Source organism: uncultured Zhongshania sp., from assembly GCF_963975605.1.
Classification (GTDB): Bacteria; Pseudomonadota; Gammaproteobacteria; order Pseudomonadales; family Spongiibacteraceae; genus Spongiibacter; species Spongiibacter aquimaris.
Genome location: NZ_CAXBHN010000001.1, coordinates 461,371 through 519,041 on the forward strand (window position 1 = coordinate 461,371; position 57,671 = coordinate 519,041).

General features: G+C 49.8%; 54 protein-coding genes (2 of these 54 only partly in view). 45 read left to right on the forward strand and 9 right to left on the reverse strand.

The genetic code is table 11. From position 1 onward, the window contains the following. The 3 genes in view from dapC to map are tightly spaced (each overlapping or abutting the next) and all read right to left on the reverse strand, a layout consistent with a single transcriptional unit that may run on beyond the window. Positions 1-1,143, reverse strand: the 5' portion of a protein-coding gene (dapC, locus tag AAC007_RS01955) for a succinyldiaminopimelate transaminase (RefSeq protein ID WP_339674409.1). Its footprint begins 75 nt before the window's first position; 1,143 of the gene's 1,218 nt are visible here — the first part of the coding sequence; its start codon is at positions 1,141-1,143; its stop codon lies beyond the left edge, outside the window. Beyond that, the gene (locus AAC007_RS01960) at positions 1,140-3,794 is read right to left on the reverse strand and encodes a [protein-PII] uridylyltransferase (protein WP_339674410.1); all 2,655 of its coding nucleotides are present in this window, start codon (positions 3,792-3,794) and stop codon (positions 1,140-1,142) included. The genes dapC and AAC007_RS01960 overlap by 4 nt, the downstream gene beginning before the upstream one ends. Beyond that, the gene (gene map / locus AAC007_RS01965) at positions 3,794-4,588 is read right to left on the reverse strand and encodes a type I methionyl aminopeptidase (RefSeq protein WP_219044865.1); all 795 of its coding nucleotides are present in this window, start codon (positions 4,586-4,588) and stop codon (positions 3,794-3,796) included. Before map ends, AAC007_RS01960 begins: the two co-directional genes overlap by 1 nt. Before the next feature lie 287 nt (positions 4,589-4,875). Here map and rpsB point away from each other — a divergent pair, with 287 nt between their 5' ends. From rpsB to AAC007_RS02160, 39 genes are all read left to right on the forward strand, one after another. After that, positions 4,876-5,619, forward strand: coding sequence for a 30S ribosomal protein S2 (gene rpsB / locus AAC007_RS01970; protein ID WP_219044864.1), 744 nt, complete (start codon positions 4,876-4,878; stop codon positions 5,617-5,619). Positions 5,620-5,750: 131 nt separating this feature from the next. Next, the gene (gene tsf / locus AAC007_RS01975; RefSeq protein ID WP_295877737.1) at positions 5,751-6,614 is read left to right on the forward strand and encodes a translation elongation factor Ts; all 864 of its coding nucleotides are present in this window, start codon (positions 5,751-5,753) and stop codon (positions 6,612-6,614) included. 91 nt (positions 6,615-6,705) lie between these two features. After that, positions 6,706-7,467: a UMP kinase gene (gene pyrH, locus AAC007_RS01980; RefSeq protein WP_219044862.1), complete on the forward strand. Its 762-nt coding sequence runs from the start codon at positions 6,706-6,708 to the stop codon at positions 7,465-7,467. Next, on the forward strand, positions 7,457-8,014 hold the full coding sequence (gene frr, locus AAC007_RS01985) for a ribosome recycling factor (RefSeq protein ID WP_295877736.1): 558 nt from the start codon (positions 7,457-7,459) through the stop codon (positions 8,012-8,014). The genes pyrH and frr overlap by 11 nt, the downstream gene beginning before the upstream one ends. 21 nt (positions 8,015-8,035) lie before the next feature. Next, positions 8,036-8,794 carry a polyprenyl diphosphate synthase gene (uppS, locus tag AAC007_RS01990; protein ID WP_339674412.1) on the forward strand — a complete coding sequence of 253 codons (759 nt, stop codon included), beginning with the start codon at positions 8,036-8,038 and terminating at the stop codon, positions 8,792-8,794. Between the two features lie 12 nt (positions 8,795-8,806). Next, positions 8,807-9,655, forward strand: a complete 849-nt coding sequence (locus tag AAC007_RS01995; RefSeq protein ID WP_339674414.1) for a phosphatidate cytidylyltransferase — start codon at positions 8,807-8,809, stop codon at positions 9,653-9,655. Next, the gene (gene ispC, locus AAC007_RS02000; protein WP_339674415.1) at positions 9,646-10,851 is read left to right on the forward strand and encodes a 1-deoxy-D-xylulose-5-phosphate reductoisomerase; all 1,206 of its coding nucleotides are present in this window, start codon (positions 9,646-9,648) and stop codon (positions 10,849-10,851) included. Before AAC007_RS01995 ends, ispC begins: the two co-directional genes overlap by 10 nt. 64 nt (positions 10,852-10,915) lie before the next feature. Beyond that, entirely contained in the window at positions 10,916-12,274 is a 1,359-nt protein-coding gene (gene rseP, locus AAC007_RS02005; RefSeq protein ID WP_339674416.1) for a sigma E protease regulator RseP, read from the forward strand. A gap of 89 nt (positions 12,275-12,363) precedes the next feature. Then, a complete protein-coding gene (gene bamA / locus AAC007_RS02010) occupies positions 12,364-14,952 on the forward strand; it encodes an outer membrane protein assembly factor BamA (protein WP_295877731.1) in 2,589 nt (862 codons plus the stop codon). A gap of 49 nt (positions 14,953-15,001) precedes the next feature. Continuing rightward, complete coding sequence (locus AAC007_RS02015) at positions 15,002-15,511, forward strand: OmpH family outer membrane protein (RefSeq protein ID WP_339674417.1); 510 nt, start codon at positions 15,002-15,004, stop codon at positions 15,509-15,511. A gap of 4 nt (positions 15,512-15,515) precedes the next feature. Further along, on the forward strand, positions 15,516-16,559 hold the full coding sequence (lpxD, locus tag AAC007_RS02020; RefSeq protein WP_339674418.1) for a UDP-3-O-(3-hydroxymyristoyl)glucosamine N-acyltransferase: 1,044 nt from the start codon (positions 15,516-15,518) through the stop codon (positions 16,557-16,559). Positions 16,560-16,565: 6 nt separating this feature from the next. Further along, positions 16,566-17,006 (forward strand): 3-hydroxyacyl-ACP dehydratase FabZ, encoded by a 441-nt coding sequence (gene fabZ, locus AAC007_RS02025; RefSeq protein WP_295877772.1) that lies wholly within the window; start codon positions 16,566-16,568, stop codon positions 17,004-17,006. 11 nt (positions 17,007-17,017) lie between these two features. Further along, a complete protein-coding gene (lpxA, locus tag AAC007_RS02030) occupies positions 17,018-17,803 on the forward strand; it encodes an acyl-ACP--UDP-N-acetylglucosamine O-acyltransferase (protein WP_339674452.1) in 786 nt (261 codons plus the stop codon). Between the two features lie 34 nt (positions 17,804-17,837). Next, a complete protein-coding gene (lpxB, locus tag AAC007_RS02035) occupies positions 17,838-18,989 on the forward strand; it encodes a lipid-A-disaccharide synthase (RefSeq protein ID WP_295877727.1) in 1,152 nt (383 codons plus the stop codon). Beyond that, entirely contained in the window at positions 18,982-19,593 is a 612-nt protein-coding gene (gene rnhB, locus AAC007_RS02040) for a ribonuclease HII (protein WP_339674419.1), read from the forward strand. Before lpxB ends, rnhB begins: the two co-directional genes overlap by 8 nt. Then, complete coding sequence (dnaE, locus tag AAC007_RS02045; protein ID WP_296436758.1) at positions 19,590-23,072, forward strand: DNA polymerase III subunit alpha; 3,483 nt, start codon at positions 19,590-19,592, stop codon at positions 23,070-23,072. The genes rnhB and dnaE overlap by 4 nt, the downstream gene beginning before the upstream one ends. An 85-nt stretch (positions 23,073-23,157) precedes the next feature. Beyond that, positions 23,158-24,108 carry an acetyl-CoA carboxylase carboxyltransferase subunit alpha gene (locus AAC007_RS02050; protein ID WP_296436757.1) on the forward strand — a complete coding sequence of 317 codons (951 nt, stop codon included), beginning with the start codon at positions 23,158-23,160 and terminating at the stop codon, positions 24,106-24,108. Between the two features lie 52 nt (positions 24,109-24,160). Beyond that, a complete protein-coding gene (gene tilS / locus AAC007_RS02055) occupies positions 24,161-25,489 on the forward strand; it encodes a tRNA lysidine(34) synthetase TilS (RefSeq protein WP_339674420.1) in 1,329 nt (442 codons plus the stop codon). A 52-nt stretch (positions 25,490-25,541) separates the two neighbouring features. Next, on the forward strand, positions 25,542-26,354 hold the full coding sequence (trmJ, locus tag AAC007_RS02060; RefSeq protein ID WP_296436755.1) for a tRNA (cytosine(32)/uridine(32)-2'-O)-methyltransferase TrmJ: 813 nt from the start codon (positions 25,542-25,544) through the stop codon (positions 26,352-26,354). A gap of 107 nt (positions 26,355-26,461) precedes the next feature. Next, the gene (gene iscR / locus AAC007_RS02065) at positions 26,462-26,938 is read left to right on the forward strand and encodes a Fe-S cluster assembly transcriptional regulator IscR (protein ID WP_219044847.1); all 477 of its coding nucleotides are present in this window, start codon (positions 26,462-26,464) and stop codon (positions 26,936-26,938) included. A gap of 40 nt (positions 26,939-26,978) precedes the next feature. Beyond that, complete coding sequence (locus AAC007_RS02070) at positions 26,979-28,193, forward strand: IscS subfamily cysteine desulfurase (RefSeq protein ID WP_219044846.1); 1,215 nt, start codon at positions 26,979-26,981, stop codon at positions 28,191-28,193. A gap of 24 nt (positions 28,194-28,217) precedes the next feature. Then, positions 28,218-28,604, forward strand: coding sequence for a Fe-S cluster assembly scaffold IscU (gene iscU / locus AAC007_RS02075; RefSeq protein WP_219044845.1), 387 nt, complete (start codon positions 28,218-28,220; stop codon positions 28,602-28,604). Positions 28,605-28,625: 21 nt separating this feature from the next. Then, on the forward strand, positions 28,626-28,949 hold the full coding sequence (gene iscA / locus AAC007_RS02080; protein ID WP_219044844.1) for an iron-sulfur cluster assembly protein IscA: 324 nt from the start codon (positions 28,626-28,628) through the stop codon (positions 28,947-28,949). 26 nt (positions 28,950-28,975) lie between these two features. Further along, complete coding sequence (gene hscB, locus AAC007_RS02085; protein ID WP_339674421.1) at positions 28,976-29,515, forward strand: Fe-S protein assembly co-chaperone HscB; 540 nt, start codon at positions 28,976-28,978, stop codon at positions 29,513-29,515. A gap of 45 nt (positions 29,516-29,560) precedes the next feature. Next, positions 29,561-31,411 carry a Fe-S protein assembly chaperone HscA gene (gene hscA / locus AAC007_RS02090; RefSeq protein ID WP_339674422.1) on the forward strand — a complete coding sequence of 617 codons (1,851 nt, stop codon included), beginning with the start codon at positions 29,561-29,563 and terminating at the stop codon, positions 31,409-31,411. 10 nt (positions 31,412-31,421) lie between these two features. Next, positions 31,422-31,760, forward strand: a complete 339-nt coding sequence (gene fdx, locus AAC007_RS02095) for an ISC system 2Fe-2S type ferredoxin (RefSeq protein ID WP_339674423.1) — start codon at positions 31,422-31,424, stop codon at positions 31,758-31,760. Positions 31,761-31,791: 31 nt separating this feature from the next. Next, positions 31,792-31,992 carry a Fe-S cluster assembly protein IscX gene (gene iscX / locus AAC007_RS02100; protein ID WP_219044840.1) on the forward strand — a complete coding sequence of 67 codons (201 nt, stop codon included), beginning with the start codon at positions 31,792-31,794 and terminating at the stop codon, positions 31,990-31,992. A 215-nt stretch (positions 31,993-32,207) separates the two neighbouring features. Continuing rightward, on the forward strand, positions 32,208-32,636 hold the full coding sequence (ndk, locus tag AAC007_RS02105) for a nucleoside-diphosphate kinase (RefSeq protein ID WP_219044839.1): 429 nt from the start codon (positions 32,208-32,210) through the stop codon (positions 32,634-32,636). Positions 32,637-32,666: 30 nt separating this feature from the next. Then, positions 32,667-33,812, forward strand: a complete 1,146-nt coding sequence (rlmN, locus tag AAC007_RS02110; RefSeq protein WP_339674424.1) for a 23S rRNA (adenine(2503)-C(2))-methyltransferase RlmN — start codon at positions 32,667-32,669, stop codon at positions 33,810-33,812. A 19-nt stretch (positions 33,813-33,831) separates the two neighbouring features. Beyond that, complete coding sequence (pilW, locus tag AAC007_RS02115; protein ID WP_219044837.1) at positions 33,832-34,644, forward strand: type IV pilus biogenesis/stability protein PilW; 813 nt, start codon at positions 33,832-33,834, stop codon at positions 34,642-34,644. A gap of 9 nt (positions 34,645-34,653) precedes the next feature. Next, a complete protein-coding gene (locus tag AAC007_RS02120; RefSeq protein WP_295877717.1) occupies positions 34,654-35,436 on the forward strand; it encodes a RodZ domain-containing protein in 783 nt (260 codons plus the stop codon). Further along, positions 35,433-36,545 (forward strand): flavodoxin-dependent (E)-4-hydroxy-3-methylbut-2-enyl-diphosphate synthase, encoded by a 1,113-nt coding sequence (gene ispG, locus AAC007_RS02125; RefSeq protein ID WP_295877716.1) that lies wholly within the window; start codon positions 35,433-35,435, stop codon positions 36,543-36,545. The genes AAC007_RS02120 and ispG overlap by 4 nt, the downstream gene beginning before the upstream one ends. Positions 36,546-36,594: 49 nt before the next feature. Then, a complete protein-coding gene (gene hisS, locus AAC007_RS02130; protein WP_339674426.1) occupies positions 36,595-37,872 on the forward strand; it encodes a histidine--tRNA ligase in 1,278 nt (425 codons plus the stop codon). A 31-nt stretch (positions 37,873-37,903) separates the two neighbouring features. Continuing rightward, positions 37,904-38,581, forward strand: a complete 678-nt coding sequence (locus tag AAC007_RS02135) for a tetratricopeptide repeat protein (protein WP_295877714.1) — start codon at positions 37,904-37,906, stop codon at positions 38,579-38,581. Beyond that, entirely contained in the window at positions 38,581-39,732 is a 1,152-nt protein-coding gene (gene bamB, locus AAC007_RS02140) for an outer membrane protein assembly factor BamB (RefSeq protein WP_339674427.1), read from the forward strand. Before AAC007_RS02135 ends, bamB begins: the two co-directional genes overlap by 1 nt. 49 nt (positions 39,733-39,781) lie before the next feature. Further along, the gene (gene der / locus AAC007_RS02145; RefSeq protein WP_295877712.1) at positions 39,782-41,191 is read left to right on the forward strand and encodes a ribosome biogenesis GTPase Der; all 1,410 of its coding nucleotides are present in this window, start codon (positions 39,782-39,784) and stop codon (positions 41,189-41,191) included. A 71-nt stretch (positions 41,192-41,262) separates the two neighbouring features. Beyond that, the gene (locus tag AAC007_RS02150; RefSeq protein ID WP_339674428.1) at positions 41,263-41,661 is read left to right on the forward strand and encodes a group III truncated hemoglobin; all 399 of its coding nucleotides are present in this window, start codon (positions 41,263-41,265) and stop codon (positions 41,659-41,661) included. 200 nt (positions 41,662-41,861) lie between these two features. Continuing rightward, positions 41,862-42,650 (forward strand): SDR family oxidoreductase, encoded by a 789-nt coding sequence (locus tag AAC007_RS02155; RefSeq protein ID WP_339674430.1) that lies wholly within the window; start codon positions 41,862-41,864, stop codon positions 42,648-42,650. Positions 42,651-42,768: 118 nt separating this feature from the next. Then, positions 42,769-43,902, forward strand: coding sequence for a helix-turn-helix transcriptional regulator (locus AAC007_RS02160; protein WP_295877710.1), 1,134 nt, complete (start codon positions 42,769-42,771; stop codon positions 43,900-43,902). A 56-nt stretch (positions 43,903-43,958) separates the two neighbouring features. Here AAC007_RS02160 and AAC007_RS02165 read toward each other — a convergent pair whose 3' ends face one another. After that, complete coding sequence (locus tag AAC007_RS02165; protein WP_339674431.1) at positions 43,959-44,549, reverse strand: hypothetical protein; 591 nt, start codon at positions 44,547-44,549, stop codon at positions 43,959-43,961. Between the two features lie 123 nt (positions 44,550-44,672). Here AAC007_RS02165 and AAC007_RS02170 point away from each other — a divergent pair, with 123 nt between their 5' ends. Beyond that, on the forward strand, positions 44,673-44,969 hold the full coding sequence (locus tag AAC007_RS02170) for a DUF1244 domain-containing protein (RefSeq protein WP_295877708.1): 297 nt from the start codon (positions 44,673-44,675) through the stop codon (positions 44,967-44,969). A gap of 21 nt (positions 44,970-44,990) precedes the next feature. Here the strand turns inward: AAC007_RS02170 and AAC007_RS02175 are convergent, their stop codons facing one another. Further along, complete coding sequence (locus AAC007_RS02175; protein WP_295877707.1) at positions 44,991-45,392, reverse strand: hypothetical protein; 402 nt, start codon at positions 45,390-45,392, stop codon at positions 44,991-44,993. Positions 45,393-45,521: 129 nt separating this feature from the next. Between AAC007_RS02175 and dinB the strand changes: the two genes are divergently transcribed. Continuing rightward, entirely contained in the window at positions 45,522-46,607 is a 1,086-nt protein-coding gene (gene dinB, locus AAC007_RS02180) for a DNA polymerase IV (RefSeq protein WP_296436748.1), read from the forward strand. Positions 46,608-46,693: 86 nt separating this feature from the next. Here the strand turns inward: dinB and AAC007_RS02185 are convergent, their stop codons facing one another. From AAC007_RS02185 to gcvP, 3 genes are all read right to left on the reverse strand, one after another. Next, positions 46,694-48,007 carry an OmpA family protein gene (locus AAC007_RS02185; protein WP_296436747.1) on the reverse strand — a complete coding sequence of 438 codons (1,314 nt, stop codon included), beginning with the start codon at positions 48,005-48,007 and terminating at the stop codon, positions 46,694-46,696. A gap of 69 nt (positions 48,008-48,076) precedes the next feature. Continuing rightward, entirely contained in the window at positions 48,077-50,773 is a 2,697-nt protein-coding gene (locus tag AAC007_RS02190) for a hypothetical protein (protein WP_339674432.1), read from the reverse strand. A 238-nt stretch (positions 50,774-51,011) separates the two neighbouring features. Beyond that, the gene (gcvP, locus tag AAC007_RS02195) at positions 51,012-53,888 is read right to left on the reverse strand and encodes an aminomethyl-transferring glycine dehydrogenase (protein ID WP_296436649.1); all 2,877 of its coding nucleotides are present in this window, start codon (positions 53,886-53,888) and stop codon (positions 51,012-51,014) included. Positions 53,889-54,273: 385 nt separating this feature from the next. Between gcvP and AAC007_RS02200 the strand changes: the two genes are divergently transcribed. The 4 genes from AAC007_RS02200 to AAC007_RS02215 all read left to right on the forward strand — a co-directional run bounded on the left by AAC007_RS02200 (position 54,274) and on the right by AAC007_RS02215 (position 57,253). Continuing rightward, positions 54,274-55,347 carry a peptidoglycan-binding domain-containing protein gene (locus AAC007_RS02200; RefSeq protein ID WP_339674454.1) on the forward strand — a complete coding sequence of 358 codons (1,074 nt, stop codon included), beginning with the start codon at positions 54,274-54,276 and terminating at the stop codon, positions 55,345-55,347. A gap of 72 nt (positions 55,348-55,419) precedes the next feature. Then, the gene (locus AAC007_RS02205; protein WP_339674433.1) at positions 55,420-56,001 is read left to right on the forward strand and encodes a uracil-DNA glycosylase family protein; all 582 of its coding nucleotides are present in this window, start codon (positions 55,420-55,422) and stop codon (positions 55,999-56,001) included. Beyond that, complete coding sequence (locus AAC007_RS02210; protein WP_339674434.1) at positions 55,998-56,600, forward strand: NUDIX hydrolase; 603 nt, start codon at positions 55,998-56,000, stop codon at positions 56,598-56,600. The genes AAC007_RS02205 and AAC007_RS02210 overlap by 4 nt, the downstream gene beginning before the upstream one ends. A gap of 56 nt (positions 56,601-56,656) precedes the next feature. After that, positions 56,657-57,253, forward strand: a complete 597-nt coding sequence (locus AAC007_RS02215) for a DUF1134 domain-containing protein (RefSeq protein ID WP_219044817.1) — start codon at positions 56,657-56,659, stop codon at positions 57,251-57,253. Positions 57,254-57,309: 56 nt separating this feature from the next. On the opposite strand, the gene AAC007_RS02220 is transcribed toward AAC007_RS02215, so the two are convergent. Next, positions 57,310-57,671, reverse strand: the 3' end of a protein-coding gene (locus AAC007_RS02220) for an alpha/beta hydrolase (protein ID WP_339674436.1). Its footprint extends 934 nt past the window's final position; the window shows 362 of its 1,296 coding nt (coding positions 935-1,296); its start codon lies off the right edge, out of view — the gene reads right to left on this strand; it ends in the stop codon at positions 57,310-57,312.

Consider the following 57,671-nt stretch of genomic DNA (forward strand, 5'->3'; position numbering starts at 1 on the left):
GCATTGTTCTGGTTCGGCAACTAAAGCCATTCGCACATAATTGGCGCCGGGATTAAAGCCATCAACTTCTCGAGATAAGTAGCTGCCAGGCAGTACTGTGACGTGTTGCTGGGTAAAGAGTCCGCGGGCGAATTCTGTGTCTGCAATTGGTGTTTTCGCCCAAAGATAAAACGACGCATCTGGCAAGCTGACGTCGAGGCAGCCGTCGAGAATGCCTAAGACCTCGTCGAATTTCTGCCGGTAAAGAACTCTGTTGGCAATGACGTGGGTTTCGTCATTCCAGGCCGCAACGCTTGCTAGCTGATGTTGTACCGGCATGGCGCAGCCGTGGTAAGTGCGATAAAGCAAAAAATCTTTGAGAATGGCGGCGTCGCCCGCAACAAAACCTGAGCGTAAGCCGGGCAGATTTGAGCGCTTTGATAGGCTGTGGAATACCACGCAGCGTCGAAAATCAGTGCGGTCCATTTCGGCGCAGGCTTGAAGCAGTCCAGTGGGTGGGCTGTCTTCGTCAAAATATAATTCTGAATAACATTCGTCGCTGGCAATAACGAAGTCATATTGGTCGGCTAGGGCGATGAGCTTCTGTAATTGCTGGCTGCTCATGACCGCGCCGCTGGGATTGCCGGGTGTGCATATAAATAATAATTGGCAGCGCTGCCAAATGTCGGCGCTAACTGCGTCAAAATCTGGAATGAAGCCGTTTTCTGGCCGGCAAGCTAAGAACTCGGGTTGGGCGCCGGCAAGTAACGCTGCGCCTTCGTATATTTGGTAAAACGGATTGGGGCTGCATACCAGTGCGTCTGCACTTGCGCTGACAACCGTTTGTGCAAAGGCAAATAAAGCTTCGCGTGTGCCATTCACCGGCAGTATTTGTGTCTCTGGATCTAGAGCGGGTAAATGAAAGCGCTGACAAGCCCAGCTTGAAATGGCTTGACGTAATTCGGGAATGCCTTTGGTCGTGGGGTAGTTGCTAAGCTTGTCCAAATTTTGGCTAATTACGGTGCTGACGAAGGCGGGTGATTGGTGTTTTGGTTCGCCAATTGACAGTGCGATTGGGCTAAGTGACGGCGCAGTTATGCTGTCAAATAAAACCCGCAATTTCTCGAAGGGGTAGGCTTGTAAGGCGTTTAAATGTGGATTCATAGGGTTTTGCTATTGGCCTTTTCATCGAGTTCACGGCAGATCGCCTGTTGTATTTCTTTACACAGTTTGGGGTCGTCGATCGGGCGTTGATTTTCGTCGGTAATAAAAAATACGTCTTCTACACGTTCGCCGAGGGTGGCGATTTTCGCGTTCTGAAGTTGTATATGGTACTGGTTAAAAATACGCCCGAGCCGCGCCAGCAGGCCTGGTCGGTCCGGCGTGATCACTTCGAGTATGGTCTGTGCCTTATTCAAATCCGTGGTCATGCTGGTGCGGGTTGGCGTTGAAAAAAGGCGCATTTGCCGCGGCGTGCGTCGATTCACCTCAGTAAATCGCTCAGGATGTTCTAAGTGTTCGCGCATAAATTCAATAATGTGGGAGATGCGGCTTGGGTTGTCGCCAATTGATTCGCCGTCTGCGCCCAAGACATAAAACGTATCCAGGGTGTAGCCAGTACCGCTATTGTAAATACGGGCATCTTGAATGCTTAAATCGAGTTGTTCCATTGCCTCGGCGAGCAAGGCAAATAAACCGACCCGGGCACGGGTATGGACGAATATTTGGCTGACGCCGGCGTGGTCCAGTAGGCCGCCTTCTTTAATTAGGACGACGGTGGCATTTGCTTTGACGCGATTGGCAATGGCGCGGGTGTGCCAAACGATGTCGTCAATTTGCTCACGAATAAAGTAGTCTTCTCCGGTATTGGCCCAGAGCGCACGAATTTCTGCCTCGGTAAAACCGTAGTCTTCCAGCTTTTCTATGGCGCCGAGTTGGGTTTCGGCAATCCACTCTTGTTTGTCGATTGGGTTTTCCAGTCCGCGACGCAGGGCGCGGCGGGTTTCGGCGTATAGTTGGCGCATTAACGAGGCGCGCCAAGATGTCCACAGAGTTGGGTTGGTGGCGTTGATGTCTGCAACGGTGAGGCAGAATAGATAGTCGAGGTGTTGGATGTCACCCATAGTGAGGGCGAAGTCACGAATAACCTCTGGATCTTGGATGTCTTTGCGCTGTGACACCGATGACATTTCAAGGTGTTTTTCGACCAGCCACGCGACCAGGTTTCCGTCGCGCTTGTTTAGACCTATTTGTTCACAAAATTCACGGGCATCAACAGCACCTAAGCTGGAGTGGTCGCCGCCGCGGCCTTTGGCGATGTCGTGGAATAAGCCGGCTAAATACAATAATTCCGGTTTGGGGAGGCGCTGCATAATTCGGCACGCCATCGGGTATTTTTCAACCATGTTCGGGTAGCGGAAGCGGCTGATATTTTTAATTAGCTCCAGGGTGTGCGCATCGACCGAATAAATGTGGAATAAGTCGTGCTGCATTTGACCGACAATACCGGCGAAGGCGGGGATAAATTTGTCGAGGATACCAAAGCGCTTCATGCGGCGTAGATTAAGTGCTACGCGCTGTGGTGATCGCAATAGCTCTAAAAAATAGCGCTTATTCTTGGGGTCGGCGCGAAAGCGGTTGTCAATTAGATGATGAGATTTACGGATGAGTCGAATGGTGCTGGCGCGCACGCCATCAATGGCGTTATTGCTCGCCATTAAGACGAAAATCTCCATCAGTGCGGAGGGCGTTTTAGTAAATACCTTGGCGTTGCATACTTCTATATGACCGTTGCGAACTCGGAAGCGACTGTTGATCTCAAATACGGTTTCGGCTTCGCAGGCGCGCAGAATCGTTTCGTCGAAATGCTGCATCAATACATCGTTGAGCTCGCCAAGGTGCATAACCCAGCGGTAGTACTGTTGCATAAACTGCTCGACGGCGAGCTTGCCATCGCTGTCGGTAAAGCCGAACTGCTCTGCTAGTGTGCGCTGGTGGTCAAATAAAAGTCGATCTTCTTCGCGGCCGGCGAGAATGTGCAATGCAAAGCGAACCTTCCATAAAAAGTCTTGGCCTTCTTTTAAGGTGTCTAGTTCCTCTTTGCTGAGAAACTGCCGTTCCAAGAGTTCATCGATGGACTGGGCGCCAAAGTGTCGTTTAACAACCCAGCCAATCATTTGAATATCGCGCAGACCGCCTGGCGAGCTTTTAATATTGGGCTCGAGATTGTATTCAGAGTTGGCAAATTTCCGGTGGCGAAGTATTTGCTCGTCCCATTTTGCGCGGAAAAAATCACTGCTAGACCAAATGTTTTCGGGGCCTACCAGATTCATTAATTGGGTTTGTAGCTCGGAATTGCCGGCTAAGGTGCGGGATTCCATCAGATTGGTGGCAATGGTGATGTCATCAGCGGCGGCTTGCGCGCATTCGCTCATGGTGCGCACGCTGTGTCCAATCTCTAAATTAATGTCCCAGAGTAGGGTGATAAGGCCTTCAATATTTTCACGATAGTCACCGCCCTCGTCACTGGTAAGTATGAGTAAGTCGATATCGGAATAGGGGTGTAGTTCGCCGCGGCCATAACCGCCAACGGCGATTAGGGTGATATCGTCGCCCCATTGATAACTTTGCCAAATGCCCTGCAATAACTCGTCTATGCGCAGTGAGCGCATTTTGACAAGCGCGCTAATATGCTCCCCCGCTTCAAAGCGGGTTTTGAGGTCGGCGGCCAGCGTTTTAAGGTAGGTTTTATAGGTCTTGATTGACTGGCCGGGCTGGGGCAGTGCATGAATATCCGGTAAAGCGGATTGGCTCATTATATATTCCGGTAAAAAGGTTCGTCTGGGCGTGCGGTGAGTACTTCAACGCCGTCTGCCGTTACTGCCATAGTGTGCTCCCATTGGGCAGAGAGGCGGCGGTCGCGGGTGGTAACGGTCCAGCCATCTTTGGTATTGAGTTTGGTTTGCTTTTTACCGGCATTGATCATGGGTTCAATGGTGAATGTCATGCCTTCTTTTAACACTAAATCGTTACGTCGGTTATAACCTTCGCCGTAGTGCAGCACCTGAGGATCTTCGTGGAAGACGAGCCCGATGCCATGACCGCAATATTCCTCAACTACGCTGTAATGTTTGCCGCGCGCATGTTTGGCTATCACGGTGCCAATATCACTCAGCGCGCAGCCCGGTTTAACCAGTGCTATGGCTTGATATAGACACTCTTGGGTTACTTCGCAAAGGCGCTTGGCGTGCTCTGGCACATTGCCGACGTAATACATGCGGTTGGTATCGCCGTGCCAGCCATCCTTTATTACGGTGACATCGATATTCAGGATGTCGCCATCTTTAAGTATTTTTTTGTCAGAAGGAATGCCGTGGCAAATAACTTCATTGACAGAGGTGCAGATAGATTTGGGGAAGCCGTTGTAGTTTAGCGGTGCGGGAATGGCGTTTTGCACGTTCACAATATAGTCATGACAAATTTGGTCTAGTTCGCCAGTGCTGATGCCAGGTTTGACGTGAGGTGTGATCATTTCTAGCACGTCGGCGGCAAGTCGACCGGCAACGCGCATGGCGGCAATTTGTTCTGGCGATTTAATGCTTACATTCATAGGGCTATACCGGTGGGCGGCTTCGTCTGGCGTATTTAAAGCCGGCTATTGTAAACCATCGCTTTATGGGTAGCGAAGGCATCGCGGAATTTTAGTCTCAAAAGCGGTTTATACTTTATGTAATAGGGGCTCTGTGGTATAAATACGCGCCCCAATAATGGCTCGAGCTGTTATTGGATTAATGACGCGCAGAAATCGGCACGTAATCCCGGGTGCTTCAACGATAGTTGGGGTTGGGTTATGGGATCTCTGCAAGTTTGTAACCCGATGTTTATTAAGGAAATATCATGTCTCATGTAAGTATGCGTGAAATGCTGCAAGCCGGCGTTCACTTTGGTCACCAGACTCGTTACTGGAACCCAAAAATGGCTCCTTTCATTTTTGGTGCGCGTAACAAGATTCACATTATTAACCTAGAGCACACTGTTCCAGCAATGAACAATGCCCTAGATGCTATTGCTAAAATGGCTGCCAATAAGAACAAGATCCTATTTGTTGGCACTAAGCGTGCAGCGAGTAAGATTATTGGCGAACAAGCTGCCCGCGCTGGTATGCCGTTTGTTAGCCATCGTTGGTTGGGCGGAATGCTCACTAACTACAAAACTATTCGTCAGTCTGTTCGTCGTCTGCGTGAGCTTGAAGCACAAAGCCAAGACGGCACTTTTGACAAATTGACTAAGAAAGAAGCGCTGATGCGCCGCCGCGATATGGAGAAGCTAGAGCGCTCCATCGGTGGTATTAAAGATATGTCTGGTTTGCCTGATGCACTGTTCGTTATTGATGTGGATCACGAGCGTATTGCTATTCAAGAAGCCAACAAGCTGGGTATCCCAGTATTTGGTATCGTTGATACCAACAGCAACCCAGATGGCGTAGATTTTGTTATCCCAGGTAACGATGATGCAATTCGCGCAATCAAGCTGTATGTAACGGCTGTTGCTGATGTTGCTATTAACGCTGCTGCAAACGACGTTGTTGCTAAAGACGAGTTTGTTGAAGTAGCACCAGAAGGCGAAAGCGCTGCCGAGTAATATGGCCGCTAAGCAGTCTGCGAAAGGGGGCAAGGCCCCCTTTTTTTGGATAATGTCTGAGCAGGCGCATGGTTTTGGGTCTGTTCTTGAACTTGAGTTAACCCGCTCAAGGTAATTAAGAGGAATTTAGGATGGCTGTAACAGCATCAATGGTTAAAGAACTGCGTGATCGTACTGGCCTTGGCATGATGGAGTGCAAAAAAGCACTGAATGATGCGAATGGTGATATTGAGTTGGCGATTGAAGAGATGCGTAAGTCTAGTGGTATGAAGGCAGCTAAAAAAGCTGGCCGTACTGCTGCAGATGGCGTTGTTAGCACAAAAGTTGCTGAAGATGGCAGCTACGGTGTTGTGGTTGAAGTTAACAGCGAAACTGATTTCGTTGCACGTGATGCCGGCTTCTTAGCGTTTGTTGCGCAAGTGACCGACAAGGCATTTGCCACTAAGGCGACTGACGTTGCTGAATTGATGGCTGGTGAATTGGAATCTGCGCGTGAAGCACTGGTTCAAAAGATCGGCGAGAACATTTCTGTTCGTCGCGCCGTGATTATTAGCGCTGAAGACGGTGTGGTTGATAGCTATGTGCACTCTAATAACCGTATCGCAGTATTGGTAGCCTTAAAAGGCGGTGACGCTGAGCTGGCGCGTGATGTGGCGATGCATGTCGCCGCAACGAATCCACGGGTTGCTAAATCTGCGGATATGCCTGAAGAAGAGATCGTGAAAGAGCGTGAAATCTTCACTGCTCAGGCAGCAGAAAGCGGTAAGCCAGCTGAAATCATCGAGAAGATGATTGACGGTCGGATCCGCAAATTCTTGTCTGAAAACTCATTGGTTGATCAGCCTTTTGTTAAAGATCCTGAGCAGACTGTGGGTAAATTGCTGAAAAGCAGCAGTGCCGATATCCAGGCGTTTATTCGCTTTGAGGTGGGTGAGGGTATTGAGAAAGAAGAAGTAGACTTTGCCGCCGAGGTGGCTGCTCAGCTGAAAGGCTAAGCCACTAAGTTAGCGGGGCCTGCGGGCCCCGCTTTACTTTAGGCGATATGCAGTGTCATGAAAATATCGTGTAATGTGGTGAGGTAGGGAAATGTCTAGCCAAAGTCGGGATAAGAAATACAAGCGCATACTGCTTAAATTAAGTGGTGAAGCTTTGATGGGAGGCCTTGGGTTTGGTATCGATCCCAAGGTGTTAGACCGCATGGCGCTCGAAGTCGGTCAGTTGGTTGGCATCGGTGTGCAGGTTGGTTTGGTGGTTGGCGGCGGGAATTTGTTCCGCGGCGCGGCGCTGCAAACTGCGGGGCTGGATCGTGTTACTGGCGATCATATGGGCATGTTGGCGACGGTCATGAACGCATTGGCGCTTCGTGATGCGCTAGAGCGTAGTAATATAAAATCTTCGGTGATGTCGGCAATTCCCATGAGTGGTGTTGTTGATCACTACGATCGTCGCAAGGCGATTCGTTTGCTGTCGCGGGGCGAAGTGGTTATTTTTGCTGCGGGCACAGGCAATCCGTTTTTCACAACCGACTCTGCAGCGTGTTTGCGCGGTATTGAGGTAGATGCGGATCTAGTATTGAAAGCGACCAAGGTTGACGGTGTTTATAGTGCAGATCCAATGCGCGACCCCGATGCCGTGAAGTATGATTATCTCAGCTACGATGAGGTGCTGGATAAGAAGCTCGAAGTTATGGATTTAACGGCGATATGTTTATGCCGCGACCATAATATGCCCTTGCGAGTCTTTGCAATGGAGCAGCAGGGAGCTTTGTTGAATATTGTGGTGGGTGGCGAAGAGGGAACTCTGGTAGGCGCTGCTGCAACCCGAGAGGAGAAACGTCGTGATAAATGAGTTAAAGGAAGACGCTAAACAGCGCATGACTAAGACTATTGAAGCCTTAGGCACTAATTTCAATAAAATTCGTACCGGCCGTGCACACCCGAGTTTGTTAGACGGTCTGCGGGTTTCTTATTACGGCACTGATACGCCTCTGTCACAGATTGCGAACATTGGTGTGGAAGACGCAAGAACACTTACCGTGACGCCGTGGGAAAAGAATATCGTTCCCGATGTTGAAAAGGCGATCATGAAGTCTGACCTAGGCCTTAACCCAAGCACGGCTGGCAGTGTTATTCGTATACCCATGCCGATGCTGACGGAAGAAACTCGTAAAGGGTATATCAAACAAGCTCGCCAAGAGGCGGAAAGTGCGCGGGTGTCTATTCGCAATGCGCGTCGCGACGTGCTGTCTGATGTAAAAGAGTTGCTGAAAGAAAAAGAAATCAGCGAGGACGAGGAGCGCCGTGCGCAGGATGATGTGCAGAAAATCACCGATCAGTATATTGCTGAGGTAGATAAAGCGCTGGTGGCGAAAGAAGCCGACCTGATGGAAATTTGAGCGGCGAGCCGAATTGTTTCAATGTCAGTAGCAAAGCGGGAGTCCGCGCCTAAACGTGTCCCCCGTCATGTTGCCATTATTATGGATGGCAATAATCGCTGGGCCAAAAAACACGGTCTAAAGTCCTCCTCGGGGCATCGAGCTGGAGTAGAGGTGATACGTCCTCTATTAAAGCTAACCCGCGAGCACGGTGTCGAGATTGTCACTTTATTCGCCTTTTCTAGCGAAAATTGGCAGCGTCCTACTCTGGAAGTTCAAGCCTTGATGCGGCTCTTTTCGAGTTATCTCGATAGTGAGACTAAGCAACTGCATGCCGATGGGGTGCGGATGCGATTTATTGGTGAGCGCAGTCAGTTTACCGCAGCACTGCGCAAACAAATGGACTACAGTGAGCAGCTGACGCGATTTAACCGCGATACTCAGCTGGTAATTGCCGTTGATTACGGTGGTCAGTGGGATATTGTGAGTGCCGCTAAAGCCTTGGCTGAAAAGGTGAAGGACGGCGAATTAACGACTGATGAGTTTACTGTTGAGCTGTTTGATCGTCACCTTGCACTTGCCGACCTACCAAAACCAGACCTTTGCATACGTACGGCGGGTGAGCAGCGCATTAGTAATTTTTTGTTATGGCAGATAGCCTATAGCGAGCTCTATTTTACAGATTGTTTCTGGCCGGACTTTAACGGCGAGGAGTTGGACCGGGCGCTTGCCGCCTATGCTCGTCGAGACCGACGTTTTGGCGGTCGTGAAAATGATAATAATGAAGATGCGCCAGAGTAGAGGAGCCAGTTTATGTTAAAGCAGCGGATCATCACCGCGGTGTTGATCGTCGTCGCACTGTTGGCGGCTCTGGCGTATTTGTCGCTGCCGATATTGTCGGCGGTGTTTGCCCTTGTTGTGCTATTAGCTGCTTGGGAGTGGGCCGATCTAAGTGGTTTTTCGGCTAAGGGGGCCCGCTTTACTTACGTAATAGTGTGCGCTCTGTTGATGATAGTTGCCGCGTGGACAACAAGTCTTTTTAGTGGCGTGGATCAGCTCGAGGTACAAGAAATTGTTATCGCTGCCAGTCTTTGGTGGTCGATTGCGTTGCTTTGGGTGAAGTCTTACCCTCTCAGTGCTGGGCTTTGGGGTTCTCGCTGGATGCGTGCCCTGATGGGACTATTGGTGTTGGTGCCTGCATGGCTGGCTATCTGTTATTTAAGAAGTTTAAGCGGCGGTGTGTGGTTAATTGTGTTGGTTATTGCGCTTGTCGCCTCGGCTGATATCGGTGCCTATTTTGTTGGCCGTGCCTACGGAAAAGCCAAGCTCGCTCCTGCGGTGAGTCCTGGTAAATCTTGGGCGGGGTTTTGGGGTGGATTGGCCTCTAGCAGTTTGTTGGCGGCGCTGCTGTGGGTGTCATTGGCTAAGTTGTTGCCAGGTGCGATACCAATCGCGATACTGCCCTTATTATGCATGGTGATTGTTACGGTATTAGCCTCTGTATTGGGTGATTTACTGGAAAGTATGGTGAAGCGCCATCGCGGCATTAAAGACAGTGGTCATTTATTGCCGGGGCACGGCGGAATCATGGATCGAATAGACAGTATTACGGCGGCGGCGCCAGTATTTGCGCTGGGCTTGATGGCGACGGGATGGGTGTGATGCAGTCGGTCACAGTCCTTGGTTCGACCGGGTCTATCGGCGTAAACACTCTAGACGTACTGGCTCGCCATCCAGAGCGTTATAGTGTCTATGCCTTAACAGCAAATCGGAGCTTAGATACGCTGTTTGCACAACTTGAACAATTTTCCCCACGCTATGCAGTATTGGCGGATATAGCGTTAGTACAAGCCTTTGCGGAGCGTGTCAGAAAAGCCGGCTTGCCAACCGAGATTCTCGGTGGTGAAGCGGGTTTGTGTACTGTCGCACGTGAGGCTGACGTAACAATGGCGGCCATCGTTGGTGCCGCCGGCTTGTTGCCGACAATGGCAGCGGTTGAGGCTGGCAGAAAAGTGTTGCTCGCAAATAAAGAAGCGCTAGTTATGGCTGGGCCGCTATTTATGGATGCGGTGCAGCGCTGTGGCGCAACGTTGTTGCCCATCGACAGCGAGCACAATGCGATTTTTCAATGCTTGCCGATGCAAGTTCAGCAAGGTAACGGTCAATTAAGCCCCTTTTTACATGGTGGCGTTAAGCGTGTTTTATTGACCGGTTCTGGTGGTCCTTTTCGAAATACGGCCTCAGCGGAATTGGCTGATGTGACTCCCGATCAAGCCTGCGCGCATCCCAATTGGTCTATGGGGCGCAAGATATCAGTGGATTCAGCTACCATGATGAATAAAGGCTTGGAGCTGATTGAAGCGTGTTGGCTGTTTCATACCGAACCTGCAAACATTGATATTATTGTTCATCCTCAGAGTGTTATTCACTCCATGGTTGAGTATATTGACGGCTCAGTTTTAGCGCAGTTAGGGAATCCCGATATGCGTACCCCGATTGCTCATGCCTTGGCGTGGCCAGAACGGGTTGCATCAGGGGTTGGCAGTTTAGATATCATTGCGCAGGCGCGATTGGATTTTGAAGCGCCAGATGAAGAGCGTTTCCCCTGTCTGCGTTTGGCGCGTGAGGCGGCGGTGCGAGGTGGTACAGCACCGGCGGTGTTAAATGCGGCGAACGAGGTCGCGGTTGAAGCGTTTCTTGACGGTCGACTGGATTTTACGTCCATTGCCAAGGTCATAGAGCAGGTTATGGCGGTTGTTGTAATTGTTGAACCGCACTCACTCGAGGATGTCCAACAAGCGGACAGAGAATCTCGCGTTTGTGCGATGAAATTTATTCTAAATAAAACATTGGCTTAACTGATAACAGAGACTCGATAGTGGCCAGAATTACACCGGTCGCTATGCGCTAAAGGGCAAAAACGTGCTGGATATTTTGCAAACTATTTTAGTGACGCTGCTAACCTTGGCTATTCTGGTTGCGGTGCACGAATTCGGCCACTTCTGGGTCGCGCGGCGCTGTGGTGTCAAAGTTTTGCGCTTTTCGGTGGGGTTTGGTAAGCCGTTATTGTCTTGGACTGATCGCAGCGGTACGGAATACGTCATTGCTGGTATTCCACTCGGTGGCTACGTCAAAATGTTAGACGAGCGCGAAGCGCCGGTGCCAGAAGAGTTAGTCGGCCAGGCATTTAACCGCGCATCACCAAAATCGCGAATTGCCATTGCGGCAGCTGGGCCAATTGCAAATCTTATCTTGGCGGTTTTTGTTTATTGGCTGGTGTTTTTAAACGGCGTCAGCGGCGTAGCACCAATAGTGGCAAAGGTCGAGCCGGGCTCGTTGGCTGATCAGGCGGGTATTGTCGCGGGGCAGGAGTTTTTATCGGTAGATGGGCGCTCGACGCCAACTTGGGAGGCGCTGCAGCTGCAGCTTTTGGAGCGTATTGGTGAAGATGGTGATGTCCATATTACTTTGCGCTCCCCTGATTCTGATCTTGTTACGGAAAATGTGGTGGCATTGCGTGACTGGATGCACGATATCGAAGAGCCCAATCCGGTTCGTGAATTAGGTGTCACCCTGTTTGTGCCAGAAGTTGTGCCGAAAATTGAAACCGTTGTAGCTGACAGTCCTGCAGAGCGAGCGGGAATGCGTGCAGGGGATTTGGTCGTCGAGGCAGATGGCAGGCTGCTAGAATCATGGCAGGCGTGGGTGGAATATGTTCGGCAAAAGCCACAGGAGCCGATTACTGTCACTGTAGAGCGTGATACCCAACGAGTGCTGTTAACCATGACGCCGGATCGTAAGCTTGACGGCGAATCTCAGGCATATGGTTATGTTGGCGTTGGTGTGGCCATGCCATCTTGGCCGGAGTCGATGCAGCGAACTATGGAATACGGTTTTGTTGGCGCAGGAGTTGCAGCTGTTGACAAAACCTGGCGGATGAGTGCTTTTACTTTATCGGCAATAAAAAAGATGTTGATGGGCCTGTTGTCGCCGAAAAACTTGAGCGGGCCGATAACCATTGCTAAAGTGGCGAGCTCTTCGGCGCAGTATGGGTTTTTTGCATGGCTAACGTTTTTGGCCTTGCTGAGTATAAGTCTTGCTGTTTTGAATTTGTTACCGATTCCCGTCCTGGATGGCGGGCATATTGTCTACGCTCTGGTAGAGTGGTTGACCGGTAAGCCTGTGGCGGAGCAGGTTCAGGTCTGGGCGAATCAGCTGGGCCTGGTGTTAGTAGTATTTGTGATGATTTTTGCTTTATATAACGATGTGTTGCGCCTTTAGTCTCTAAGATAATGCAATGCTTTTAATCTTACACAGTGGCAGCGTCAGTTTTTATGGCGTTGGCCCAGAGCCTTGGTTTTTAGCTGTTGATGAAACGCTTTTTAGCACTTAGTTTTATTCTGTGGTCGGTGAGTTTGTTCGCTGTCGCCCAAAATTCACTGCCGATTTCAGATATTCGTGTCGAAGGTCTGCAACGGATATCGTCCGAAACGGTGTTCTCTGCATTGCCGATAAGTATTGGCGATAGAGTCAGTACGCGCACGGTGGCAAATGCGTCGAGAGCGCTTTTTGGTACGGGCAATTTTGACGACATCCAGATTGGTATGGATGGCGATGTCCTTGTGGTGCGAGTGGTTGAGCGGCCAGCGATTAGCGGCATTAACCTCGAAGGTAATAAGGCACTCGCGACTGAGGCACTGTTGGATGGTTTGAAAAACGCGGGACTGGCCGAAGGACAGGTTTTTAAGCGCTCGACCCTCGACGGTATGAAGATGGAATTGACTCGGCAGTATGTGTCGCAGGGTCGCTATGACGCAAGTATTGAGACTGACGTGGTTGCCGAGCAACGCAATCGAGTGTCGATCAGCATTAATATAGATGAAGGCAGTAATGCAACGATTGAGCATATCAATATCGTTGGTAACACGGTGTATGACGATGAAACCCTTCTTGACCTTTTTGAGTTAAAAACAGGTGGTTTATTTTCATTCTTTAGTAGCAGCAATAAGTACTCGCGTGAAAAGCTTAAAGGCGATCTCGAAAAATTAAATTCGTATTACCTGGATCGCGGTTATTTGTTGTTTAACGCTGATTCCGTTCAGGTTGCTATTAGCCCGAATCGTCAATCTGTTTACATAACAGTGAATTTGATTGAGGGAGATAAATATACGGTCAGTAGCGCTGAGCTATCTGGCGATTTAGTGCTGCCCGAAGAAGATTTGAAGCGTTTTGTATTAGTTCAGAAAGGACAGGTGTTTTCCCAAGCGCTGGTCACGAGCACTGAGGAATTTATTACCAAGCGGCTAGGTAACGAAGGCTATAATTTTGCCAAGGTTCGCGGTATTCCCGAACAAAACGAAGAAGACAAAACGGTAGACATCAAATTCTTTATTGACCCAGGTAAGCGTACCTATGTGCGTCGTATCGATTTTGAAGGTAACGCAAGGACATCTGACGAAGTACTGCGCCGAGAAATGCGTCAAATTGAAAGTGCACCAGCGTCAGCTGACAAGATTGAATTATCGCGTATCCGCTTGGAGCGTCTCGGCTACTTTAAAGAGGCTAAAGTAGATACCTTAGAGGTTCCCGGTACTGATGATTTGATTGATCTTCGCTATAAAGTTGAAGAGCAAAGTTCAGGTAGTTTGGGCGCCAGTGTGGGCTTCTCGCAGGATAGCGGCCTTCTGCTGAGTGCAAATATTCAGCAAAATAACTTCTTCGGTACGGGTAAGCAGGTTGGATTTGGGGTTTCCCGCAGTGATTTTGCGACCAGCGCTAACTTTAGCTATTTAGATCCGTATTTTACTGAAGACGGTGTAAGCCGCGGTTTCTCAGTTTTTTATCGGACTACCGACTTTGAAGAAATTAACGTTGCTAGTTACACGTCGGATACCTACGGAACAAGTGTCAATTTTGGTTATCCGATTTCAGAAACTGAGCGTTTAGGCTTTGACCTCGGTTTTAATCGCACGATTATCGACGCTGGTGTTAGTGCTGTAAAAGAAATAAAGAGTAGCCCGCGACTGCTGGATGTTATTGACAACTATTTTGTGAGTAAGCTCGATCCAGCTACTGGTACGTACACCGTTGCCGAAGTACTTGAAGATATTAACAACCTGCCATCCAGTGCCTTAGTTGATAGTGGCGAAGAAGGATTTTTGGATAAGTATGGCGAAGAGTTTAATAACTTCACCGCAGGGATATCTTGGCGCCAATCAACATTGAACCGCGGCTTACTAGCAACAAGAGGTGCCTCGCAATCACTGTCATTAGAAGTGGCGGTACCTGGTTCTGATCTTGAGTATTTTAAGCTGGGTTACGAAGGCCAAATCTACGTTCCATTAACGAATAGTTTAACGCTGCGTTTCAGAACGGAGTTAGGTTATGGCGACGGCTATGGTGAGTTAGAGAATTTACCATTTTATGAAAATTTTTATGCAGGTGGTTTCGGTTCGGTACGTGGGTATAGGGCTAATACTCTAGGCCCACGTAGTTCTAATGCAGATATATATCGTATTAGTCAGGCCGCTACAGCGATAGACGCGTCGGGCAATGCCTTGGCATTGTCGGCCCAAGGCGCCTACGTACTCGACCCGGCGACCGGATTGTTGCTGGTGGATAGCGCGAATAACTTTAGACGTGATACTGACCCCTTTGGTGGTAATGTATTAGTAGAAGGTAGTATGGAATTGCTCTTCCCACTGCCGTTTGTTAAAGATCAGCGCTCTGTTCGCAGTGGCTTCTTCTTTGATGCCGGTAACGTGTTTAGCACGCAGTGCGGTGCAACGCAGCTTAACTGTTCTACGCCAGATTTCTCTAGTTTGAGAATGTCGGCAGGTGTTGGTGTCACGTGGATTACTGGTTTTGGTCCCCTCACCTTTAGCTTGGGCAGAGCCTTAAATCCTGAAAAAATAGACGACACTGAGATATTTCAATTCTCGTTGGGTCGTAGTTTTTAAACCTTATTTATATATTATTTAGTAGCACAATAATCAGCAGGAGTTGTATATGAAGTTTTACAAATTAATCGCAGCGGCAGTTATAGTGTTGTGGGCATGTGGCGCGGTGGCAGAAGGCCGAATCGCGGTTTTTGATGTTGAGGCCGCGGTACTAAACACCGATTTGGCTAAAAAGCGTTTGACCGCAATGCGCAATCAAGGTGAATACAAAAAGAATGTTACTGAACTGGAAACATTAAAAAAGAATTATGATAAGCAAGTTGAGCAGTTTCAGCGTGACTTCGATATTTTAAGCGTTGAACAACGTCAGGCCACCAAGAACAAAATTGACACGGCGCGCACCGATGGCGAGCATTTGGCTCGTAAAATCGAGGCCGCGAATCAGCAAGAAGCACAGTCAATACTTCAAGAGCTAGGTCCGAAGCTTCAGAAAATACTGCCGGATCTTATCAAGGCCGAAAATATCGGTTTATTGTTACCACGTAAGCAAGTCCTGCACGCTGATGCTAGCTTCGACATCACTGCAAAAGTGGCTGACAAGCTGAACCAAGCCAAGTAAAACCATGTCTGGACAAAAAACGTTCAGCCTTGCTGAGCTCGCTACGATTTTAGGTCTCGACTTTAGAGGAGACGCAGCGACTCAGCTTTGCGGTATTGCTTCACTGGCAACTGCAGGATCTGAACAGCTAAGTTTTTTGTCCAATAGTAAGTTTAAATCCAGCCTTCAAACTACGTTAGCTGGCGCAGTTATACTTCACCCAGATATAGCGGCGGGCTTTACTGGGAATTGTTTGTTATCCGACAACCCCTATTTAATGTACGCCCGCGTTAGCGCGCTGTTCGATCCCTTTGAGAAGCCGCGTTCTGGTGTGCATCCGAGTGCCGTTGTCGTAGCTGAAAATATTCATGACTCTGTTGCGATCGGCGCTAATTGTGTAATCGAAGCGGGGGCAGAAGTCGGCGAGGGCAGTGTAATTGCGGCGGGTGTCGTGCTTGGCCGTGGCAGCCGGATTGGGAAGCACTGTTATATTCATGCCAATGTGACGATTTATCACGGTGTCAATATCGGCGACGAGTGTATTGTCCATTCCGGTGTGGTTATTGGTGGTGATGGTTTCGGTTTTGCCCCAGGTCCGGCAGGTTGGGAGAAGATCCATCAGCTTGGCGGTGTGCAAATAGGGAACCGGGTCGAGATTGGCGCTAATTCCTGTATTGACCGTGGCGCAATAGAAAATACGATGATCGGCAATAATGTCATTCTTGACGATCAAACTATGATTGCCCACAACGTTATTGTGGGTGATGGAACAGCGATGGCCGGTTGCTGCCAAGTCGCGGGAAGCGCTGTTATTGGTAAAAATTGTACACTGGCCGGTAACGTCGGAGTAGTTGGGCATATTACAATTACCGACAATGTTCACATTACGGCGCGTTGCTTGGTGAGTAAGTCGATTTCAAAATCGGGCTCTTACTCCGGAAGCTTCGCGATGTCTGAATCGACAGAGTGGCGAAAAAACGCGGCACGCTTTAGCAAGCTCGATGAGCTCTATAGGCGAGTGGCATTCTTGGAAAAGCAATTGAAGATTAAAAATGAGGGTGAAAGCTGAGATATGCTGATGGATATTAATGAAATTAAGGAATACCTGCCGCAACGCTATCCCTTCTTATTGGTTGATCGCGTTCTGGAATTAACCTTGGGCGAATCTATCGTCGCGCTAAAAAATGTGACCGGCAACGAGAACCATTTTAATGGTCACTTTCCAGAATTACCGATCATGCCCGGGGTGTTGATCATTGAGGCAATGGCGCAGGCTGCAGGAATTTTGGGCTTCAAAACTTTGGATAAAAAGCCGTCTGAAGGTTCTATTTATATGTTTGCCGGTGTTGATAGGGCGCGCTTCAAACGCCAAGTTATTCCTGGCGATCAATTAATATTAAAAGCGCAATATGTCTCTGACAAAAAGGGGCTATGGAAATTTGAGTGCCAAGCTTATGTTGAAGACAAGTTGGCGGCCTCTGCAACAATTCTGTGTATCGATCGGCAGCGCCCATAGTGACAGATAATATTCATCCATCAGCTGCAGTTGACCCGCGCGCGATTATTGATCCGAGTGCGGTGATCGCGGCCAATGTCAAAATTGGTCCGTGGACAATGGTTGGTGCCGGCGTTGAAATTGGCGAAGGTTCGGATATTCGATCACACGTGGTACTGATGGGGCCGACTAAAATTGGTAAGAATAATCGCATTTACCAATTTTCGACTGTTGGCGATGACACCCCGGATTTAAAATACAAGGGTGAGCCCACCGAGCTTATTATCGGTGATGACAATGTTATTCGCGAAGGTGTAACAATCCACCGTGGTACGGTTCAAGACCGCGGTAAAACGATTATCGGCGATAAAAATCTTTTGATGGCCTATGTTCACGTCGGCCACGACTCAGTTATCGGCAACAACTGTATTTTGGTGAACAACGCTGCCTTAGCTGGACACGTCAATGTCGGTGACTGGGCGATTTTGAGCGGCTTTACGCTGGTACATCAATTTTGTCATATTGGCGCTCACAGCTTTGCCGGTTTCGGCTGCGGTATCAGTAAGGATGTACCCGCCTATGTAACAGGTAGCGGCACCCCTGCAGAAGCCAAAACTATTAATAGTGAAGGGCTTAAGCGACGAGGTTTTAGTGCCGAGAGCATCGCGGCAATTCGGCGCTGTTATAAAATTATTTATCGTCAAAATAATACTGTAGACGAAGCGTTGGCAGCGATGGCACCCATTGCGGTCGAGTTTCCGGAAGTGCAGTTGTTGGCGGATTCATTGACACAATCTCAACGCGGTATCGTGCGTTAATTCGCGCCGTTCGGCCGCGATACATGGCTATTTTATGACTGCAATGCGAATCGGTATTATCGCTGGAGAAGCCTCCGGTGATATTTTAGGCGCTGATTTAATTCGCGCTATTAAACATCGCTACCCTGACGCGCAATTTGAAGGCGTTGGCGGCCCCTTGATGATTGAACAGGGCTGTCGAAGTCTATGTGAGATGGATCGACTGTCAGTGATGGGCTTCGTCGAACCCCTCAAGCGCTTGCCGGAATTACTGCGTTTACGACGTCTGTTGAAGTTACATTTTCTGAGCTGGCAGCCAGATATTGTTATTGGCATAGATTCACCTGACTTTAATTTAAATATTGAGCGCTTTCTGCGCGAACGCGGTATCAAAACGTTGCACTATGTCAGCCCATCGGTGTGGGCGTGGCGTCAGGGCCGAATTAAAAATATCGCCAAGTCGGTTGATCACATGCTGACGCTGTTCCCCTTTGAAGAGCATTTTTACCAAGAACACGGTGTTCCCGTCACCTGCGTTGGTCATCCTTTAGCAGATCAGATTTCTATGGTTGATCAGCGAGCCGAGGCGCGAGCGGAGCTAGATGTTGAAGATGGGCATCCAGTGTTGGCAATTTTGCCGGGCAGTCGAGGTGGTGAAGTGGCTCAACTCATTGCGCCATTCTTAGAAACTGCTCAATGGTTACGACGCGCGCAACCTAATATTGAATTCTTAATTCCAGCGGCGAACATCGAGCGTAAACAACAGATATTACAAGCGGTGGCGGCACTATCTAAAGACTTGCCTGTGCGGGTCGTACTTGGTCAGTCGCGAACGGTGATGGCTGCCGCAGATGTTGTGTTAATGGCCTCTGGTACGACAAGTCTTGAAGCCTTATTGCTGCAGCGTCCCATGGTTGTTGCTTATCGCTTTGGTAAGTGGTCGTACAAGATATTTTCTCGCCTAATTAAAACGCCATTCTTTTCCCTGCCGAATTTATTAGCGCAGCGCGCCCTAGTGCCAGAGTTGCTGCAGGATGAAGTGTGTGCTGAAGTGATTGGTCCGCTGCTATTAGAGCAGTTGAATAATGCGAACCATCGGGAGACTCTTATCGAAGAGTTTCAAATTATTCACCGTCAATTAGCACGGGGCGCAAGTGAGCGCGCCGCTGATGTGGTCCTGCAGTGTGTCGGAGCGCCCAATGCCTAAAATAGACGACCTGTTTGCCGAGTTTGATGTTCCTGATTTAACAGCGGGTGTCGATGAGGTGGGTCGTGGGCCGCTGTGTGGTGACGTAGTGACGGCTGCCGTTATTCTTGATCCTGAAAATCCCATTGTGGGCTTAAACGATTCTAAAAAATTGACTGAAAAGCGTCGCGAAGCGCTTTTCATTGAAATTAAAGATAAGGCGCTGAGTTATTGTGTTGCGCGGGCATCTGTCGCAGAAATTGACGAGTTAAATATACTCCAAGCAAGCCTATTGGCCATGCATCGCGCAGTAGCGGGTTTGGCAGTTCAGCCTGAGTTTGTGCTAGTGGATGGCAATAAAGTGCCGAACTGGCCCTACCGCGCCCAAGCGGTCGTTAAAGGCGATAGCCGAGTGCCAGCAATTGCCGCAGCGTCAATTTTAGCCAAGGTCACCCGCGACCGAGAAATGGCAGAGTTTGAATCTGTCTACCCAGGCTACGGTATTGCGGGTCACAAGGGCTACCCGACCAAAGTGCATTTAGCCGCACTACAAAAACTAGGCGTCACACCTATTCACCGCCGAAGCTATGCGCCAGTTCGAGCAATTTTGGAGGCCGAAGAATGATTTCCGATCAGTTCGTTCATTTGCGGGTTCACTCCGAATACTCCATCGTTGATGGACTTGTAAGGGTTAAGGCGCTGGCAAAACGGGTTGCCGACCTTAATATGCCGGCGGTTGCACTCACTGATCTGAATAATTTTTATGCCCTCATTAAGTTTCAGAAGGCGGCGACAGGCGCTGGTATAAAACCCATTTTCGGCAGTGATCTTTTGGTTCGCGATGACGATGACCCAGATCAGATCAGTATCATCTGCCTGCTAGCACAAAACCAAACAGGCTATCGAAATCTCACCGAGCTGATTTCCCGCGCCTATTTAGAAGGTCAATATCAGGGCCGAGCTTACGTCAATCGAAGCTGGATCGAGCAAGCGAATGAAGGTTTGATTGCGTTGTCAGGTGCGAGAGAAGGGGATGTCGGTCAGTTATTGCTTGGCAGTAAGCAAGATGCGGCGGCGGCGAGTTTATCCCGCTGGCTGCGCGTATTCCCCGATAGATTTTATATCGAATTACAGCGCACTGGTCGCCAGAATGAAGATGATTATTTACACGCTGCGGTGGCGCTGGCTGAACAAGCGGATTGCCCAGTTGTCGCAACGAATGATGTACGATTTTTAGATTCCAAAGAGTTTGACGCCCACGAAGCGCGCGTATGTATCCGCGACGGCCGCGTACTAGATGATCCCCGCCGGCCTCGCAATTACAGTGAACAACAATGTCTGCGCAGTGCAGAAGAAATGCAGGCCCTGTTTGCAGATATACCGGAAGCCTTGGCGAACAGCGTTGAAATTGCCAAGCGTTGTAATCTTACTATACAGCTCGGCACCTACTATCTTCCTGAATATCCGATACCTGAGGGCAAAACCCAGGAAGAATTTTTTCGCGAACTTTGTCATCACGGTTTAGACGAGCGTTTAGATTTTCTGTTCGATAGTGCGGCACCCGAATTTGCGGATTATCAAAAAGAATATCGTGAGCGCTTAGATTTTGAGCTAAACGTTATCCTGCAGATGGGGTTTCCCGGCTACTTCCTGATCGTGATGGATTTTATCCAATGGGCTAAAGATCACGATATTCCTGTCGGCCCTGGACGGGGTTCGGGAGCGGGCTCACTAGTTGCTTACGCCTTAAAAATTACGGATCTTGATCCTATTCAATACGACTTGCTGTTCGAGCGATTTTTGAATCCGGAGCGGGTATCCATGCCGGATTTTGATGTCGATTTTTGCATGGATGGCCGAGACCGCGTTATCAATTACGTTGCCGATAACTATGGTCGCGATGCAGTAAGCCAAATAATTACCTTTGGCACCATGGCTGCTAAGGCGGTGGTGCGAGATGTAGCCCGCGTGCAGGGCAAGGCCTATGGGCTTGCGGATAAGCTCTCAAAAATGATTCCCTTTGAAGTGGGAATGACCCTTGCGAAGGCGCATGAACAAGAAGAAGTATTGCGCGAGTTCTTAGTCAATGACGAAGCGGCCCAAGAAATTTGGGATATGGCTGTGCAGCTCGAAGGGGTGGTACGAGGCGTTGGTAAGCATGCGGGGGGTGTCGTTATCGCACCGTCCAAACTGACCGATTTTGCGCCGCTCTATTGTGACGATACCGGCGGCGGTCTAGTAACCCAGTTTGATAAAAGCGATGTCGAAGATGCGGGCCTCGTTAAGTTCGACTTTTTGGGTTTGCGTACGTTAACGATTATCGATTGGGCGCTGAAAATTGTGAATGCCCAGCGCGCAAAACTAGGCGAAGATCCGCTGGATATTATGGCGATTCCTTTGCAGGACAGACAAACTTTTGATCTGTTGAAGCGCGCAGAAACCACCGCGGTTTTCCAGTTGGAATCCCGCGGTATGAAAGACTTGATAAAAAGGCTGTTGCCAGACTGCTTCGAAGACATTATCGCCCTGGTGGCCTTGTTTAGGCCCGGCCCCTTGCAGTCAGGCATGGTTGATGACTTCATTAACCGCAAACACGGTCGTGCCGAATTGGCCTACCCACACCCGCAGTATCAGGACGATTGCCTTAAGCCGGTTTTGGGCCCCACGTACGGCATTATTTTGTACCAAGAACAGGTAATGCAGATCGCCCAGGAAATGGGTGGTTACACCCTGGGTGGCGCCGATTTATTGCGCCGCGCCATGGGTAAGAAAAAGCCAGAGGAAATGGAAAAGCAGCGGGTCTTATTTCAGGCTGGTGCAGTGGAGAAGGGCTTTACGGAAGTGCTCGCCTCCAATATTTTTGACTTAATGGAAAAATTCGCAGGTTACGGTTTTAATAAATCGCACTCTGCTGCATACGCCTTGGTTTCCTATCAAACCGCATGGCTCAAAACCCATTATCCGGCGCCGTTTATGGCCGCGGTAATGAGCTCGGAATTGGACAATACCGACAAGATCGTTATCTTCATCGAAGAATGTCGGGAAATGAAGCTGGACTATAAATTGCCATCGGTAAACGAAGGCGAGTATATGTTCACTGTGAACGACCGCGGCCAGATTGTGTATGGATTGGGAGCGATAAAAGGCTTGGGCGAGGGCCCGGTAGAAAACATTATTGCCGCGCGGAATGCCGGTGGTCCCTTTGTCAATTTGTTTGAGTTCTGCGAGCGCACAGACCCTCGAAAAGTAAATAAGAGAGCACTGGAAGCGCTAATCCGCTCTGGCGCCTTTGACGACTGGGGTGAGGATCGCGCCATACTTATGGCGGCAATGCCAGAAGCAGTGCAAGGGGCAGAGCAGTCAGCGAAAAATACTGAAAGCGGTATGACCGACTTGTTTGGCGAGACCTTGGCGGTAGTAAGTCGCGATGTGTATGCCCCATTTCAAGACGTGCGTCGCTGGAGCAGTAAAGAGCGCTTGTTGGGCGAGAAAGAAACCCTCGGGCTTTACGTGACTGGGCACCCCATTGACGATTATGAGGGCGAGTTGCGCCGTTTTGTACCCAAAAAGATTGTCGATCTGAATCCGGAAAAACACCCCCAAACCATCGCTGGTCTCGTGATGAGTATGCGGACCATGAAAAATAAGCGCGGTGACACTATGGCATTTGTGCTGTTAGATGATCGCAGCGCGCGTATTGAAGTGGCCCTGTTCAGTGACGCCTATGATGAGTGTAGAGAGAAACTGGTTAAAGACACCGTTATTGTTGTTGAGGGTATTTGCAGCAATGACGAGTACAGCGGCGGTAAAAAAATGCGGGTAAAGGCGGTGCGCAGTATTGCCGAGGCGCGGGATCAGAGCGCCAAGGAATTGCAGATATCTGTATCTGGCGCCACTCTTGAAAACGAGGGCATTGAGCGTCTCAAAGGCGCTCTAAATATTGCCAAAGGTGGCCGCTGTCCGGTGGTTATTAGCTACCAGCGGCCAGAGGGAAAGTGCCGTATCCGCTTGGGCGAGGATTGGCGAATCCTGCCAAACGATGAGTTATTACTGCGATTACGTGACGAGTGTGGCGCAAATAACGTGGTGATCAATTACGATTAACGTATAATCACCCCTGCGAATGGGCCCATATATCTCTATGAATTGTGGGCGGTACCGGAATTTGACGAGCGAATAAAATAGAGCAATGAATCCGAACTATCTTGATTTTGAACAACCTATTGCCGAGCTGGAAGCCAAAATCGAAGAGCTACAGCTAGTCGGAAGTGACAACGACCTCAACATCAATGAAGAAATCACCAAGCTGCGTGAAAAAAGTAGCAAGCTGACGGAGAAGATATTTTCAAATCTAACTCCGTGGAATGTCGTCAAGATTGCTCGGCATCCAATGCGGCCCTACACGCTTGATTATATTCGCCGTATTTTTACCGATTTTGATGAGCTGCACGGTGATCGCCATTTTGGTGACGATTCCGCAATCGTTGCCGGTATTGGTAAGCTTAATGGCAAGCCGGTGATGGTTATTGGCCAAGAAAAAGGCCGCGGTGTTACCGAGAAAGTGAAACGCAACTTCGGTATGCCGAAGCCGGAAGGCTACCGCAAAGCGCTCCGCTTGATGGAACTGGCTGAACGCTATCATTTACCGATTGTGACTTTAATTGATACCCCTGGCGCATACCCCGGTATAGACAGTGAAGAGCGTGGAATCAGTGAGGCTATCGCGCAAAATCTGGCGGTCATGTCTCGTCTGAAAACACCGATTGTTTGCGTTGTTATTGGCGAGGGTAGCTCAGGTGGCGCACTGGGTATCGGTGTGGGTGACCATATCGCCATGCTGCAATATTCAACTTACTTTGTTATTTCTCCAGAAGGCTGCGCAAATATCATTTGGAAGAGCTCTGAGTTTGCGCCGGATGCGGCAGAGGCGATGGGTTTGACCTCTACCGTGCTTGAAGAGCTAGGTATCGTTGACGCAACTATTCCGGAACCCCGTGGTGGCGCCCATCGTGATATCGACTTGAGTGCTTCTCGAGTTCGCGATCACATTGCAGCTCAGATTACCCGCCTGCAGGGCTTGTCGGAGAAAGAGCTGCTAGATACCCGCTACGAGCGCCTAATGTCATACGGTGTTAGTTAAGCTTCGTCGACATAAGTCCGCCAACTAAGCAGTTTAGGGGCGCGGAGTGTTTATGACTGATCTGCTGTCCACTGCCTCGACTGCGCTGGCACCCTATTTGCGGTGCCGGCGTTGGGTTATCGCCTATAGCGGCGGACTCGATTCCCACGTTTTACTTCATCTTGCTTGGTGCTTGCAGCAGAGCGCGCTGCGCCGCGGCGACACTTTCCCTGAATTATCTGCGATCCACATAAATCATCAATTACAGTCTGCGTCGGGAGATTGGGCGGAGCAGTGTCAGGCTGTCTGTAAACAATATGGTATTTCATTTCAGGCTCGCTTGGTTGAAGTCCACGGTCATCGTCAAGGGATCGAAAGTCTTGCCAGAGAAGCGCGCTATCGGGTCTTTGAAGAGCTTATTGACGATGATAGCGTGTTGTTATTAGGGCACCATCAAGATGATCAAGTAGAGACTTTTTTTCTGCGTCTGCTTCGCGGCGCGGGTGCTGCCGGTCTTGCCGCTATGCCGGTGACTCGCCGTGTGGGGAGCGGCGTCTTGGTTCGGCCGCTACTGGATGTCAGTCGCGCTGTGCTTGAGTCCTATGCTAACTCTCAAGGTTTGGCGTGGATTGAAGATCCCAGTAACAGTGACTCGCACTATCGCCGGAATTTCTTACGTCATCGGGTGATGCCTGTTGTCGCTGAGGCTTGGCCAACGTACCGCAATACAATTGTTGCTGCAGCGGCCTTGCAGGCTGAAACATCGCTACTGTTAGACTCCTATCTCAATGCCGATATTGCTAAATTAAGTGATGAGGACGGTAACCTTAAGCTTGCTGAACTGAGGGAGTTTGATACTAGTCGTCAGCGGGCATTGCTTCGTCAATTTGTATTGTTGCGCACTGAGCAGCGTTTAGATCAGGCTCAAACTCGCGAGTTGGCTGAACAGTTTTTGCATTCGAGTAATGATAGCCAGCCAATATTTGTCGTGAATAAGGCGATGACATTAAGGGCCTTTCGCGGCCGTCTTTATTGTGTGCCGGAGTCTGTTTCAGGGCGCTTTGATAGTGAGCGCATTTTCGATTGGCGTGGTGGTGAATGCGAAATTAGTGGGCTGGGGCGTCTTAGCAGCAGTGCCGGTGGCAAGTTTGTTCCCCGTGGGAATATGACCGTTCGATTCCGGCACGGCGGTGAGCGCTGTCGTATTGCGGGTCATGCGCACAGCAAATCCCTAAAGAACTTATTGCAGGAGAGGGGTGTACCGCCGTGGCGGCGCGACATCTTGCCGCTTATATACTGCGATGACGAACTTGCCGCAATTGCAGATATCGCGATTTGCGAGGGCTTTTGGGCAGCTGATCAGGAGGTCGGGCTTATCTTGCACTGGCGTTGGAGTCGCTGACCTAGCTGCTAGCTTCTGCTAGAATGCGCGGCTCCTAAAAAGAGCCCCTACTATGAGTTCACAGAATTTGAGCCCGCAATCTTCGTCTGTCACTGCCCTAGATAACATCCGCATCGTGTTGGTGAATACCTCCCACCCCGGCAATATTGGTGCAGTGGCGCGGGCGATGAAAAATATGTGCTTGTCGCAGTTGTATCTGGTTGAACCTCAGAAGTATCCCCATGACGAAGCCACTTGGCGTGCAGCAAGCGCTGGCGATTTACTTGATTCCGCGGTGGTGTGCGACTCCTTGGCTGAAGCGATATCTGGGTGCCAGCTCGTTATTGGTACCAGCGCTCGTGAGCGCACGGTGCCCTGGCCGCTATTAGATCCGCGTCATTGCATGGAAAGGGCTTATAAAGAAGCTGAAGCAAGCCATAAGGTCGCTGTGGTATTTGGCCGCGAAGATCGCGGTTTAACTAATGAAGAATTACAGCGCTGCAACTTGCACGTCCATATCCCTGCAAACCCTGACTACAGCTCACTGAATATTGCGATGGCGGTTCAGGTGTTGAGTTACGAACTGCGAATGGCGCAGCTTAGTGGCGAATTAACTAGCAATGAGATGGCTGAGTGGGATGTGCCGGTTGCCGGCGCCGACGATTTAGAGCGCTATTTAGTACACCTAGAAGAAACTTTGCGCGATATCAATTTTTTACGGCCAGAAGCGCCTAAAAAACTGATGACGCGACTGCGGCGTTTGTATCAGCGCACTCGCTTAGATGAAATGGAAGTGAATATTTTGCGCGGCATTCTTACGTCGACCCAGTATTGGGTTCGCAAGGCCAAGCTAAAGGATGGTGATAGCGGCGGCGACTCTCTATAATCCCTGACCCAAAGTTGGGCTATATCCTACTAAAAGCATCGGATATAAAGTTGACTGTTTTGCTAGGTTATTGCATAATTGCAGCGTGGAAAAACGTAGGTGAGCTTATGCGATTAACGACAAAAGGGCGTTACGCAGTGACAGCAATGTTGGATTTGGCGCTGTACGGTGACCGTGGCCCCATTAGCCTAGCTGATGTGTCGGGGCGACAAGATATTTCGCTGTCGTACTTAGAACAACTGTTTGCCAAGCTGCGACGCAAAGACTTGGTATCTAGTATTCGAGGTCCAGGCGGCGGCTATAGGCTGAGTAGGCCTAGCGAAACGATTTTCGTTGCAGAGATAATCGACGCCGTTGATGAGCGAGTGGATGCCACAGGCTGCGCCGGTAGTAGTGATTGTCAGGATGGCCAAACCTGCCTGACACACAATTTGTGGTCTGATTTAAGTGACCAGATTCACCATTTTTTAAGCGACATCAGCTTGGCTAGTTTGGTTGAGCGGCGCGATGTGCAAAATGTTTCTGCACGCCAGTTACAGAGGGCGCGCAGTGCGCAGTCGATTACTTTAACTGCGATAGATTAGTGTATTTCTCGACTGAGGTCGGGAGTTTGGAGATAAGTTTATGCAATTGCCGATTTATTTGGATTACTCCGCAACCACCCCGGTTGATCCGCGGGTTGCAGAGAAAATGATGGCCTGTCTGACTACCGAGGGTGTGTTTGGTAACCCGGCATCGCGCTCGCATTTATTTGGCTGGAAGGCTGAGGAAGCGGTGGAGAATGCCCGTCGTCAGGTTGCCGATCTGTTGAATGCCGATCCGCGTGAAATCGTGTGGACCTCTGGCGCCACTGAGTCAAATAATCTTGCTATCAAAGGTGCAGCGCACTTTTACAGTAAAAAAGGCAAGCACATCATCACCTCCAAAATTGAGCATAAAGCGGTGCTAGATACTTGCCGTCAGCTCGAGCGCGAAGGTTTTGAAGTGACGTATTTGGATCCCACCGATAAAGGTCTGATTACACCGGAAGCTATTGCTGCTGCACTGCGTGAAGACACCGTTGTGGTTAGCATCATGCATGCAAACAATGAAATCGGCACCATCAACGATATCGCAGGCATTGGCGAAGTCTGTCGTGCCAATGGCGTTGTTTTTCACGTTGATGCGGCGCAAACCGCCGGCAAAGTGACTATCGACATGGCGACGATGAAAGTCGATTTGCTGTCGATGTCTGCACATAAAATGTATGGCCCGAAGGGCATTGGCGCGCTGTACGTAAGTCGCAAGCCCCGCATTCGTCTTGAGGCGCAAATGCACGGCGGTGGTCATGAGCGCGGCATGCGTTCAGGTACCTTGCCAACTCATCAAATAGTGGGAATGGGTGCAGCGTGTGAAATTGCGCGTCAAGAAATGGACCAAGATGCGGCGCATTCAATGGCATTGCGCAATCGCTTTTGGGATGGTCTCAAAGACATTGAACAAGTGCATATTAACGGCGATTTTGAACAGCGCCTGCCGGGCAATCTGAATGTCAGCCTTGCGTATGTTGAAGGCGAGTCATTGATTATGTCGCTGAAAGACCTGGCGGTATCGTCTGGTTCGGCGTGTACATCGGCCAGCTTAGAGCCTTCTTACGTGCTGCGTGCGCTTGGCTTGAATGACGAGCTAGCACACAGCTCGCTGCGCTTTTCTTTCGGGCGTTTCACGACACCTGAAGAAGTGGATTATGCGATTAAGCAGGTTCGTGGCGCAGTTGATAAGTTAAGGGAATTGTCACCTTTGTGGGATATGTACAAAGATGGCGTAGATTTGGACAGTATTGAATGGGCGGCTCATTAAGCTACTCAGAGAGAGGACGACATCATGGCATATAGCGAAAAAGTACTCGATCACTACGAGAATCCGCGCAACGTCGGTAAATTTGACGATGGCGCAGACGAAATTGGTACCGGCATGGTGGGTGCGCCTGCTTGCGGTGACGTAATGCGCTTGCAAATTAAGGTAAATGAGCAGGGTATTATCGAAGACGCCAAGTTTAAAACCTACGGATGCGGTTCTGCGATTGCGTCTAGCTCACTGCTAACCGAGTGGGTAAAGGGTAAGACTTTGGAAGAAGCTGAACTCATTAAAAACACTGAAATAGCGCAGGAATTGGCGCTGCCACCGGTGAAAATTCACTGTTCAGTGTTGGCGGAAGATGCGATCAAAGCAGCGGTATCAGATTATCGTAAGAAAAAAGCTGCGTCCTGAATCGCAGCTGGGGAGAGATAAATGCCAATTTCAGTAAGTAGCGCGGCGGCAGGCCACATTAAACGGCAGATCGACGGTCGTGGTCGCGGCTTAGGTATTCGTATCGGTGTGCGCACGTCTGGCTGCTCCGGTATGGCCTATGTGCTGGAGTTTGTTGACGAAGCGCAGGCCGAAGATCAGGTCTTTGAGCGTGACGGCGCAGCGGTTTATATCGATCCTAAAAGCATGGTATATCTCGATGGCACCGAATTGGATTTTGTGAAAGAAGGTCTAAACGAAGGCCTGAAATTTAATAACCCCAATGTGTCGGCTGAGTGTGGCTGCGGCGAAAGTTTCACCGTCTAGCGGCTCCGCCGGCCGGCCATAATCCTATGTCAGAATTTAATCCTCGGGAAAATTACTTCGCTTTGCTGGCTGTGCCGCAGAGCTATGAGGTCAATCAGGCGGATCTCAGTCGTCGTTATCGCGAGCTTCAGCGTGAAGCTCACCCAGATCGATTCGCAGGTGCGAGCGAGCGGGAGCGCTTGCGTGCCGTGCAATATTCGTCGCAAATTAACGAGGCGTATGAAACCTTGGTTTCGCCCACACGTCGTGCGGCTTATCTTCTGAAGTTGGCTGGGGTGGATAGTGACATGTCGTCAACCACGTTTCGCGATCCCGAGTTTTTGATGCAGCAGATACAGCTTCGTGAGGAGTTGTCGGAATTGCAAAGTGCCAGCGACCCAGAGGCGGCATTAGACGCGTTTTATCGCGACCTAGACGCCGCGGCAGATCAGCAAAAATCGATATTTTCCGCATCTTACCTTGAACAGCAATTCGACGAGTCCTTGGCCAGCTATGCCAAGTTGCAGTTTTTAGAAAAATTGCGCAGTGAAGCGGAATTGAAAGAAAGTGAATTGCTAGATTATTAAATAAGGCGCTTATCGTCGCCGGGAGCCCAAACAGCACTTATGTTGATGCAAATTTCAGAACCAGGACAAACCCCCGAGCCGCACCAGCGTAAGCTGGCGGTTGGAATTGATCTGGGTACCACCAACTCACTAGTGGCCACGGTCAGAAATGGCTCGGCACAAACGCTGGCGGATATTGATGGCGCGCATTTGCTGCCGTCGGTGGTGCTTTATGGCGAAGAAGCGAGCATCGAAGTCGGAGAGAAAGCGCTGGCGGGTGCGAGTAGTGACCCTGTGAATACCCTGATGTCGATTAAGCGCTTAATGGGGCGTTCTTTTGCTGATGTGACGGATGTCACTGGTGTGAAATTGTCACCGTATGAACTGCTCGATTTAGGGCAGGATATGGTTAAAATTCGCACACGGGCGGGCGATGTTTCACCGGTGCAGGTGTCAGCGGAAATTCTCAAATCCCTTGGCCAGCGAGCGGAGGAAACGCTTGGTGGAGAGCTGACTGGTGTGGTCATTACCGTACCGGCCTATTTTGATGACGCCCAACGCCAAGCAACAAAAGATGCGGCAAGAATCGCCGGCTTGAACGTCCTTCGTCTGTTAAATGAACCCACCGCGGCGGCGGTCGCCTATGGGCTTGATCAGCAGGATGAAGTTGCCGTTGCGGTATTTGATTTAGGCGGTGGCACCTTCGATGTTTCGGTGTTGCAGCTCACTAAGGGTGTCTTTGAAGTGCTCGCTACTGGCGGCGACTCAGCCTTAGGGGGCGATGATTTCGATCACGCGCTGGCACAGTGGTTTGTTGCTGAGCATAAACTCGACAGTCTCGACGTGTTTCAGCAGCGCAGTTTATTGACCGCAGCGCGGCAGGCAAAAGAGCAGCTTTCTAGTGCAAACGAGGTTGAGTTGGCCCTGGCGGATATCAGCTCTACGCTTAGTCGGCAGCAGTTTAACGACTTGGTTGATCCGCTGATAGATAAGGCGATCCGCGCCTGTAAGCGCGCCGTGCGCGATGCCAAGCTGCGCAGTGGCGATATTCATAATGTGGTGATGGTGGGCGGCTCAACTCGGGTGCCCCGTGTTAGGGAGCGGGTTGCAGAATGGTTTGGTCGTGAACCGCTGATCGATTTAGACCCTGATAAAGTGGTTGCCCTAGGGGCGGCCCTGCAAGCTGATCAATTGGTCGGTAATCGCAGCGGCGACGAAATGCTGCTGCTGGATGTCATTCCATTGTCCCTTGGTATTGAAACCATGGGCGGGCTCACTGAGAAAATTATTCACCGCAATACCACTATTCCGGTTGCCATGGCGCAGGAGTTTACAACGTTTAAAGACGGCCAAACGGCGATGGCTATCCATGTTGTGCAGGGTGAGCGAGAGTTGATAGATGACTGCCGCTCATTGGCGCGCTTTGAGTTGCAGGGTATTCCGCCGATGGTTGCCGGTGCGGCGCGGATTAAGGTGATGTTCCAAGTTGATGCCGACGGTCTGTTGCGCGTGAGCGCTAGAGAGGAAAGCACGGGCTCTGAAAGTCGTATCGAAGTGAAACCGGCCTACGGCTTGAGTGATACCGATATCGCCGATATGTTGCAGCAGTCATGGGCCTCTGCGGCAGATGACAAAGAGGCGCGAGCCTTGCGCGAGCAGCAAATCGAGGCCGAGGGTCTGCTGCAGGCATTATCTGCGGCACTGCTTAAGGATGGCGAAGCCATGTTGAGCGAAGATGAGCAGCGTGAGTTGTTGGCTAAGATGGAGGTTCTGCATCGCGAGCGTGAGCAAGGTTCGGTCGCCAGCATAGCTAAGCATATTGAAATTGTCGGTAAGGCGAGCGAAGTCTTCGCCGAGCGCCGTATGGACGCCAGTATTAACCAAGCACTCGCCGGTCGGCGAGTCGATGAAATTTAAGGAAGCGGGCATGCCACGCATTGTAGTACTACCCCATGAAGCACTGTGCCCGGACGGCGACGTGTTGGACGCCACCTCAGGTGAAACGGTGTGTGATGTTATGTTGGCGAACGGTATCGATATTGAGCACGCCTGCGAAAAGTCCTGCGCATGTACCACTTGTCATATCATTGTTCGAGAAGGCTTTCAGTCACTAAATGAAGCGGATGAGCTTGAAGAGGATATGCTCGATAAAGCGTGGGGCTTGGAGCCTGACTCACGTTTGAGTTGTCAGGCTGTGGTTGGCGATACCGATTTAGTTGTGGAAGTGCCGCGCTACACGATAAACATGGTTTCTGAACGTCATTAAGCCGTGGGCTTTGTAAAAAAGGTGTGTCGAAATGAGTCTGAAATGGACTGATGTATTAGATATTGGTATTGAACTTGCCGATAAATTCCCAGAAGTAGATCCAATTCATATCAACTTTGTAGACTTAAGAGACAAGGTGATGGGCTTGGACGATTTTGATGATGACCCAAAGCGCTGCGGTGAAAAGGTGCTTGAAGCCATTCAGGCAGCATGGATTGAAGAGCAGGACTAGTTCGGCGGTTTTTGCTTTTCGAGCGCTGTTCAAGCCGTCCGATCACACTAAAAGCGAGATCTGGGAGAAGTTTTCCGAAACGCAGCCCAGAACTCGCTGTCATACTCTCTCTCGCGTACCTATTTGCTATTAATACGCGTATAATTCTACGATTTTTCGTAACGGGCAATCTTGTTGCTCGAATTGTTCTTGTTTTACTTTTTGGAGAAAGACCGATGGGCGTTCAACGCACCCTTTCCATTGCTAAGCCTGATGCTGTTAGCAAAAATGTTATTGGCGAAATTTACAGCCGCTTTGAAAAAGCCGGCCTGCGCATTGTCGCTGCAAAAATGTTGCGCTTGAGCCGCGAACAGGCTGAAGGTTTCTATGCCGAACATAAAGGTCGTCCGTTTTTTCCGGCGCTGATTGATTTTATGACTTCTGGCCCAGTTACTGTGCAAGTTCTTGAAGGCGAAGGCGCGGTTTTACAGAATCGCGAACTTATGGGCGCAACTAACCCTAAAGAAGCGGCGCCTGGCACTATTCGCGCAGATTTTGCTGAGTCAATCGACGCTAACGCGGTACACGGTTCAGATTCAGAAGAGTCAGCTGCACGCGAAATCGCATTCTTCTTTTCTACCAGTGAGTTGTGTGAACGCGTTTAATCACGTTTTCGCTCATTGCAGGGCACGATAATGGAAGCACCAACAGCGGTCGTTCAGCAGAGCAAAGTCAATTTGCTCGGCATGTCGCGCAAAAATATGGAAGCTTACCTCACTTCTATTGGTGAAAAGCCGTTTCGTGCCCAGCAGATTCTCAAGTGGATTCATCACTCGGGGATCGACAATTTTGATGAGATGACCAATCTCGGCAAGCCCTTGCGCGCCAAGCTTCAGGAGCTTGCCGAGATTCGTCCGCCCAATATTGTTAAACAATTAGATTCCATCGACGGCACTCGTAAATGGGCTGTTGAAGTTGGCGGGAACAATCTGGTTGAAACGGTGCTTATACCAGATGGCCAGCGCGGAACCTTGTGTGTGTCATCGCAGGTTGGTTGCAGTTTAGATTGCAGCTTTTGCGCAACCGGTAAGCAAGGTTTTATGCGGGACCTGACCGCCTCTGAAATCATTGGCCAGGTCTGGTTGGCGATAAAGTCCTTTGACGGATTTAATTCCGGTAGTAAGCGTATTGTCACCAATGTCGTGATGATGGGTATGGGCGAGCCACTGCTAAATTTTGACAACGTCGTTGAAGCCATGAGCTTGATGCTGGATGATTTCGGCTACGGTCTGTCCAAGAGACGTGTCACCTTAAGTACATCAGGTGTTGTGCCAATGTTGGACAAGCTGGGTGACGTGTCAACAGTGTCGCTTGCCATCTCACTGCACGCCCCGAATGATGAATTGCGTAGTCAGCTTGTGCCTATTAACAAGAAATACCCTATCGCGGAATTACTTGAGGCGTGTAAGCGGTATCTTGCTAAGCAAGAAGACACTCATCGTGTAGTGACTATTGAGTACACATTGATCGCAGGCGTTAACGACGGTATCGAGCACGCTAAACAATTGGCAGAAGTGCTTCGGGAGCTGCCTTGTAAAATTAATTTAATCCCGTTTAACCCTTTTTCTTTGTCGAATTACGCGCGCCCCAGCAAAAATGCGATTAACCGCTTTTGGCTGACTCTGACGGAAGCGGGCTATGTAACTACTGTGAGAACGCCGCGCGGTGATGACATTGACGCTGCCTGCGGACAGTTAGCAGGGCAAGTGCAAGATCGTACCAAGCGTAGTGAGCGGCATCGCCAAAGGGCGGAGTTAGAACAGCCTATTCGCTTGGTCTAAATTTTTGGGAGCATACTGCATGTCGTTGTTAAGAATAAAAGGCATCAAGGTATTACCCCTGATATCGGTAATGCTCATCTCTTCGTTGTTATTGTCTGCTTGCGTGACAACCAAAAGCGGCGGCTTCGCATCGAAATTAGATGATAAAAAAGCCTTTGAAACTTCTTTGCAACTTGCGCGAAGCTATATCGCGCAAGGTAATTGGGATCAGGCTAAACGCCACTTACAGTATGTTGAGGCGGAAGACAAAAATAACCCCGAAACTTTAGAGGCATTAGCCTTAGTTTTTCAGAATACCGGCGAGCTTGAGTTAGCTGAACAATATTATTTGCGATCAATTAGCGCGGCACCAACAGCCTCTAGGGTACGCAATAATTATGCAGCCTTTTTGTATGCTCGCGGACGCTATGCGGAAGCGGCGACGCAGCTTGAAGTTGTAGTGCAAGAGCTACTGTATGAGCGTCGTGTTGAAGCTTTTGTCAATCTGGGTCGCTGTTATTTGCAATTAAATGAGTTAACTAAAGCCGAAGACGCGTTCAAGCGTGCTTTCCTGATGCAGGGTGACGATGCGGCGGTACTCATGTCATTGGCAGAAGTGTATTTCCGTATGGAACGATTTGCGGATGCGCAGCGTTTTTACGATGCCTACCTAAGCAAAAATCCAAGCCAAAATGCCGCGGCGCTGTGGTTGGGTATTCGCTTGGCAGACAAGTTTGATGACAAAAATTCGCATGCTAGTTTTGCCTTGGCCTTGAAAAATTTGTATCCAAAATCTGAGGAATACCTGCTGTATAAAGCGTATATGAAACAAAAACAGCAGGGTAGCCGCTAAGGATTTAATATGCCGGGACCAAAGAATAGTTACCCCGGGCCGCCGGGATCAGTATTACACGAAGCGCGCATAAGCGCGGGTAAGTCGGTGCTCGAAACTGCCGAAGCACTGAATTTATTAAATAGCTATGTCGAGGCGATAGAAGAAAACGATTACTCCCGTTTCAATTCACCGCTATTTGCGCGCGGTTACATAAAAAGTTACGCGCGGTACATGGGCTTGGATGAAGCACCTTTATTGAGCGACTGCGATCGGATTTGCCGTCGTGAAGAGCAGAGCAACCAGCGAAGCCATGTTCAAGTCCCCGGTAAGGTTCAGGCGCCTGGCCACGCGGGTTTTATTTTGGCGCTAATTGTGGCGCTGTTAATTTGGTCGTTGTCCTATTGGATATTTTCCGGTCCGGAAAAAAAAGCGCTATCCGTTGTTGTTTTAGAGCAACAGCTACCGGTACTACCGGTGTTGCGGAAGTCGCCGTCGCTCGGTGAATCGCTATTGGGAGGCGAGCCAGTTAAACCCGAAGAAGTTGATGTGCCGGTAGTTGTAGGTGAAATTGCCGAGCTTTCCTTCAAGCTCACTGAGGATGTGTGGTTAGAGTTACGTGACGCTTACAACAGTGTGGTGGTAAGTGGTGTGCAGAAAAAGGGCGAGGTTTTGCAATTCAAGTTGCAGGGCCCGGTCACGTTTAGTACAGCATACTGGCCTGCGGTGTCGATGTATTACAATGAGCGTTTGGTTGAGCTAAAAGAATTGGCAAAGAGTAACGTGGTGCGTGTACAAGTAGGTGAATTATGAAAATGGCATCTCCGATAAAACGCCGAGTATCTCGGCAGATTCATATCGGTAATGTAGCTGTTGGCGGTGATGCGCCAATATCTGTACAAAGTATGACAAACACAGAAACCTGTGACGTCGCTGCAACTGTCGCGCAGATCCGGCGTTTAGAGGCGGCGTGTGCTGATATTGTGCGTGTCTCGGTTCCCAGTATGGAGGCCGCGGAAGCATTTCGTGAGATCCGTAAACAAGTGTCTGTGCCACTAGTTGCTGATATTCATTTTGACCATAAAATTGCGCTGAAAGTATTGGAGTACGGTGTCGATTGCTTGCGGATAAATCCGGGTAATATCGGCCGTGAAGTAAAAGTCCGTGAGGTTATCGATGCCGCGAAATTTCACAATGTTCCGATTCGAATCGGTGTTAACGCGGGCTCCTTAGAAAAGGAACTGCAACGTAAATACGGTGAGCCGACGCCTGAGGCCTTGGTCGAGTCTGCTATGCGCCATATCGATATTCTCGATAAGCTGAATTTTCAAGATTTTAAATTAAGTGTGAAGGCCTCCGATGTGTTTATGGCGGTGGCGGCTTATCGGCAGATTGCATCTCAGATAGAGCAGCCTTTGCACCTTGGTATCACCGAGGCGGGTGGTCTGCGAGGCGGCACGGTTAAGTCGGCGGTGGGCTTAGGATTACTGCTAATGGACGGTATCGGTGACACGATCCGCGTTTCATTGGCGGCAGACCCAGTAGAGGAAGTGAAAGTTGGCTATGAGATATTAAAGAGTCTCAAGCTGCGTACCAAGGGCATTAATTTCATTGCTTGCCCGAGTTGCTCTCGGCAGAATTTCGATGTGATTAGCACCATGAATGAATTGGAGTCACGACTTGACGACGTGACCACGCCACTGGACGTTGCGGTAATCGGCTGCATTGTAAACGGCCCAGGTGAAGCAAAAGAGGCGGAGATTGGCCTCACTGGCGGTACGCCGAATAATTTAGTGTATGTGGGCGGCAAGCCAGATCACAAAGTAAAGAACGATGTATTGATCGACCATCTTGAAAAGTTAATTCGCGAAAAGGTCGCTCTTAAACAAGAACAAGACAAAGACCTTATAGCGCGCAGCTAAGCCATGTTTTGGCGCTTTTATTCATAAATTTGGTCGATAGGGAATAGTTTTGGCACGTATTCAATCAATTCGCGGTATGAATGATATTCTGCCCACCGAAACGCCGGTTTGGCAGTATGTGGAAGCGCGCGTGCGCGATGTACTTGCTCGTTATGGTTATAGTGAAATTCGTTTTCCGATTGTTGAGCACACCGAGCTTTTCAAGCGATCTATCGGTGAAGTCACTGATATTGTAGAAAAAGAAATGTATACCTTTGACGATCGCAACGGCGACAGTTTGACCTTGCGTCCAGAGGGTACGGCGAGCTGTGTTCGCGCATGTGATCAAAACGGTTTGCTGCATAATCAGATTCAGCGTTTATGGTATACCGGCCCGATGTTCCGCCACGAACGTCCACAAAAAGGCCGGCTGCGCCAATTTCATCAAATTGGTGTTGAAACCTTTGGGATGGTTGGTCCAGACATAGACGCAGAGCTTATCTTGCTGACAGCTCGTTTGTGGCGAGAACTTGGTATTAGTGATGCGCTGACTCTTGAGTTAAACAGCATCGGTAATGCCGAGTCGCGCGCCAATTACCGCCAGGCGCTGGTTGACTACTTGCGCGGCTTTCAAGATGAGCTAGATGAAGACAGCAAGCGGCGCTTAGAAACTAATCCACTTCGGGTACTCGATAGCAAAGATCCTAAAACTCGGGAACTGCTAGTCGCTGCACCGGTACTAAGTGACTATCTAGATGACATTTCGCGCAGCCACTTTGAGGGATTGTGCGCACGCTTAGACGCTGTGGGTATTCCTTATACATTGAACCCTCAGTTAGTGAGAGGCCTAGATTATTACGGTTTAACAGTGTTTGAATGGACTACCGATAGCTTAGGTGCACAGGGCACGGTGTGCGCCGGTGGTCGCTACGATGGTTTAGTTGAGCAGCTGGGAGGCAAGGCTACCCCAGCCGTTGGTTTTGCAATGGGTATTGAGCGCTTGGTACTGATGCTTGAAACCTTAAATGTCGCACCTGAAATTCAGCCTCAAGCTGATATTTTTATTGTGTCAGTGGGTGAAAAAGCGGACATTGCGGCTTTGCAAATTGCAGAACAATTACGCGATGCCATGCCGTCGGTAAAAGTGCTGATTAATTGCGGTGGCGGCAGCTTTAAAAGTCAGTTTAAGAAAGCGGATAAATCAGGCGCTTCACTGGCGGTGGTATTGGGAGAAGATGAATTGCAAGGCGGCGAAGCGGCGGTTAAACCACTTCGCGCTGGGCAGGGTGAGCAGCAGTTAGTCGCATTGGCGGAACTGGTTAACCATATTTCTAAGAATCATTTTTAAACGCGACCGGACAAGTCGGAGAGGAAGTTTAGTGGAAACGTATCGCACAGAAGAAGAACAAATCGAAGCCATTAAAAGATGGTGGCAAGAAAATGGAAAGTCCACCGTCTTTGGTATCGCGCTCGCGTTGGCCATTGTATTTGGTTGGAGGGGCTGGCAGGGGCATCAGGAAACGCAAGCAGGCGAAGCCTCAGCATTATTTGATAATTTGTTGATAGCTGACGCCGCCGTGCAGCGCGATGGCAGTAGTTTAAGTACGGCTCAGCATTTGGCTGACACATTGAAAGACCGCTTTGCGAGCCTGAGTTACGGCCAATTCGCTGCCTTGTTTAAAGCGAAATACGCGGTAAAAAGCGGCGATTATGCGGCGGCAACGGCTGAGCTCGAATGGGTTTTAAAACAGGGCCCGAGTGCGCAGATAAAGGCGCAAACTGAAATTCGTTTAGCGCAGGTACTGTATTCGCAAAAAGAATACGGCAAAGCGACTGCTTATTTGAGCGGACTAGCCAGCACGGGTTATGCGGCAGAGGCGGCGGAACTTGAAGGTGATGTTGCGTTTGCACAGGGCGATAAGGCAGCTGCCTTGGCAGCATACCAGCGTGCTAGATCCTTGGCTCGCACGCAGGAAGCACCGGTTAATAATGCAATGTTAGAAATGAAAATTAATGACTTATCTGCAGCCAAGACTGCTGTAGAGGGGGCGAAGTAATGCGGTTTATTTCTGCGGTCAGTATATTGCTGGCAAGTGCGATGATGGTGGCCTGCGCCTCCGACCCTACTAGTCGTGAGCCGGCTAAATTGACTGACTTCAAAGCAGAAAAAAAGCTCAAAGAAGTGTGGTCCTATTCATTGGGTGACGGTCAAGCTGAGGCATACCATCGTATAACCCCGGTGATTGATGGAGATGAGATTTTTATCGCTTCGTCCAACGGTAAAATGGCCGCTCTGAAAAAGTCCAGCGGTAAGAAGGTTTGGAAAAAATCCTACGATCTTAGAATTGCCGGTGGTGTGGGCGTCTCTGGAACGCTGCTGTTCATTGGTACGTCTGATGGCGAGGTTGTCGCGATTGATCGTATCTCCGGTGATATCGTCTGGCGCGTACCGGTAAACAGCGAAGTTTTGGCTGCGCCGCAAAGTAACGGCAGCGTCGTTGTCGTGCAAACCTATGCCGGTGAAGTGCAGGGGCTTAATTTTGACGATGGTAAATTGCTGTGGAGCTACGCATCTCAAGTTCCACGCTTGACCTTGCGCGGCACGAGCACTCCTAAAGTAGTTGGCGATATCGCGATGATCGGATTTGCGAACGGTCGCGTTATTGCGTTTGATATCGATAACGGAAGTGAACTATGGGAACAGCGTATTTCCGTGCCGCAGGGCAGTACTGAAATTGAGCGTTTAGTTGATGTTGATGGTCGTTTGTTGGTAATGGAAGACGGTCAGACCGTCGTCGCTACCGGCTACCAGGGACAAGTCATGGCGATCGATATTCGTAGCGGACGCCCATTGTGGGTGAAGGATACCTCTAGCTACGTCGGCGCGACAGATAATTTGGGTAAGGTATTTGTAGTGACCTCAGATGGTAGCGTAAACGCTATCGACGACAACGGGCAAGGCGCACTGTGGACGCAAACCGTTTTAGCGCGCCGTGAACTGACCGAGCCTGTCGCCTTCGAGGGCGCCATTGGGGTTGGCGATTTTGAAGGATATTTGCACATGTTGGCGCGGGACGATGGCCATTTGCTTGCGCGCACTAAAGTCGACGGTGATGGTCTTCGCGCGCCGATGACGGCTGATGGAAAACTGCTCTACGTCTACGGCAATAGTGGCGAGCTAATCGCGTACAAACTGCAAGACCGTTAAGTAAACATATTGTTATTCGGCCGAGTGCTGATCAGAGTTAAATAGAATTATGGTTCCTGTTATTGCCTTGGTAGGCCGACCCAATGTCGGTAAATCAACTCTGTTCAACCGGCTTACCAAAAGCCGCGACGCTTTGGTGGCGAATTTCCCTGGATTAACGCGCGACCGCAAATACGGCGAAGCCAGTCATGGTAATCGCCGCTATATTGTTATTGATACCGGCGGTATTAATGGCGATGAAGTTGGCATTGACGGTCCAATGGCGCAGCAATCTAAACAAGCTATCGATGAAGCCGATGCTGTCTTGCTTATGTTAGATGCGCGAGCCGGTCTCATGCCGGCGGATGAGGGCTTAATCAAGCATATTCGCAGTTGCTCAAAACCGGTGTTTTTCGTCGCAAACAAGGTTGATGGCACCGACGCGGAAGTGGCAAAGGCCGAGTTCTACAAAACCGGCGCCGCAAAAATTTATCCATTAACGGCGACCCAAGGTAAGGGCGTGCGCTCCTTGATGGATGATGTGCTCGCGCAATTCCCTCAGGAGGCGGAGGACAAGCAGGCCGCGCTGGCAACCGGAAAGAAAATTGCCGTGGTGGGGCGTCCTAATGTAGGTAAATCGACCCTGGTGAATCGAATGCTGGGAGAAGATCGCGTTGTTGTTTACGACCAGCCAGGCACAACTCGCGACAGCGTATATATAAATTACGAGCGAGAGGGTGAAGCGTATACCCTTATCGACACCGCTGGGATTCGTAAGCGTAAGCATATCTCTGAAGCCGTAGAAAAATTCTCAATTGTAAAAACCCTGAAAGCGATTGAAGACGCCAACGTGGTCATTTTGGTTATGGATGGCCGTGAGAGCATTGTTGATCAAGACCTACATCTCTTGGGCCAAGTAGTCGACTCTGGGCGCGCTGTGGTCGTGGGCATTAATAAATGGGATGGCCTTACCGCTGATCAAAAGGACAAGATTAAAAAAGAATTGGACCGGCGTTTACAGTTTATCGATTTTGCCGAAATTCACTTTATTTCTGCACTTCACGGCACAGGTGTTGGTCACCTTTACGAGTCGGTCGAAAAGGCCTATGAGTCAGCGACTCGTCAGTTGCAGACTCGGATGTTAACAACGATATTAGAGGGCGCGGTGCATGATCATTCGCCGCCAATGATTAACGGCAGGCGTATCAAGCTTCGTTACGCGCATCCCGGTGGACAGAATCCACCCATTATTGTGATTCACGGTAACCAGACCGAGAAAGTACCGAGCAGCTACACCCGCTATTTGGAAAAGACCTTCCGGCGCGAATTAAAGATGATGGGTACGCCGATTAAAATTGAATTCAAAACCTCTGAAAATCCCTTTGAAGGTAAGAAGAATGAGCTTACCAAAAGGCAAGTAGAACGAAAGCAGCGCGTTATGCGTTTTGCTAAAGCCAAGTCGGAAAGAAAGAAACGATAGTCGTCACCTGCGAGCAATATTGACACGTCAATCTTGCTCGCTCAGCTCAATGACAGAATCTAGCTAGTATCATGTCTTCACATAGTCCGCAAAATAGAAAGCCAGATCTCGATACACCCGAGCATATCGCCGCGTTCGTCGAGGCCTTCTATGAATGTTTGTTGAACGATGATCGCTTGGCACCGATATTTACTGACGTTGCTAATATCGATATTCGCGAGCATTTTCCACGCATAAGGGCGTACTGGGAAAAACTGTTATTAGGTAAAAATGACTACCATCGTCACACAATGAATATTCACCGAGAGTTGAACGCCAAACAGGCTTTGTTAGCTGACGACTTTACGCAATGGTTAGGTTATTTTATCTACGTTGCCGATCGTGATTTCAGCGGTCCAAAAACAGAGCGTGCGAAGCAAATTGCTACGACAATCTCACAAAATATGCGTAAAGTTATTGATCTTACATAGCCATCTTGGCAATTGATTACTGCCGCTAAAGCATTGCTCACTTTGCAGAGCATCACGATGTGCGCTAGCCAAGAAAAAATTGCTATTTCCAGCCCGCAATGCCACTTAAAAACACCGTCCGAATGGGTGGTGCCCGTTCTCGGTCACTCCGCTAAGATATACTCTGTTTTCCTAATAATTTTAAATAGCAGGGTTAAATTATGCTTTTACAAGGCAAGGTAGTCATTGTATCGGGTATTGGGCCTGGGCTGGGTCAGGAGTTAGCGGTAGAAGCAGCGAAGCAAGGGGCTGTCGTGGCCATGTGCGCGCGTACCGCAAGTAAGCTAGACGAGGCTGAGGCAGAGATCATGGCCTTAGGTTTAAATACCGAAGTATTAAAAGTTGCTACTGATATCAGTGATCGACAGCAGTGCGCAGCTTTAGTTGAAAAAACCATCTCCCGCTTTGGTCGTATCGATGTGCTTTTTAACAGTGCCTACAATCCAGGGGAATTTGGCCCGATTGAATCTGCGAATTTGGACAGTTGGCGTGCCGCAATGGACGTTAACTTATTTGGCACAATGGCCTTAACGCTCGAAACCATCCCGCAAATGAAAAAGCAGGGCGGCGGTGCGATTGTCATGATTAACACTATGGTTACCCGCAAACCTTTACATACCCAAGGTGGCTACGGCGCATCGAAAGCTGCATTGGCGAGCGCAACCTCACATCTAGCACTAGAGCTTGGTGGCTATAATATTCGCGTGAATTCTGCGTATATGGGGTGGATGTGGGGGCCAGCAGTTGAGGGGTATTTACAAATGAACGCCGATGCAGGTGGCCCAAGTGTTGAGCAACAGGTAGCGGCAGTCTCAAAAAATATTCCTCTAGGCCATATTCCAGACGACGCCGACTGCGCCAAAGCAGCGATATTTCTCGGTTCCGACTATGCCTGCGCAGTGACTGGCGCCGCTCTTGATGTAAATGGTGGAGAATATTTACCCCACTAGTGCTCCTTCAATATCATGTTGAAGGAGTACTAGATGTTTCGTTTAGCAAGGGGTAGTGAATTCGGAACGGAGAGGCTTTAGAATCGGGTCACATTTTACAACGTGGCCCGCGCACCTTATGGCTGATCTAGAGCTTTCTTCGCAGACCGATGCGGTAATTCATTCGATTTACCACGGCTTGTTGGAATCGCCACCATGGCAGCAATTTCTGGGTGAACTAAGAGCTCTCCTAGACGGCAATTTTGCGACCTTGCTTTTGCGTCCTCCCAGTGTGCGTGAACAAGGCGTAGTTTTAAATTCAGTTGTATTTTCCCCCGGAGTTTACCAGGCATACAACCAGACTTATTTTGCCCTCGATCCCTTTGTCAATTTACCCGATGGTGAAGTCGTGACCATTGCGGAATTCCTTGCCACTGAGGATTTTCAGCAGTCTGAATATTTTCGTAGCTACCTACAGCCAAGCAATGTGATGCATATTTTGGGTGCGGATCTTTGGTGTGAGGAAGGTTTGCTGGCACGTTTACGTGTTACAAGGCCAGCAGGCACTGATAATTTTGGCGACAGAGAGAAGGCCCTGTGTAGGCAGCTACTGCCGCATTTGCGGCAAGCTATACAAATACATGCTCGGCTTCGGGATTCTGAGACTGAGCGAAGTTTGTATGCTGATACCTTCGATCAGCTGGCAGTCGGAATTGTGACACTAGATGCACTAGGTAATGTAGTGAGCACGAATCCAGTCGCTAGGCGGTTAATTGATAGTGCTCGGGGTTTAATTTTGCGTCAGGGGTGTTTGAAGCTGGAGAGTGTTCACGAGCAAAAGGCGTTCAAGAGTTTGCTGAGCGAGGTTGTTTCTGCACATCATCAGCAGCTAGCCGGTTGCGTTAAGGCTTTTCGAATCGCCGAAGTAGGGCAATTGCAGGGACTAAATTTACTGTTACGGCCACTGCCGCTCAGTGATCGCAGTGGTGAGTCCGCGCCCGCCGTAGCGGTATTTTTGAGCGACCCGATGGCGCCGCGGCAGGCCACAAGTGATGTCCTCATTGCGCTATTTGGCTTGACCCCCGCTGAAGCGCGTTTAGCGATCAGGCTGGTGAATGGCTTAAGTTTAGATGAGGCTGCAATTAGTTTAGGGGTGTCGCGCAACACTGCTAAGTCGCATCTTCGGGCAGTATTTTCGAAAACAGGGGTAACTAGGCAGCCCCAGCTTATTCAATTAATACTGAATAGTGTGGTGACGTTGGCTGGAGAGTAAGTGTGAGTTGCAGATTGGCTTTGCAACTCACACGTGTTTCACGTTAATCGCGAAATTTAGCTACTTTTGGTGGCGGCTTTTGCTGCGGGGGCCTTTTTAGCTGCGGCTTTCTTAGCGGGCGCTTTTTTAACAGCAACCTTTTTCGCTGGTGCTTTCTTGGCCGGAGCTTTTTTCACTGGAGCTTTTTTGGCAGCGGCCTTCTTCACCGGTGCCTTTTTAGCTGCGGCTTTTTTGGGGGCCGCCTTTGTTTTGCTATCGAAACTTTTCGCGGCATCTTGTGCTGCCTTTGCTAACGCTTTGGCACGTTGATAGTCGCTCTTTAGTTCAGCCAGTTGGTTTTTCGCCATAATCATGACGGCTTTGGCATCTAGCTCGAGCTCTTTCGCGCCATTTACTGCTGAGTGGGCCCGATCTACTTGTTTCTGAATTCGACTGTCCATTTTGGCTTTGGCTTTTTTCTGTAAATCACCAAGCTTTTCTTGTTCGGATTTTAATTTTTCACGGGCGCGTTCGGCTTGAGCTTTTGCCTTGTCGATTGCTTTATTGGCATCGGCCATTAAGCGATCTCGCAGCTGTTCAACCTTGGATTCTAGAGATTCAATTTCCTTGCGGATCAATGCAACGGGATCCATTTTCTTATTTGTCATATCAGCGAGCCTCGGTAAACGTATTTATGATGATTAATCGACGAACTTCACTACTTGTAACAGTCATAACATAGCAAACTTTGCGATAATACACAGTGAAACTTTGATATATGGAGATGAACGATGGATAAAGTACAAACTGATGCGATAGAAGCGGCGGTATTTCGGCGTCTGTTGGCACATTTGGACGAGCGCAAGGACGTTCAAAATATTGATCTGATGAATCTAGCCGGTTTTTGCCGCAACTGCCTATCGAAATGGTATGTCGCTGCTGCAGAGCAAGAATCTATGAGTATCGATTACGAAGCGGCGCGAGAGCGTGTGTATGGTATGCCTTATTCTCAGTGGAAGACTGAATTTCAGCAAGAAGCTAGTGCGGAACAATTGGCTGGTTTTGTTAATAAGAGCCCCGATAAATAAGTTTATTATCGGGGGAGGCTATTAAAGACCACCGTTGGGAATAAAGCGATTGTCGGTATTGTTGCGAATCCATAGGAGCATATCACGGTCCAGTTTTTCACCCCGCTTACGCAGTACTTTAGTTAGCCATATCGCCGGGGACTCTTTGCCGGCATCCCAGCCGCTAATGAGTTTTTCTGCGCGGGTAAAAAAGCGTATCAGCGCTAGAATATCGTCATTGCTAAGTTCTACCGCTGCCTGTTGCCACTGATCTTGGCTCACTCGCATAAACACGCCATAGCGTTGCTGTTCTTCATCGGTAAACGGCGCAGGCAATTCTTCTAGGCGGTCTTCGCGGCTAATCGCAATGCAGCGTTGCAGCCATTGTAAATCTATTGAGAGTGCGCTTTTTTCATTCTCGGGTGTCCAACTGCCAATTGCCATTTTCAACGATCCAGATTGCCAACAATGCCGCTAGTATAGCGCATAATCACGGGTGACTTCCGTGATGGTATTTGCTATTTTACTGTGCTTTTATACAGCTATAAGTGCGTGTGTAATGGGTGGTGGTTTTTGCGTAAAATTATTCACTGCGACTGCGATTGCTTTTATGCTTCGGTGGAGTTGCGAGATGACCCCAGCTTAAAAGGTCGTCCAGTTGCCGTTGGCGGAGCGGCAGAGCGCCGAGGCGTAGTCGCCACTTGTAACTATGAAGCGCGAGCATTCGGTATTCATTCTGCGATGCCAACTGCCAGCGCCTTGCGACGCTGCCCAGATTTGATCGTTCTCACACCCCGCATGGACAAGTACCGCGAAGTTGCTTTACAAATACGTGCCATTTTTAGCCGATATACCGAGCAAATTGAACCCCTATCCTTAGACGAAGCTTACTTGGATGTGAGCGATTGTGATGCGTTTCAGGGCAGTGCAACGCGCATTGCGGAGGCGATACGTCAACAGGTTCGTGACGAGGTTGGGATCACGATTTCGGCGGGGGTGGCTCCGAACAAGTTTTTAGCCAAAGTGGCCAGTGATTGGGATAAGCCGGATGGACTAACGGTGATAACGCCCTCGCAGGTTGATGAGTTTGTACTGAGCTTGCCCGTAAAAAAAATTCACGGTGTGGGAAAGGTCATGTCAGCTCGGATGGCGGCAGAGGCCATTTTTTCTTGTGCCGATCTACGACAAAAATCCTTGGATGAGTTGCTTGGCTTGTTCGGTAAATTTGGCCATCAGTTGTTCGATTATGCCCGAGGTATTGATGAGCGCGCAGTAAAGCCGCATCGAGAGCGAAAATCGCTCAGTGTCGAAACAACCTTTGCGCAGGATGTTGTCGGAGTCGACGCGGCGAAGAGCCGAGTCGCTCCGCTATTACTTGAGCTTGAAACAAGACTGCTCCGGCTTGGCGACAAGAAATTTAGTGGTGCTTTTGTAAAGTTAAAATCTGATGACTTTCGCCAAACGACAATTGATAGGCGATATGAGGGCGACTTAACGAGTGTGCTATTTGAACAATTACTCGAGGAAGCCTGGGTTAGGATGGCGTCGCCTTTGCGCCTGATTGGCATCGGAGTGCGCTTTGCGAGTAATGAAGAGAGTGCTAATTCAATTGAGGGCGTTGCAGAGCAACAGCTGGATTTATTTACTGATATTGAGTAGCTAGGTTGAATTAAGGCGTGTCGAGCTAAGAAATTAGGGGCGTAAAAAAGGGCGGTAAAAACCGCCCTTTTTACAGTCTATTAGCCTTATTTGTTCGGGCTGATAACCTGTAGCTCAACGCGACGATTGCGCTCACGGCCTTCGTCAGTGTTGTTGTCAGCTACTGGCTTACTTTCACCGTAGCCTTTCGCTGTTTGACGCGAAGGTGAAATGCCTTGGGTAGCCAAGTAATTCACCACTGACTGCGCGCGCTCTTGCGACAGTTTCTGATTATAAGCATCACTGCCGACAGAGTCGGTGTGGCCCATAATTATAATACTGACGTCAGGTTCGTTTGCGAGTGATTCCGCGACCTTGCGTAGAATGGTTTGTGAATCCAGCATCAAGCGCGATTTATTGAACTCAAAATGCACGCCAGTCAGCTCAACGGTTTGTGAAATAACACAGCCGCGTGAGTTCACTTTCAAACCAGGCAGTGTGCCAGGACATTGATCGATCTTATCTGGTACGCCGTCGCCGTCGCTATCCAATGGGCAGCCTTGCGCATTTACAGGCACGCCGCGTGGGGTGTTCGGGCACTGGTCAATATCGTTTGGTACGCCGTCACCATCGTCGTCAATAGAGCAACCATTTACGTTAACTCGTGCACCTGGTGGTGTATTGGGGCACTGGTCACGGAAGTTTGGTATGCCGTCATTGTCGCTATCGAGTGGGCAGCCGGTAGAATCAACCGGTGTGCCACGCGGTGTATTTGGGCATTTGTCTAAACGGTCTGGCACGCCATCGCCGTCAGAGTCATAGTTATAGGGCAGTGGTTTGTCGCCAAACGGCACTGATATACCAATTAATAATGCGTAGGTATAGAAGTTGTCGTCATCTGGAAATAACGGTGCTTGACGTTTAATAGAGTCTAGCTGGTAGCGCACCTCGCCGCGTATGGCGACAGTATCCAGTTCATAAGTAAAACCGGCGATCGCGTCACTACCGTAGTCTGATTGACTGGCCGTAATGCCCGGTGCTTCGTACTCAACTTCATGGTATGTCAGGCCAATACCTAAATAGGGCTGAACTGGATCGGCATCTAACATGAACGCGCCGCGCGGGAAGTATAGTAAGTCTACGCCACCAGCGGTACGACTATAGGTGTCGTTTTTGGAGTTTTTAAACTCACCGTAGTTAATGTGAGTATCGAACATAACGTAGGAGCTAATTGGCTTACCAATACCAATTTTGCCTTCATTCCCTGAATCGAAGTCACTTTGATCGGCGATTGTAGAACCTAGCATGCCGTGCATGCGCCAGCGGTTATCAAACACGGAGTCTTCGTCGTTTATATCGGCTAGCACCGGTGTAGAGAGTGCGGTTGCGGCTACTATCAGCGCAAGAGTACGCAAGTTCATTTAGTATTCTCCTAGAATAACTACTCAATGGCAAAGCGCGACCCGTAGGCCGCGCTTCTTCCTTTTATATTACGGTGCTAAACCGTCGAAAAGATTAGTGCATTCATCAAAGGTGATATTGCCAAACTCCGAGAACGCCTCCTGATCAAGGCCGAGGATGCCGCCGAGTAGGGTGCCGACCACAGAGGTAACAGGGTCTAGCAAGCAGGCGTCAACAACATCAACCAGTGCACCAAGACCAGGTACGGGGTCTGAGCCACCCAATAGCAAACTGGTGAGTGTACCAAGGCCCACGCCTAAGTCGGGTGCGTCTGGGCTGAGCCCAGTGAAATTACCGGTTATTAGCGCTTCTATAATTGCCTCGGCGGGGATGACCCCTCCGTCATCATTACTGATTAGGGTGGCTAGCAATGGATCAGCTACAAGGCTTACCCCATAGATAACTGGCAGTAAAATCCCTGGAGTCTCGAAGCCTGCGCCTGGAATTGAGCCCAAAGTAAGGACGGGCTCAAGTATTTCACATAGGTCGTTTGAGAAGTTAAACAGGTCGTCGTCAGTGACCGGCAGTACAAGTATTGTTGAGCCGTCCACCGACTTAGTTGGTGGGACATCATTAGTGGTATCGACTTCCGCTTGAACGCACACGGTGCTAAGGCGAAGCAGGCCATTTGCTTTTAAGCGACCTTTCTTGTTTTCGTCGAAACTGGCAGCGGCGGTGGCCGGCGTGAGCACGGCGCCACCTGTTGCGTCGGTAATGTCCTGAAGAGGCACCGCGTCAATAACGGCTGTTTGGCAACCTGCGGGGTCTTGATAGTCACCACTCCAGAAGCCCGGTATAGCTGAAAATCGGACTTTGCTCTCATTGGTAACCCGAACAAGTTTAGATTCAGCGCTATTGGGATCGTCTAGCCACGCTTGGGGCGTGGTTTCGTTGCCGCCGCCGATATCCTCAAACAGTGCGTAGGCTTCGAACTGCTGTCCGCCACGTACAAATTGCTCACCGTCTTCAAGAGTTGTAATTAAGTCATCGCGGCCGACGCAAGCAAATTCGTCGACTTTAAGCGTTTCAGGCTCATTGTCATTGGGGACCATGAACATGCGCAATTCTTTGAACTCGCCTGGATCAACGGCATTAATAATGCGCTGTACACTAAATGGCTCATCACCGCCTGTGTAAGTTAGCGTTAGGTCGAAATCGCCTGCAATTGCGTTTTCTTGCGCGGTGAGGGTGGTGTTTACGGTGTTGTCTGGTACGGGTAGTGCGGTGACGGGATTGCTAAAGGTCCATTTAACTAGCCCGTTGGGGCAGGCTTCAAATGCACCGACGTCTTTGAATTTACAGAGTGCGCGGTATTCAATGCCGTCCAAGAAACTATTTATATACAGTGTATCTGGGCCGTTAGTGTCGTTGTTTTGGCCATCAATACGCTCAATTTTTAAACCTTCAACACGGGCGCTAACTAAGTTTAGCTCAAGGGTGTCGGTGAGCTCTGGTACATTGTTACCGAAGTTGCCTTTCACAACACTTTTTAGCGCGTCGCCTCCAAGTGCTTTCAGTTGCTCATAAGTTTGGCGGTCTACGGTGGTGGCAAAGCCTCCAACCGAGTCTAGCTTGGGCGCGCCGTCTTGGCTGCTGTAAATTAGATCGCCGCTCTCGATGCTCCAGACATCACGACTATCGTCGCTGCATTGGAATCGTAGGATAGTTTTTTCAGGGTTATTTTGGTCATTGAAAGTTTTACGCCCTACCAACTGTAAGCGTTGTTCTGCCGGCACGGATATGGCGGCCGAGTTTAGGCCTTTACAGCTGCTGATTAAACCTTCATTAAGGACACCATCGTCGCCACAGGCTTCAGGGCCAGGGTTTATTACAGCGCAGATGTCTACTTTAGTGAAGGTAGCTGGTTTTAGCTTGACCTCTAGCTCACGAACGCCATTGCCGTCGGGCGTTGCACCATCGCAACCGCCGACTGCTTTATCAACGGCAAATAGTTTCACTGTACGCTCGGTGTTATTGCCGTTGGAGCTAAATGGGTTAATGAAGGTGACCGGTACGGAAGCGTTTTTGGCCACTGGCTGCTGCTGCGAAACAGTAGCTAAGTTAGTATTGAGGCTACAAATGTAAACCGTATCCGTTATGTTCTCTGGTGTTGGTGCATTAGTAAAGTACTGAACTAATTTGTAGTTTTCGACTTTGCTATCGCCGGTAAGTGGATCGAGAAGGATTTCTGGTTTACCAACGATTTTTGGAGAGCCATCGGCGATTGGGGGTACAATTGTGAACGACAAAGGGGCATTACTAGCGGTGTAGGTCTTGCCTGATTGAGTAAAGGTGGCTGTGACGGTAGCATTTATTGTTGCGTCATTAGTGCTCATCTGCACGCGATTCAGAATATCCTGAACTTTGCCATCTCTTCCGGCGTTTCTGAATTTTGGGGAGCCGTCAGTATTGACATCAAGCTCTGCTTTTTTAGGAGAGCCAAGATTCGAGCTTAGCTGCCAATTAACTTGATCGGTTATTACTAGCTCAGGACCCACATTTTTTTCGATGCCGTCGGTGCGAAGGGCGAGCATTCGTACTGAAATCCTACTACCGTTGCCTGTGCCCGGTAGCGTGGAAATATTATCTACAAACTCCATGCGTAAGGTAGTTGGGTCAATGGTGAGTCCTGGACGGTCTGGACTGCGGGCATCGCCACCGCCACCGCAGGCAACGAGTAAGCTCGCTGCAAGTGTCAACGATAAGGCTAAAATTTTCGTTTTCATTTATTCCCCTCCGGGAGAGTCAAGCTGAAACACAATCGCGAAAAATAGTGAAACTTATTCTGTACGTAGTTTCACGGATGTTATTACTAAAAACAACACAATGTGCGGTTAAGCCGCCATGTTAGAGCTAAAAGTGTGAAAATTTCTGTGATCTAGTCATGAAAAAAAGCTTTTGCCCTAAAAAAGGCAGCAAAAATCGATGCTTAGAAACAGTTATGCCCTCAAGGAGGGCATGATTTTAGTCTTGGAGATAGCTTTCTATAGGTGGGCAAGAGCAAATTAAATTGCGGTCACCGAATACGTTGTCGATTCGGTTGACGCTAGGCCAATATTTGCTGTCCCGCAAGCTGGCAACAGGGAAGCCTGCTTCTTCACGTGAGTAGGGGCGATCCCAGTCAGCAATGATATCGACCAGGGTGTGCGGTGCATTCACTAAGGGATTGTTATCTGCCGGTAATTGTCCGCTCTCAACGCGGCCAGCTTCGCGGCGGATGTGAATCATCGCTTCGCAGAAGCGATCCAATTCCATTTTAGATTCACTTTCGGTTGGCTCAATCATCAAGGTGCCGGGCACAGGAAAGGACATGGTGGGGGCGTGGAAGCCGTAGTCCATTAAGCGCTTGGCGATATCCTCTTCACTGATGCCAGTGCTTTCTTTGAGAGGACGTAAATCGATAATACATTCGTGGGCAACACGACCATTGCGTCCGGTGTAAAGCACGGGGTAGTGCTCGTTCAGGCGGGTGGCAATGTAGTTGGCGTTGAGAATGGCAATTTGGGTGGCTTTCTTTAAACCCGCTGCACCCATTAGGGAAATGTATGTCCATGAGATTGGCAGAATACCGGCGCTGCCATAGGTCGCGGCTGATACCGTGTCGTTTTCCTGCTCTAAACCCTCGACCGGGAAGACCGGGTGGTTTGGTAAAAACGGTGCCAGGTGCGCTTTAACGCCGATGGGCCCCATGCCGGGGCCACCGCCGCCGTGGGGGATACAGAAGGTTTTGTGCAAATTAAGGTGCGATACGTCGGCGCCGAATTCGCCTGGCGCGGCAAGCCCAACCAAAGCGTTCATATTGGCGCCGTCGACATAAACTTGGCCACCGTATTGGTGGGTGATGTCGCAAATCTCGCGGATGCCTTCTTCAAAAACGCCGTGGGTTGATGGGTAGGTCACCATCAGGGCCGACAGTTGATCTGCGTGGCGTTCGGCTTTCTGGCGCAGATCTTCAATATCGACATTGCCAAGTTCGTCACAGCCGACAATAACAACGCGCATACCGGCCATCGCCGCAGAGGCGGGGTTGGTGCCGTGTGCTGAGCTGGGAATCAGGCAGATGTCGCGGGCGCTGTCGCCGCGGCTTTCATGGTAACGCTTGATCGCGAGTAGGCCGGCGTACTCGCCTTGTGAGCCGGCGTTGGGCTGCATTGAAAATTTGTCGTAGCCGGTGCAGGCCATGAGCTGCTGTTCGAGCTCGTCTATCAATTGCAGATAACCGCCGACTTGGCTGCGCGGCGCAAAGGGGTGCATATTGCCAAACTCTGGCCACGTGATCGGAATCATTTCTGTGGTGGCGTTGAGCTTCATGGTGCAAGAGCCCAGTGCAATCATCGAGTGATTCAGCGCGATGTCTTTGCGTTCCAGGCGGTTCATATAGCGCAGCATTTCCGTCTCAGAGCGGTGCTGATGAAACACGGGGTGTTGAAGAAACTTACTTTTTCGCTGCAAGCTTGCTGGAATGCCGGGGGTGTCTTCCAGGCTTTGGTCAATCGTGTCTACCGATGGTATCGCTTTGTCGCCGCCAAAAATCTGCCATAAACGTTCTATGTCGTTAGTCGTGGTGGTTTCGTCGAAACTAACGCCTAGGTGGTCTGCACCGCGTCGCAAATTAAGTAATGCGGCCTCGGCTTGGTCGGCAATGGTATTGGTTTTGTCGCCGGTATGAGTTGAGACGGTATCGAAAAACGCGGTATTGCTCGTGTAACCGAGTTGCGCCATGCCAGCGGCAAAGATCCCCGTCATACGGTTGATGCGCAGGGCGATGGTTTTCAGTCCCTCGGGGCCGTGATAGATGGCGTAGAACACCGCCATAATGGCGAGCAGGGCTTGCGAGGTACAAATATTGGACGTGGCTTTTTCGCGGCGAATATGTTGTTCGCGAGTTTGCATTGCCATTCGCAGCGCCTTGTTTCCGCGGCTGTCGACAGATACGCCGATAATGCGTCCAGGAATGGAGCGCTTGAAACTGTCACGGGTTGCGAAGAATGCGGCGTGAGGGCCGCCGAATCCCATCGGCACACCGAAGCGTTGTGCACTTCCGACCACAATATCAGCACCTTGCTCGCCGGGTGGTGTGAGCAGAATCAAGCTCATAATATCGGCGGCGACAACGGTCATCGCGTCTTGGGTCTTAGCTTGATTGGCAATGTCTGTTAAGTCAGAGACGGTTCCATCGCTTGCGGGGTATTGCAACAATACGCCAAAGCAGGGGGTGTTGGCGAGCTCGCTTGCGGCGTCGCCCACAACAATATCAAGCCCCAAAGGAAGTGCGCGGGTTTTTAATACGGCGATAGTTTGCGAGTGGCAGCTCTTATCGATAAAAAATACGTTGCTTTTGTTTTTGCGTGCAGATCGTTTGCACATGGCCATCGCTTCAGCTGCAGCGGTCGCTTCGTCTAGCAATGAGGCGTTGGCGAGTTCCAAACCAGTGAGGTCGATGACCATTTGCTGAAAGTTAAGCAGAGCTTCTAAGCGACCTTGGGCGATTTCTGGCTGATAGGGCGTGTAGGCTGTGTACCAGCCTGGGTTTTCTAGCACATTGCGTAAAATAACGGGCGGCGTAATGGTGCCGTGGTATCCCGCGCCAATAAAAGAGCGCGCGATTTGGTTTTTTGCGGCGATTGCGCGCAATTTACTGAGTGTTACAGTTTCGCTTTGCGGGGCGGGCAGCGGCATATCGCCCCGTAAAATCGACGCCGGCACGGTTTGTTGGATCAGCTCATCGAGTGATTTGGCGCCAACTGCGTGTAGCATCGCGGCAGTTTGGCTGTCGTCTGGGCCAATGTGGCGGGTCAGAAAGTCATCATTTTGCGAGAGAGCGCTGAGATTTTGGGTCATTCTTTGAGTTGCCTGCGTGGTCTGAAGTGCGGCCGCCATTAAACCATATTGAGGCTTTCTTTTCCTTGGCAATTTTCCGCGATCAGCTCAGTTCTTCGCTGCTGATAGCGACACATTCACGATACAAATTGGCATATTCACATCTGCTATATGCTGAGCAAATTTGGCGCAATTCCACTTTGGCCGCCGAGATTCAAAAACCAGTAAAACACGGAATGATTTAGTGTGCCTTAGTCGTTGAAAATAATAGGATTTAGTGGGTTTAGGCTCTCGATATATTTAGCTTTCGCGTTATAAGATGATGCGATCTAACATCATTATTAAGAGGCTTGCGGTGGTTTTGGCTAGACAGGGCAGTACACCAATAAAATGGTGCAGGCTAGTGATGCGAGTTGTTGCAGTGCTGGGCATATTGGGATCTGGTGCTTGCTCATCACTTTCGTCACCAATAGTCGGCCAATTAGCCACTGAGCCCAGCCCGAAGGAGGAGCGTATTTCCTCTTTGGAGGCCTCGCTGGCGGACGCCTTGATCGAAATTGAGAAGATGAAGGCGCGAGCGCCCAGTGTTGATGGCAGCGATATCCTCCCCGCGATTCCCCCTGACGCAGAAACTGGACGTTGCTATGCAAAGTTAATGGCGCCGCCGGTATATGTAGACCGCATTGAGCGCCGTTTGGTAAAAGAGGCCAGCGAGCGCAAGGAGCTTATTCCCGCTGAGTTGGAATGGGTAGATGAAAAGGTATTAGTCAGCGAGGCCCATGTCCGTCTTACCGTTGTGCCCGCAACGTATAAATGGCAGGAAGAGCGGACGCTGGTGTTACCTCCCAGGAGTACGCAGGTGTTGGTGAGTCCGGCGCGCTATGATGTTGTCATTGAAGAGGTGATTGAAACGCCAGAAGAATGGGTATGGCAGGTAGGCCGAGGCGATATCGAAAAAATTGATGAGGAAAGTGGCGAGATTGTTCATCAAGTGCGCATCCCCGCGCGGTATCGGCAAATCAAGAAACAGGTGCTTGTTGAGCCAGCTAAATACCGCAAGACGACTGAACCTGGTGTTTATGAAACGCTGCGTAAAAAGGTAGTTGATGTTCCCGAGCACACCATAGAGGAACGGGTGCCAGCCAAATATAAAACCGTAAAAACGCAGCGGGTACGCCAAGCTGAGAGGGAGGTTACCCATCAGGTAGCGCCGGTGTATAAAGATTACGCCTATCGTGAGAAGGTCAGTGATGCGCGATTGGCGTGGCGTATGGTGCCGTGCGAGCGTGAGATGAGCAAAGAGCTCGGCTATAAAGTGCAGCGGGCTTTGCGTAAATTGGATTACGACACCGGTGGTTTAGATGGCGTATTTGGCAAGCACACACTGGCGGCTATCCATGATTTTCAAAAGAAAAAGGGCTTGGCGACGGGGCGTTTATCCTCAGAAACTCTGTCTGCTTTAGGTATAACTGACGAGTAAACCCGTCTTTTTAGCTGAATTAAAATAACACTGGGCTTGCCGCCATCAAATTAGGCAGCGCACAATACCGGCATGGAAACCTTACCTGCCCTATTGTCCGCTGTCCGCGGTTGCCAACTTTGTGCGGAATATTTGCCGCTTGGGCCGCGCCCCATTGTCATTGCGAATGCGTCTGCGCGATTACTTATTATCGGTCAGGCACCGGGGATGCGTGTTCATGAGAGTGGTATTCCATGGAATGACCCCTCAGGCGATAGATTGCGACAGTGGCTCGCGATTGACCGCGATCAGTTCTACAGCGATACGCGCTTGGCGATTATGCCGATGGGGTTTTGCTACCCTGGCAAAGGACGGTCCGGTGATTTACCACCCCGTAAAGAGTGCGCTCCGCAATGGCATGCGCGTTTGCTTGCGCAGATGCCGGCGGTCGACTTGGTCTTGCTCATTGGTCAGTATGCACAAAATTATTATCTGCAAGATAATTTTAAAAATCTAACTGATCGGGTGCAAAATTATCCTCCTAACAGTAAGTTTTTCCCTCTTCCTCATCCTTCGCCGCGCAACCAAATGTGGTTGCGACGCAACCCATGGTTTGAGTGCGATGTACTGCCTCGACTTCGCGAGCGAATAGCGCCACTACTGGAGACAATATGACCAAAAAACTGGGCCCTTGGCAGCAAGTTAGTCGCCAAGTCGTTTATGAAAACCCCTGGCTTAGACTAGAGCACCACGAGGTTAAGACCCCTGCCGGCACCGATGGAATTTACGGCAAAATTTGTTTTCAGAGTGTAGCGGTAGGCGTGATTCCTATTGATGACGAGGGGAATACGTTTTTAGTAAAGCAGTACCGCTATACATTGGAAGAAGATAGCTGGGAAATTCCAGAAGGGGGTTGTCCATTAGGTAGCTCGCCGCTGCTCACGGCATCTAGAGAATTGGCTGAAGAAACCGGCTTAAGCGCAAAGCGCTGGGCAAAATTAATGGATTTGCACACCTCGAATTCGGTCACCGATGAGCGAGCAGAGGTGTTCTTGGCGATGGAACTAGTGCAGGGTGATGCCGATTTAGAGGCGAGCGAACACGACATTGAGGTCTGTCGGTTACCGCTGGGGGAAGCTATTGCGATGGCGTTGGATGGCCGAATTACCGACGCCATTAGCGTATCGGCCCTATTGAAATTACAGATATTGTTGCACAGCGAGGCAGGTGATTCGCGGCAAGTCTTTACGTCGCTCAGCGAGGAGTTTTTGTAAATTGTGCTATAAATATACAATACACGGATAAGTGGGAATTAACGGTGGAGAATGAAATGCGATTTTTAAATGCGAAATTTCAGTACCTGATACGTAGCTTTATGTTCATTGTGGCGATGAGCTCAGTGTCTGTTCTAGCTGACGATCATGCGAGCAAAACCAAGTCCACAGAAGGTTTTACCAAGGAGCAGGTATTAGAAAAGGCAGATGGCTTCTTTGGTGAAACCACTGCTGGCTTGGCTAAGGCAATTGAGAAGGTGTTTGCTGAGCAGGGCAGTCCTAATGCCATTATTGCGGGCGAAGAGGTGTCTGCAGCCTTAGGTGTTGGTGTGCGTTATGGACAGGGCGAGGTGCAGCTATACAGTGGCGACGTGCTGCCGATTTTTTGGCAAGGGCCGTCGCTTGGTTTTGATATGGGTGCTAACGCATCTAAGGTCTTTACGCTGGTTTACAATTTGACCGATATGACGCAATTAATGCAGCGTATCCCCGGCGTTGATGGCAGTTTTTATGTGGTCGCGGGTGTTGGTGTGAACTATCAAAAAAATGGTGATCTCGTTCTGGCGCCAATTAGAACTGGTGTCGGTTTGCGAGCGGGTGCCAGCGTCGGCTATGTTCACTACAGCGATAAAAAGTCGTGGATACCGTTTTGATCTAATTAAGTGGCAATAAAAAGGGGAGCAGTGCTCCCCTTTTTATTGTGCGGTTTTTAAGTCTGATCTTCGAGTTGCTCTGTTTCTACCGGCTCTTCGTCAACAGCGGGTGAGGTGGTTTTATTTTCTAAGTGGCGGCGATAGAGCTCGTTTAAATATCCCGTTAAATGGTTCACAACAATCTGTGTGCGCAGTGATATCGCTAATTCAAATGCGTGCTGTGCGTCGGGTAATTCGGCAAAGCTCACAGCTTGATTCGACACTTCTTTCAGCGCGCTATATAGGACGCGCGATTCTTCTACCGGCACCAGCGTGTCGGCCTCGCCGTGAATAATTAAGAATGGCGGAGCATCTTTGTGCACCCAGTACAGAGGGGAGGCTTGGCGCCACAACTCCGGCGATTCCGCGCGCGTCTTTT

Coding starts and splice junctions, on each gene's coding strand:
- AAC007_RS02205 (WP_339674433.1), top strand. CDS start 55,420: ATGGAAACCTTACCTGCCCTATTGTCCGCTGTCCGCGGTTGCCAACTT.
- AAC007_RS02185 (WP_296436747.1), bottom strand. CDS start 48,007: ATGAACTTGCGTACTCTTGCGCTGATAGTAGCCGCAACCGCACTCTCT.
- tilS (WP_339674420.1), top strand. CDS start 24,161: ATGACTGATCTGCTGTCCACTGCCTCGACTGCGCTGGCACCCTATTTG.
- AAC007_RS02200 (WP_339674454.1), top strand. CDS start 54,274: ATGCGAGTTGTTGCAGTGCTGGGCATATTGGGATCTGGTGCTTGCTCA.
- AAC007_RS02190 (WP_339674432.1), bottom strand. CDS start 50,773: ATGAAAACGAAAATTTTAGCCTTATCGTTGACACTTGCAGCGAGCTTA.
- pilW (WP_219044837.1), top strand. CDS start 33,832: ATGTCGTTGTTAAGAATAAAAGGCATCAAGGTATTACCCCTGATATCG.
- iscA (WP_219044844.1), top strand. CDS start 28,626: ATGCCAATTTCAGTAAGTAGCGCGGCGGCAGGCCACATTAAACGGCAG.
- AAC007_RS02215 (WP_219044817.1), top strand. CDS start 56,657: ATGCGATTTTTAAATGCGAAATTTCAGTACCTGATACGTAGCTTTATG.
- iscR (WP_219044847.1), top strand. CDS start 26,462: ATGCGATTAACGACAAAAGGGCGTTACGCAGTGACAGCAATGTTGGAT.
- ndk (WP_219044839.1), top strand. CDS start 32,208: ATGGGCGTTCAACGCACCCTTTCCATTGCTAAGCCTGATGCTGTTAGC.
- lpxB (WP_295877727.1), top strand. CDS start 17,838: ATGACTGCAATGCGAATCGGTATTATCGCTGGAGAAGCCTCCGGTGAT.
- bamB (WP_339674427.1), top strand. CDS start 38,581: ATGCGGTTTATTTCTGCGGTCAGTATATTGCTGGCAAGTGCGATGATG.
- gcvP (WP_296436649.1), bottom strand. CDS start 53,888: ATGACCCAAAATCTCAGCGCTCTCTCGCAAAATGATGACTTTCTGACC.
- AAC007_RS02120 (WP_295877717.1), top strand. CDS start 34,654: ATGCCGGGACCAAAGAATAGTTACCCCGGGCCGCCGGGATCAGTATTA.
- AAC007_RS02015 (WP_339674417.1), top strand. CDS start 15,002: ATGAAGTTTTACAAATTAATCGCAGCGGCAGTTATAGTGTTGTGGGCA.
- dnaE (WP_296436758.1), top strand. CDS start 19,590: ATGATTTCCGATCAGTTCGTTCATTTGCGGGTTCACTCCGAATACTCC.
- AAC007_RS02050 (WP_296436757.1), top strand. CDS start 23,158: ATGAATCCGAACTATCTTGATTTTGAACAACCTATTGCCGAGCTGGAA.
- uppS (WP_339674412.1), top strand. CDS start 8,036: ATGTCAGTAGCAAAGCGGGAGTCCGCGCCTAAACGTGTCCCCCGTCAT.
- iscU (WP_219044845.1), top strand. CDS start 28,218: ATGGCATATAGCGAAAAAGTACTCGATCACTACGAGAATCCGCGCAAC.
- AAC007_RS01960 (WP_339674410.1), bottom strand. CDS start 3,794: ATGAGCCAATCCGCTTTACCGGATATTCATGCACTGCCCCAGCCCGGC.
- hscA (WP_339674422.1), top strand. CDS start 29,561: ATGCAAATTTCAGAACCAGGACAAACCCCCGAGCCGCACCAGCGTAAG.
- map (WP_219044865.1), bottom strand. CDS start 4,588: ATGAATGTAAGCATTAAATCGCCAGAACAAATTGCCGCCATGCGCGTT.
- AAC007_RS02210 (WP_339674434.1), top strand. CDS start 55,998: ATGACCAAAAAACTGGGCCCTTGGCAGCAAGTTAGTCGCCAAGTCGTT.
- der (WP_295877712.1), top strand. CDS start 39,782: ATGGTTCCTGTTATTGCCTTGGTAGGCCGACCCAATGTCGGTAAATCA.
- AAC007_RS02160 (WP_295877710.1), top strand. CDS start 42,769: ATGGCTGATCTAGAGCTTTCTTCGCAGACCGATGCGGTAATTCATTCG.
- pyrH (WP_219044862.1), top strand. CDS start 6,706: ATGTCTAGCCAAAGTCGGGATAAGAAATACAAGCGCATACTGCTTAAA.
- rpsB (WP_219044864.1), top strand. CDS start 4,876: ATGTCTCATGTAAGTATGCGTGAAATGCTGCAAGCCGGCGTTCACTTT.
- AAC007_RS02150 (WP_339674428.1), top strand. CDS start 41,263: ATGTCTTCACATAGTCCGCAAAATAGAAAGCCAGATCTCGATACACCC.
- AAC007_RS02070 (WP_219044846.1), top strand. CDS start 26,979: ATGCAATTGCCGATTTATTTGGATTACTCCGCAACCACCCCGGTTGAT.
- AAC007_RS02165 (WP_339674431.1), bottom strand. CDS start 44,549: ATGACAAATAAGAAAATGGATCCCGTTGCATTGATCCGCAAGGAAATT.
- ispG (WP_295877716.1), top strand. CDS start 35,433: ATGAAAATGGCATCTCCGATAAAACGCCGAGTATCTCGGCAGATTCAT.
- AAC007_RS02155 (WP_339674430.1), top strand. CDS start 41,862: ATGCTTTTACAAGGCAAGGTAGTCATTGTATCGGGTATTGGGCCTGGG.
- rnhB (WP_339674419.1), top strand. CDS start 18,982: ATGCCTAAAATAGACGACCTGTTTGCCGAGTTTGATGTTCCTGATTTA.
- fdx (WP_339674423.1), top strand. CDS start 31,422: ATGCCACGCATTGTAGTACTACCCCATGAAGCACTGTGCCCGGACGGC.
- AAC007_RS01995 (WP_339674414.1), top strand. CDS start 8,807: ATGTTAAAGCAGCGGATCATCACCGCGGTGTTGATCGTCGTCGCACTG.
- AAC007_RS02170 (WP_295877708.1), top strand. CDS start 44,673: ATGGATAAAGTACAAACTGATGCGATAGAAGCGGCGGTATTTCGGCGT.
- lpxD (WP_339674418.1), top strand. CDS start 15,516: ATGTCTGGACAAAAAACGTTCAGCCTTGCTGAGCTCGCTACGATTTTA.
- iscX (WP_219044840.1), top strand. CDS start 31,792: ATGAGTCTGAAATGGACTGATGTATTAGATATTGGTATTGAACTTGCC.
- AAC007_RS02175 (WP_295877707.1), bottom strand. CDS start 45,392: ATGGCAATTGGCAGTTGGACACCCGAGAATGAAAAAAGCGCACTCTCA.
- ispC (WP_339674415.1), top strand. CDS start 9,646: ATGGGTGTGATGCAGTCGGTCACAGTCCTTGGTTCGACCGGGTCTATC.
- trmJ (WP_296436755.1), top strand. CDS start 25,542: ATGAGTTCACAGAATTTGAGCCCGCAATCTTCGTCTGTCACTGCCCTA.
- rlmN (WP_339674424.1), top strand. CDS start 32,667: ATGGAAGCACCAACAGCGGTCGTTCAGCAGAGCAAAGTCAATTTGCTC.
- bamA (WP_295877731.1), top strand. CDS start 12,364: ATGAAACGCTTTTTAGCACTTAGTTTTATTCTGTGGTCGGTGAGTTTG.
- tsf (WP_295877737.1), top strand. CDS start 5,751: ATGGCTGTAACAGCATCAATGGTTAAAGAACTGCGTGATCGTACTGGC.
- hscB (WP_339674421.1), top strand. CDS start 28,976: ATGTCAGAATTTAATCCTCGGGAAAATTACTTCGCTTTGCTGGCTGTG.